The sequence below is a fragment of the Actinomadura macra NBRC 14102 genome (genome assembly GCF_001552215.1).
GTDB classification, from domain to species: domain Bacteria; phylum Actinomycetota; class Actinomycetes; order Streptosporangiales; family Streptosporangiaceae; genus Spirillospora; species Spirillospora macra.
This window is the reverse complement of the sequence record NZ_BCQT01000035.1, coordinates 1-43,955: the sequence shown is the minus strand read 5'-3', so window position 1 is coordinate 43,955 and position 43,955 is coordinate 1. Positions and strand designations below refer to the sequence as shown.

The window sequence follows — 43,955 nt, the reverse complement described above, 5'->3', positions numbered from 1 at the left end:
GCCCGCCCATCCAGATCATTGAGCAACCGGCTCACAGTCGACTCACTGAGCTCAAACCCCAAACCCCGCAGATGCCGAGCCGCAGCCCGCGCCCCCACCGGACCCTCCTGCACGCTCATGAACGCCAAAAGCGCAGACTCCATCCCCGACGCATGCCGCACCCTTACCTCCCCATCACCAGGACCGTTGCCGGAACCGTAAGTGCAGTGTCCTGGTATGTCAATAGTGACGAACGTTATGGGTATGTGACAGTTTTTGATCATAAATGACGGACATGGGAGAATCGGATATTAGGTCACAAACCGACCCTCCACTGGGTCGTCCGGACGCTACGCGCCACGACCTTGGAGGCTGGAGTGCCCGGTGTCGGGGGCGGCCGCCGACAAGGCGTACGGGATGAACTACGAGTTCTGGCGCTTGCCGAGCTGTCACCCCAACAGAGATCTGCCCGTCTCCTGGCACCCTTGACCAGCACGATCAGCCGCCCCGTCTCCCGGCCACGCCCCCGACCCTCGACTGGGTCTTCGTGAGCCCGGCGCTCAGGTTCGGCGCACGTACGCCCGGCGAGCGCCTCGGCCGTTACCGGCTCGGCGACGACGTCGCGGTTCAGCCGCAGGACGGCGGCGCGATCTCCGCCGCGGACTACGCTCTCGGGTTCGTCGACCTGATCGAGAAGGGCGACCACCACAGGACGCAGGTCAACCTCGGCCAGTAGTCGGCCACTAGGGCGCTTGGCCCACGCTCTCCCCCGCGCAGGTGGTAGGTGGTGTGCCTGCCTCGCCGTACCGGCAAACCAGCTCCAACACCTCGATATCGGCAGGTTAGCGGTGTTGTCACTCCAGAACTCCGAGGTGTCCAGCAGCGCGATCAGGGCCCCGGTGGTGGGCCGATTCGGCGCGCTGGAGCGGTTGCCCGACCGCGGCGTCAACTTCGACACCAATTGACGTCATAGTGGCGCTTGACGTGACGTCACAATGACGTCATAGTTGCAGCCATGGACCTGATGCCGTACGTCGAGAACCTCCGTCGCGAACTCGCCGTCGCCGCGGAGGCGGGCGGCCCGGAAGCCCGCGCACTGGCCGAGCGCCTCACCGGCGCCCTCGAATCGGCCGCGCGGCTCACCCTGCTGGAGGCGCTCTCGGCCGCGGCGGACGAGATCACCAGCGATCTCGCACCGGGCTCGGTCGAGGTGCGGCTGCGCGGCGGCGACCCTGCGTTCGTGGTCACACCGCCGGAGACGGCGCCATCCGTCGGGCAGGCCGCCGGCACCGGGATGGAGACACCTCGGGCGGCCGTATCGCCGCCCGCGACCAGCTTTGCCGAGCCGCCGACCGTACCGCCGTCCTCCGATGAAGGCGGCACGGCACGGATGACCCTGCGGCTGCCCGAGCACCTCAAGCTGCGTGTTGAAGAGGCATCCGGCCGGCAGGGACTCTCGGTCAACGCCTGGCTGGTGCGCGCCATCTCCGCGGCGTTCGAGTCGGGCGAGGGGAGCCGCGCCGCCAGCCAGGCAGAGCCTGCCCCGAGCGGACGCAGCTACACCGGCTGGGTGCGCTGACACCGCCTCCTCGGCCCCATCACTCATCGCCCGGCACTGAGACCGGGATGTTCCACAGGACCCATGAGGAAGGCTCCGCCATGCCTACTTTCGAGACCCCCGAACCGATCACGGCTGACATCGAGATCTACACCGGCCAGGTCCGGATCAACGCAAGCGACCGCGCCGACACCGCGGTGGAGGTGCGCCCGAGCGATCCGTCCGCCGAGGCGAGCGTGCAGGCCGCCGAAAGGACGATCGTCGAGTTCTCTGGCGGACGGCTGCTGGTCAAGGGGCCGAGGCCGAAAGGCCTCGCCTCCCTGCTCTCCTGGCGCGGCTTCATCGACGTGATCGTCGACCTGCCGGCCGCCTCCCGCGTCGAGGCCAGGGGCGCCGCGGACTTCATCACCACCGGCTCGCTCGGCAAGACCGTCCTGCGCAGTTCGAACGGCGACATGCGCTTGGAAGAGACCGGGCCGCTGGAGGTCAAGACGGCCAACGGCAACATCTCCGTGGACCGGGTGACCGGCCCCGCCGAGGCGACCACCTCCAACGGGACGATCCGGATCGGGACCGTCGACGGCACCGGTGTGGTCAAGTCCTCCAACGGCGAGATCAGCCTCGGCGAGGCGACCGGCGACCTGCAACTGAAGACCGCCACCGGCGACGTCACCGTCGGCCGCGCGCTGGCCGGCCTCACCGCCAAGACCGCGTACGGCCGGATCCGGATCGGTGCGGTGGTGCGCGGCACCGTCCACCTGGAGAACGGCTACGGCAAGGTCGACGTCGGCATCGCCGAGGGCACGGCCGCCTGGTTGGACCTGCACTCCAAGAACGGCGTGGTGCGCAACGCCCTGACCGCCGCCGAAGGCCCCGAAACCACCGACACGGTCGTCGAGGTGCGCGCGCACACCAACTACGGCGACATCGACATTCACCGGTCCTGACCCCCGAAGGAGCCCCCTCATGAGCGACGCGATCACAGCCGAAGGACTGGTCAAGAAATACGGCGACGTGACCGCCCTGGACGAACTGAGCTTCCGCGTCCCGCAAGGGACGGTGCTCGCCCTCCTCGGCCCGAACGGCGCAGGTAAGACCACGACGGTACGGGTCCTGACCACTTTGCTGCGACCCGACGGCGGCCGCGCCACCGTCGCCGGATACGACGTCGTCAGCGACGCCCGGCGGCTGCGCGCGCACATCGGGCTGTCCGGCCAGTACGCCGCCGTGGACGAGCACCTCACCGGCGCCGAGAACCTGGAGATGGTCGGCCGCCTCTACCACCTGGGCGCCAAGCGCAGCAGGAGTCGTGCCCGCGAGCTGCTCGAACGCTTCGACCTCGCCGACGCCGCAGACCGTCCGGTGAAGGGCTACTCCGGGGGCATGCGCCGCCGGATCGACCTGGCCGGCGCGTTGGTCGCCGACCCGCCGGTGCTGTTCCTGGACGAGCCGACCACCGGTCTGGACCCCCGCGCCCGCGCAGCGCTGTGGGACACCCTCTCCGAACTCGTCGCGGCGGGGAGCACACTGCTTCTGACCACGCAGTACATGGAGGAGGCCGACCACCTCGCCAACCAGATCATGGTGGTCGACCACGGTCGCGCCATCGCCCGTGGCACCGCCGACGAGCTCAAGGACCAGGTCGGCGGCAACCGCATCGAGCTGACCGTGACCGACGCCACCGAGTTGGAGACCGCGCGCCAGTCGCTCGCCTGGGTCGCGGTCGGCGCCATGCGGACCGCGCCGGAGTCGCTCCAGATCACCGTCCCGGTCACCGATGGTCCGGAGGCGCTCCGCGAGGTCCTCGGCCGGCTGGCCGAGGCGGGGGTCCGGGTGCGGGACGCCGGGCTGCGGCGCCCCACCCTGGACGACGTCTACCTCACCTTGACCGGGCACCAGGCGTCCGGCACCGACGAGCGGGCCCGGGAGGCCACCCGATGAACGCCATCACCATGCCCATCGCCGACGGCTGGACCATCGCCAGACGTAACACCCTGAAGATCAGGCGGTCACCGGACCTGCTCGGCTCCGCGATCATGTTCCCCGTCGTGTTCGTGCTGATGTTCGCCTACGTCTTCGGCAGCGTCATCAACGTCCCGGGGATGTCGTACAAGGAGTTCCTGCTCCCCGGCGTCTTCGTCCAAGCCGTGATCATGGGTGCACAGATCACCGGCTACACCCTGACGCTGGATCTGCAGAAGGGAATCTTCGACCGGTTCCGTTCGCTCCCCATGGCCCCGTCCGGGGTGCTGATTGGCCAGACGGTCAGCGACCTGCTGATGAATTTCGCCAGCCTGGTCGTCATGGCGGTGATGGGACTGATCGTCGGATGGCGGGTACACACCTCGCCCTACGAGGCCGTCCTCGGGTTCGGGCTACTGCTGCTGTTCGCCTACGCGTTCTCCTGGTTCACCGCGACCGTCGCGCTGGCCCTGCGCACCCCGGAAAGCTTCAACAACATCGCCACGATGGTCTCCTTCCCGCTGATGTTCATCTCCAACGCCTTCCTCGACGCCTCCAAACTGCCGACGCCACTCCGCGTCGTCGCCGATTGGAACCCTGTCTCCACCTTCACCCAAGCCGCACGCGAACTCTTCGGCAATACCAGCACCGCGATGAAGACCTCGGACGCTTGGCCCATCCAGCACGCCATCCCGGCATCACTGCTCTGGATCACCGCCATCCTGATCGTGTTCATCCCGCTGGCGACCCGTCTCTACAAGAAGGCGGTCAGCACCTGACCGTTGCCGCACCCCAAGGCGCCCCACCCCGCCAACCCGCGCGGAAGGGGCGCCTTCGCCATGTCGAAACTGTGAGCCCAGCCATCCTGTCCGGTGGAGGCGGAAGCGAGGGGATGCCTGTCTTCTGGTTGTATCGCGGGCGTATCGAAAAACGCAGACGCCACCGCAACGGTCCTCCGTCTTGGGTGGAGGCATGGACCGCAGCGGTCCGTGCCGAGGGCATGGTGCCGCGGCTTCGGAAGGTGATCACGCAAAGGAGCGTGTCGTGTCACGTAGGAGCGTTCGTCCGCCCCTGAAGAGGGCCGGTGTGGCCGCCGGTGTCGTCATGGTGATGATGGCCCATGCCGGGCCTGTCACCGCGGCGCCGGCGCGGGTCGGGAACGTGCAGAAGGCGATGGAGGAGCTGGCCAAGGCTCCCGGGGTCGTGGGGGTCGTCGGCGGGGGCTTCGTTGACGGGAAACCCATCGGGCTGGGCAGCGGGGGCTCCCGGTTGCTCGGCGGCAAGGGCGGGAGAATACCCGCGGGCTCTCGCTTCCGGATCGGCTCGCAGACCAAGCAGATGGTGGCCACCGTCGTGCTGCAACTGGTCGAGGAGGGCAGGTTGGGCGTGGATGACAAGCTCGGCGACCTGCTGCCGGAGGTGGTGAGGAAGGATCTGGTGGAGCGCGCCGACGAGATCACAGTACGGCAGATGCTCCGGCATACCTCCGGCATTCCCGACTGGTACGCCACCAAGCCGAACCCGGACGGAAGCGAGGGAGAAGACCCCTCATTCGACGTGTTCGACTTCACGACCAATTATCGGCCGCTCGATCTGGTGAAGTGGAGCCGCGACCGGCCCCGGACCGGTGAACCGGGCGAGAAGTGGTTCTACTCCAACACCAACTACACCCTCCTCGGCGTGATCATTGAGAGGTTGACCGGCCACGACCTGGCCGCCGAGCTGCACGGGCGCCTGTTCGGACCGCTCAAGATGACCAAGACCTACCTTCCCGGCAAGCCGCCGGAGGGCATCAAGGGTCCGCACGGCCACGGTTACTACCCCGACGCCAACGGCAGGCTGCGCGACGCGGACCGGTTCAACGCCAGCATCGCCGGGGCAGCCGGAGGGGTGGTCTCCACCGCGCACGATGTCAGCGCCTTCCAACGGGCGTTCACCCAGGGCAAGCTGCTGCCGCCGGAACTTCAGCGAGTCCTGACCGACCGGCTGCCCATTGACTCGAACGCCCGAGCCAAGGGCCGCGGCGGTTGCGGTGACGATTTCTACATCACTGGCGGGACCGCTCCCGGCTTTCTCACCATGACCTTCTATTCGGAAGACGGCCGCCGCCAGCTCGCGGTGTCGGCCACCTTGAGCGTCAAGGACCTCAGCGGACCGGGCCAAGCGATGGGCAAGGTCGTCGAGAGCGTCTTCTGCCCATCCTCGTGAGCGGTGGCTCCGGGCCCTCCACCCGCGTCAGAGGCTGAGGGCGAGGGGTCCGGATCCGGGAATGCCACCCGCCGACTGCCTGGCGCGAGAACACGCGGACGGCGCCGGACACCTTTACTCCGCCGTGAGAAGGCTCTGCTTCCGCCGGGCCAGAAACGCAGCAGTGGCATAGGAGCCCGGTCCATGCCTATTGCGGTGGCCTCATCTACGGGCATGAGGGAAGCGAACCCGCTGACTCGGCTGCGGGCTGGGCCACCGCAATAGGCTGCGTGATACTCGGTGTGGCGGTCACCGCGACGATATTCATCGCCCTGATCGCCTTTTGAGTTGGCCATCACGCCCGATGTGAACGCCGGCGCCACGCTAGGCGATGAGGTCGCGGACGAAGGGCCATCGTGCTGGGCCGCCGGCCAAGTGTTTCCTCGCGGAGAATCCCGGAGCACTGTGTCCACTCGGAAGTCCGTCACCGGGCCCAGGAGAATTCTCCCGCGGGGCGCCGCAACCAGGCCCTGGTGTCCTAGCTCAGACACCAGCCGCAAAGTAGGCCGCGGGTAGCTGGACGAGCCCCGTTTCCCTGTCCTGGGCCTCCTCGTTGGTCTGATCGAGTGATCGAGTGATCGAGGCCAAGGGGGCGGGCGTATGGCAGGAGTGGTCGTCAAAGGAGCTGCTGGCGAACTGGACGCTGGTAGGCGGCAACTGGGACCTGGTGGCGAACAAGAGCGGAGCGACGCGGCTCGGCTCGGTCTGGCGCTGAAGTTCTTCGAGCTGGAGGGCCGGTTTCCCGATGTGCTGGAAGAGGTACCGCCGGCCGCGGTGGAGTATGTCGCCGAGCTCGTGAAGGTCCCGGCGACCGACTTCGCGAAGTACACGCTGGTCGGCCGGACTGCCGAGCACCACCGCAAGCAGATCCGCGAGGCCCTGGGGTTCCGGCCGTCGACGGTCGCGGACGAGAAGGCACTGGCCGAGTGGTTGGCCGCGGAGGTCTGTCCGGTCGAGCTGGTGGAGGACCGGCAGCGCGAGGCACTGCTGGTGGAGTGCCGGGCCCGGGAGATCGAGCCGCCGGGCCGGACCCGAGTCGAGAAGGTCCTCGTCGCGGCCCGGGGCACGTGGGAGAAGACGTTCTTTGCCCGCACCATCGGACGCCTGGGTGAGGCGGGCACGGCCCGGCTGCTGTCCCTGGTGGCCGAGGACAATGAGATGAGCACCGCCCTGCTGGCCACCCTGAAGCGCGGACCCGGGTGCAGTGGGCCTGGACTCCCTGCTGACGGAGATCGCCAAGCTCAATGACGTGCGCAAGCTGGGGTTGCCCGATGGGCTGTTCGCGGACTGCGCGGAGAAGCTGGTGGCTGCCTGGCGAGCGCGGGCGATCAAGATGTACCCCTCGGACTTCCGCGACACGGCGGAGGACGTACGGATCACCCTGCTCGCGGCGCCGTGCTCCTCACGTCAGGCGGAGATCACCGACGCCCTGGTGGACTTGCTGGTCGCCTTGGTCCACAAGATCAACTCCCGTGCCGAGCGGCGGGTGGAGAAGCAGCCCACCGCCGAGCTGAAGAAGGTCCGCGGCAAGGAAGGCATCCTCTCCAAGCTGGCGACGCCGCCGTCGACAAGCCCGACGAGCGCGCCGGGTCGTTCAGGACCTGCGGCCGTGGAAGGTGCGGCGCAGGTCGCTCACCCAAGCGTCGGGGTTCTCCCAGGGGATGAAGTGGCCGCCGTGGTCGTGAGCATTGACGTTGACGTGGTTGCACCAATCGGCTTGCGGGCTGGACTTGAACGCGCGGACGCGCTCGTCGGCGGTGTGGATGCCGGGCGGGTTCTCGTAGGTGACGAAGGTGAGGCCGACCGGAGCCTGTACGACCGGGGTGCGGTCGTGGGCGGGGGTCCAGGGGTAGCGGTTGGCGTTGGCGTAGTAGCGAATCGACGTGGCGATGGAGTTGTTCGCCCAGTAGATCGTGGCGTGGGTCAGCATGTCGTCCTTGGTGAAGACGGACTCGAGGTCGCCGCCGTTGTCGCTCCAGGCGTTCCAGCGCTCCAGCAGCCAGGCGAGTAGCCCGGCGGGTGAGTCGCTGAGCCCGTGGGCCAGGGTGGCGCCGTCGAGCATGTGCACGGCGAGGTGGGACGCCGAGCGGCGGTCCCGCTCGATGATGCGGGCGCGGACCTCGGCGGGCTGGTCGTCGGTGAGGGGCCGGCCCTGGGCGAGGTCCCAGGCGCGGGGGCCGGTGAAGAAGTTGAGCGGCAGCCCGGAGGCGATGTGGATGCCATACAGCTCGTCGGCGTACTTGTGGCCGAGCTGGCTGGAGACGAGCCCGCCGATGTCGCAGCCCCCGGCGGCGTACTTCTCGTATCCCAGGGTCTCGGTCATCAGGGTGTGCCAGAGGTCGGCGATCTTCCAGAAGTTGACGTCGGGAAAGCCGGTGAGCGGTCCGGGGAAACCGAAGCCGGGCAGGGACGGCACGATGACGTCGAACGCGTCGGCGGGGTCGCCGCCGAACGCGGCCGGGTCAGCGAGCGGGTCGATCACCTTCGACCAGTGCCAGAACGTCCACGGCCAGCCGTGGGTGAGGATCAACGGGATCGGGCGAGGGCCGCGGCCGGGCTTGCGCATGAAGTGCACCGGGACACCGGCGACGCCCACCTGGTAGTGCTCGTAGGCGTTGATGGCGGCCTCGGCCTTGCGCCAGTCGTAGCCGTCCTGCCAGTAGGCGACCAGCTCACGGAGATAGCTGTCCGGGACGCCATAGAACCAGTCCCCATTCCCCTCATCCAGCGGCGGACGGGTCAGCGTGAGACGGGCACGCAGGTCATCGAGGACCTCGTCGGACACGTGGATCGGAGTGGGCTCCAGGGGAAAGTCCTGCAGGGTGGTCATGGCGTGGTTCCTTACTGGGTGGAGGAAGCGGTGCCGTCGGCCCGTTGGGCGGTTGGGCGGCGAGCCGGGCCATTTCAAGGAGCGCGGGCAGCGACGAAGCGAGTGCCTGCTGGTGATGCGGGTCGAGCTGGCCGGTCAGGGTGGCCAGGCGATCGATGCGTTCCTTTCGCCGCGACTCGACCACCTTGGCACCGGCGGGTGTGAGCTGCACCAGCACCGCCCGGCCGTCCGAGGGATCCGGGGACCGCACAGCCAGGCCGTCCCGCTCCAGCCGGGTGACGAGCTGCGTCATCGCCGGTTGTGTGACCCGCTCGCTCGCCGTCAACTCAGACAGCCGCATCGGCCCGCTGCCCGCCAGAGTGTGCAGGACACCCAGGGTGGTAAAGCTCATCTGCTCCACCGACGCCAGGCGAATGAACACCGCCGTGAACTGCTCCAAGGCGAGGTCCAGCGCTTTAGCCTCCAGGCCAGCAGGCGACTCGATCAAGGACATACCTCAATTCTATCAAAAACTTATATAAACTTCCTATCTATTAATGCCCCAGGGCCTGGAATGCTGACGTAAGGCTGATCGTGATCGCGCCATGCCGCGCACGACAGGGGCCCCGGAGCACCGTGGGAGCGAAGGGGGTCTCAAGGTTCGGAGCGGAGCTCCGGCGCGAACACTCGACGGCTTGCGACCGCTCGTGAAACAGGCGATCACTCGGCGGTCCACCTGCGGCGATCGTGTTTCATGAGTTGTTGCAAACGGCTGGACGTCTGAAACGCCCTCATGAAACAGTCCGGGGCTGTGCGACGACTTCAAGCGTGTGGAATCGCACGACTGCCCGATGTCCGCCTGCGCCGCCCCCGCGGGCTCCCCGTGCCGGACCGGCAAGGGCAAGGTGGCCATCCAGCACCACACCGCCCGCTTCCGCCTGGTACCCCAACTCGCCAAGACCCTGAGCGTGCCGACCCCCGCCCTACGTAAGCCGGGCTCGGCGTGAACCGAGCTGCCCTGGCCGGTGAGCGCCGGCGCCGAACCGGTCGGACACGTCCGCCTCGGCTACGCCCGCGCATCGACCGCCCGGCAGTCCCTCGACGCACAACTCGACTCCCTGACCGAGGCCGGGTGACCCGGGTCTTCTCGGAGAAGATCTCCACCCGCGCCACCAAGCGACCCGAGCCGGAGCCCGCCGTCAAGCTCGCCTCAGAGATCCGCTCCTCCGGCGTCGCCGTCACCCTCGTCGTCCACGAACACGAGCGGCTCGGCCGCGGCATCGAACTCGCCATGCTCGCCGAGGAACTGAAGACCAGCGGCGGCGCCGGGGTCACCGACGACGACATGCTGTCCATGGCCCTCCACCTACGCGACCAGGAGATGAGCCTGCGCGCATCGCCAAGCGCCTCGTCATCACCACCGGCGCGAAGAGGGGCCAGCACCCCTCGCCCGCCACCGTCATGCGGATGCTGCGAGAACACGACGAACAGGCCGCCACAGCGGCGAGCACGTGATCTTCGGCTAGTTTGCTGCTGGTGTCTGAGCTGGGACTCCAGGCCAACCACGAGGCGTCACCGGCGCGGCAGCACGGTCTTCTGGTCAACAACTGCCGCGCCGGGGCCTGCTTCAGCTGTTCGCAGGCGGCGCGGATCTGGTGCTCGACGGCACCGGTCGGTGCGCGGGAACCTGTCCCGCGCTGGTGACCGGTGCCAGCAGCGTGGCCCGAAGGTCAGCTCAGCCGACAGGTCCCAGGCGAGTTCGGGCAGATTCGGACCTCCGGACCCGTGCTCTCAGCCAGTGTGGAGAACCCGAAAGCGATCGGGTTGCGCCGGATCTCGATCAACAACGTGGATTGGCGGCCAAGCCCATTGCCAAACGCTGATGCCTGGTGTGCGGGAGAACTGAATCTGGCCCCGGGTGCCTTCGACCGCGACACGCGGCCAGGATTCGGCAATGCGTGCCCTGTCTGCGCCAGAGGAACGCAGCACCTCGGCGAGGACGGCGACGGTGTCGTAGCCCTCAAAGGCGACGAAGGAAGGCGGTTCGGCCAGCCGCTCGCAAAGAGCGGTCTCGACTCGTGCTCCAAGCGGGCTGAGGCGCTCGGGCAAATAGCGCAAGAACGGGATCGCGGTGCTGTCGTCGCCGAGCAACGTCGTCCATCCGGCGAACTCCGGTTGCCCGGCCGGAGCACCGATCATGATCTCGGCGAGGCGCTGGTCGCGGCGGACGGATCTGACGATCGGCACTGCCGGCTCAGGGTGGCCGACCAGTAGAAGGAGGGCCGTCGCGCGATTGCCGACGAGTTCGTCGCACACATCGGTGGGGGTGAGCGCATGCATATCGAGTTCGATGACGGTACCGCCGCGTGGAGCGAGGTAGTCCCGCAGTATGCGAGTACCGGATGTCCAGTAGACACTTGATTCGGCCGCCACGGCGATCCGACGGTGGCCCGCGCTGAGGAGGGAGTCAGCGTAGATCTGCCAGCCGTGGGACTGTGCCGGTGCGAGACGCGCGACCCATTCCGTTGGCTGTTCGGTGAGCGCGTCGAGAACCGCAGATGAGCAGAGGAAGGGCAGGCCGAGCGCGTCGGCCCTGCTGGCAGCGGCGCGAGCGACAACGCTGTGATACTCCCCCGCAAGGGCAGCCACGCCGAGGCCGGCCAGTTCATCCACGGCCGCCGCAGCCTTCTGCGGATCAGCTGCGGTGTCTCGGATCACCAGTTCGAGTGGTCTTCCGACGATCCCGCCGGCGCCATTGACTTCGCGAGCGGCCAATTCGAGTCCAGCGAGCAGGTGGTGACCAGCCTCGACCCAGCCGGGCCGGGACAGCGGAACGAGAACGCCGATCTGGACGGATGATCCGTTGGCCTGCTCGGCTGTGGATGGCGAGGGTGGTGCGTTCATACGCTGGCGTCTCCCGTGTGACAGGTCGGTTGCAGTTGGCTCGGACCGCGGCATGGCAAGGCCAAGCGGTAGGCGTTCATCTCATCTCGCAGGAGCGAGCACGCCTTGAATAGAGCACTTACCACCCTCAGCCAAAGCAACCGGCTACGTGGTCGCTGAGCTGCCAGGCTGTGAGGGTCCCTCATAAGTGGAACCCACGTGAGTCGCGGCCCGTAGAGATGCGCGGTTGCGATGAGGACGGTCTTCAAGAGGCGTTGGTCGGCTAGAGCGCGTTGGCTGGCGGAGACCAGCAGTCTGCCCTGGCAGCGTCCGGTGGTGGAGGGGCTGCACCGTGCCTAATCGGAGGACCGCGCGCAGACGCTGCGAAGGAGGCCGTCTAGGACGATGCCGGCCCCGCATCCTGGGTCGATTCACTACGCGTGGGCTGGGTTTGCTCAGCCCGTAGCGCGCGTTCCAGGTGGGCTGCGGCGTCGATGCGGGCGGCGTCGCGTTCGGCAACGGCAGCCTCGAGTTGGGTCTGTAGTCGGACGGTCTGGGTGAGCTGCACCTCGCGAGCGGCGTCGCGTTCTTGTTGTGCGGCGGTGAGGGCCTGCGCGGCGGCGTCACGTTCCTGAGCGAGTAGTCCTTCGGCGTCCTCGGCTCGCGTTGTGGCGGTTTGGACGGCTTGTTCGGCAGAGGCCAGCGCGGTTCTCAGCCGGGTCAGTTCGTCCTGGGCGGTGGTGAGTTCCTGACCGGTGGCGGTGAGCCGGGCGCGGGTCTCGGTAAGCCGGCCGGTCTGCTGGTCCAGTTCGGCGCGGGTGCGGTCATGAGCCTGCCGGGATTCGTCCAGGGCGTTCTGTAGTTCGGAGCGGGTCTGCTGGAGGGTCTCATCGGCGGCGCGTAGCCGGTCGTGGGCGGCGTCCAGGTGCTGTTGGGCGTGCTCAGCCGCGGCTTGAGCAGCGGTTTCGGTGGCCTGGCGGGCCTCTGCCTGGACCTGGGCGGTATCGCGAGCGGCGCGTGCTATCTCTTCGGCGGCCAAGGCGCGTTCCTCGGCCCGGTGCCGTGCGTCGGCGGCCGCGTCGGCGGCGACCTGGGCGGCGTCCTGGCCTTGTTCGGCGCGACGCCGGGCAGCGTCGGCTTGGCGGGCGTCAGCCTGTGCTTGGGCGGCCTGCTGTTCCAGGATGGTGTTGCGGTCCACCACCGTCGCGATGATCTGATCGATCCTGTCCGCGGCGGCGATCTCGCGAGCGGCGCGGTCGCGAGCGTCGGCGGCCAGCCCGGTCAGCACCGCACGCAGCGCTGCCAGAGGTTCCTTGACCGCGGCGGCGGCCGGGCTGCGGCCCGCGGCATGCGCTTCGGCCTGGCAGTCCTTGACCACCTGCCCGCCGGGGCCGTGCTCGGGCGGGCAGTACTCGGGACGCCGGCCGCGGGCCTTGGGCGGCCGGGGCAGGGGGGTGTCGCAGTGCTTGCACCGGCCCCACGGTGCCGCCGGGTCGGCACCCCGCGGTGGTCTCCGGCCTCCACTCAGTTCTTCACTCGGGTCCCCAGGAGTCTCAGACGCCCAGGCTCCGGCCGGTGCGGCGGCTGAGCCGTTGGTCAACGCAGCCGACGACTTCCCCAAGGACGGCGTGGCCTCCGTGGACCACTGCCCCTCGTCAACTCCGCGCCGGTCATCGTGATCAACCATGTCGAGAGCATGGCAGCTTTTCTTGTCACAGACAATCGAAACTCGCTGCGATATTTTCTGATCAGAAAAAGTTAGCAGCGCATAATCTCAGTTATGCGGTAGGGTGTCGCTCGTGATCAACTTCTCTGGCGGAGCTCCAGCTCGGCTCAGCGAGCCTGATGCCGACTCACTGGACTCGGTGCGGGCGGACGGAAGCTCCTCGCTCAGGTCCATCGAGACGAGAGATGCGCAGCGACGCCCTGCGCCGACGCCGACTACGCGGACCCGGGTATCCGGCGCAGTCGCCGACGCGGATTGGGGCGCTTCGGCGGCCGCCCGCTTGTTGGACCGTCCCCGCGTTGTCGCCCTGCGGTCTGGACGCCGCGGTCGACAGCGGCCGGAATCGGCTCGCTCAGTGGACGGTTCAAAGGCGTGACCACCGACGACAGCAGCGGACCATCGACCGAGGACCCGGACCACGTGCTGCAGGGCAGCATCCTGCGTCCTCGCCCTGGGAACAGCACCAGAATCAGCCCGGTTGCCGGAGCTACTCCCCCGCCGGGGCCGCCTCGTCCGAGTGGCTTGCCGGTAGAAGGCGCTCGACCAGCGGGGCCGTTGGCCCGTCCGGCCACGCCGCTGGCCGCCGACGCGTTGGCGAAACTGGACGCCGACCTCGGCCAGGTGCAGGTCGCGCGGTTCGGCGGGCGAAGGATCTACCGCCGCCGGATCGAGCTGCTGGCCGAGGCATGTACCCCGCAGACCTTCGCTCTGGTCCTGGACTGGCTGAGCAGCACCCGCCGCAGCTCGGTGGCCACCAAACGCAACTATGCCGACGACCTGCGCCGAATCTGGGCCCCGCTAGCCCGCGAACTGGGCCACGAGGCATTCTCCGTGGGTTGCCTGACCCGCGAGCACGTGAGGATGTGGCGGCTGCGCCAGGAACGCGCGGGTCTCGCCAAGCGCAGTATCGGCCGCTACGTGGCCTGCCTGTCGTCCCTGCATAACTACGCCGCCGGACATCTGGACCCTCCACCACGCAATCCGGTCACCGAAGACGACCGTCCGCGGATCGACTCCGGCAACAGCGCCACGTCCACCCCCGTGCTGGAGGCAGAGGAGGTCCGCATGGTGGCTGCCTGCGCGACCGACGGGCTGGACCTACTGGTGGTGATGCTGCTGTACAGCCTGGCCGGCCGCGTCACCGAACTGTCCGCCGCCGACGTGTCCGACCTGGTCGACGACGGTGGCCGCTACTGGCTCACCGTGACCCGCAAGGGAGACAAACAGCGTGCGCTGCCGCTCCCGGAGCCCTGTGCGCGGCTGCTGCGCCGGCACATCGGTGCCCGCACCGGCGGACCGCTGCTGCTGGACGACAAGGGCGACCGGCTCGACCGCCACGACATCGACCGGATCAGCACCCGGCTGGGCCGTGCCGCGGGCGTCCTTCCCGGCCGCGACCTGACCCCGCATGTCTGGCGTGCCTCGCGCATCACCCACATGCTCGACCGAGGAATCCCTCTCGCCGATGTCCAAGAGTTCGCTGACCACGCCAATCCCGCCACCACCGTCGGCTACTGGTCCCGCCGCAACCAAAGCAAGATCGCGGCCGGTCACGTCGACCAGGCGATGGGCATCTTCGACGGCCTCGCCTTCCCGGCTGCCCCGGGTTGATCGGAGTGTCCGGCTCTGGCGCCGAACCGGTGGTCAGTATCCGGCTTGCCGCTGACCGTCTCTTCGAAGGCCCTCCGGCGATTACGTCGAGTGGGTGAAGCCGCGCGGCCGTCCGTCCGAACGAGTCCTCGTCAGCGCGCGAGGCTAGCGTGGTGAGATGCCACAGCTTGCCGTCAAGCAAGAACCCATCATCGTGGTGGACATCGCCAACCATGATTGAGTTGATCGTAAATCATTGCTTTTGGTGACGAGCTGCTTGGCCTAGCGTGACTTTCATGATCGATGACCTCTCCACGGTGAAGCCCTCGTCGAGACCTTTGTGGGAAGCGTTCGTTTCGGTTCCGGTCCAGCACACCGGAGGCGGCCGACCATGACCCGGTTGCGTTCGGCGCTCTGGCTGCCGATCTTTGACGAACTCGCCGAGCCTGCGGTGGTCGCACGCCTGGCCGCCGAGGCGGAGGAGGCCGGCTGGCACGGCATGTTCGTATGGGACCACCTGCGCTGGCGGAAGCCCGTCCGGCAGGCGGCCGACCCGTGGATCACGCTGGCCGCGATCGCCACCGTCACCGAGAACCTTCGGCTCGGTCCCATGGTCACACCCCTTGCCCGTCGCAGGCCGGCCAAGGTCGCCAAGGAGACCGCGACGCTGGACCGGCTCAGCGGTGGCCGACTCACCCTCGGCGTCGGTCTCGGCAGCGACCGTTTCGCCGGCGAGCTTCGCGCGACCGGAGAGGAACTCGATGACCGGGAGCGGGGGCAGATGCTCGACGAGTCACTGGAGATCCTCACCGCTGCGTGGTCCGGCGGCCCGGTGCACCACCACAGCCCGCACTACTTTGTCGACGGCGTCTCCTTCCTTCCCCGACCGGTTCAGCGGCCCGGCGTGCCGGTGTGGGCGGCGGGATTTCCCGGCAACCTCAAGCCGTTGCGCCGGGCCGCCCGGCATGACGGCTTCTTTCCGGTCAATCTCGAACACCCGGACGAGCTCGCCGCCGTGGTCGCCGCCATCAATGATCTCCGCCAAGAGAAGACGGCCCCGTACGACATCGCCGTCGCCCTTCCGTCCAGCGCCGATCTGACGCTCTACGCCAAGGCGGGCGCCACCTGGTGGCTAGCGGAGTTCCCGCCGGAAACGGTGTCGCTGGATCAGGTGCGAGGCGTGCTCCGCGACGGCCCGATGGAGCCTGCAGAATAGGCCGGGTTCTGAGCCGGATCGGGTGGCCGGCCCGCTCCTGCCTCGGCCTTGTCGGCGGATCCGCTGGCGAGCGGCGACGCGGGCGACTCGTCATCTGCTCGGATGAGTTGCCACCCGGTGCTTTCGCCCGGCGTGGCGGCACCGGGTGGTCAGGACGGAGCGTCAGGTGGCGAGGGTGGCCACCGGTTCCAGGTCGTAGGTGCGGGCGTAGCCGTTCTCGGTGCCCACGAGCAGGTCCACAACGGTGAAGTAGCGGTCCCAGAAGGGAGTTTCGCGCAGCGCGTCGATCAGCTGCCGGTAGACGTCATGGTCGTCGGCCTCCCATACCCAGATGTCGGTGACCCGCGCATTGCCACAATGGGAACTTCAGCATCCAATCATCACCTGAAACAGAATTATGCTGGTGAACAGCCCAGACCCGGGCCTCGACGCCCCCTTCACCACTCAGCGACACGGCGCACGAACTGGGACTACGCCTGCTGGACGTCCCGCTTCTGCTACCACCGCTGACGATCGGCATGGCCTGGCACCCTCGCCACACCGCCGACGGGGCCCATCACTGGCTGCGCGGCGCCGTACGCCAGGTACTCCGTCCGGCCCGGGAGCAATAGCCCACAGCGCGAGGGCCGCGCATAGCCGGGTACCACAGTGGTCAGGCCAGTGCGTGACCACGTTGCCCCGGTTGACCTTGATGCGGGTCAGCGGCTCCAGCGACCCAGCCGCCATGCCCGACGACCATAGGAGTCGGAGCGCGGCCGCCGCGACACTGTCGTGTTGTCGGATCGATTGACGACCGGCGTCCCTGGAAAATCCTTCAAAGAAGTCCGGGAGAAGGTGTCGGATCGGGGTGGTGGCGTTCGTGGCAGGGGTGAGGTCGTCCACAGGAGGCGGCGCCAAGGCGAAGGAATCACGATCATGAAACTGACGACCGTGACTCAGGTCACCATCGATGGAGTGATGCAGGGAAACGGCGGTGCGTCGGACGAGGACCGCAGGAACGGATTCGAGCGCGGCGGATGGGCCCCGGGGGCGGGTGACGACGAGACCAGGACGTTCATCACGCAGACCTACCAGCGCGCCGAGGCGTTCCTGTTCGGCCGGCGCACCTACGAGTTGTTCGCCGGCTCCTGGGGATCGATCGACCAGATGCGCGCGCATCCCATCGGCGTGGCCTTGAACGACGCCCCCAAGTACGTTGCCTCGACCACGCTCACCGCGCCGCGCTGGGAGGACACGACCGTTCTGCGTGGTGACCTCGCGACGGCCATCAGCGAGTTGAAGGCCGAGCCCGGGGGTGAACTGCAGGTACACGGCAGTGGCGTCCTGACCCGATGGCTGCTGGAGAACGATCTCGTCGACGAGATGATTCTGATCGTGGTCCCGGTGATCCTCGGCCAGGGAGCGAGACTGTTCCCGGCGACCGGTCCGGATCTCGCACTGGACCTGGTCGAGTCGCGGGTCGACTCGAAGGGCGTGACGATCCAGGCCTACCGGCCGGCCGGGCGCCCGAGGTATGCGGCGGCCTGAAGTCTCTGACCACCGAACCACGATGTCCACACCACGGGAGATGATCTTCAGATGCAGTACCTGGTCTCTGTGATCGATGACAAGAGCGATCCCGGCAGCACGGACAGGCGGCCCGCGATCAGCGCGTTCAACCAACGACTGGTCGCCGAGGGCTACTGGGTCTTCGCCGGCGGTCTCGCGGACACCGACGCGGCCACGGTCATCGACAACCGTGGCGAGCAGGCGGTGTTCAGCGACGGGCCCTTCGTGGAGTCGAAGGAGTACCTCGCCGGCATCTGGGTGTGGGAGGCCCCCGATCTGGACGTGGTGCTCAAGCTCGCCGCCGAGGCGTCGAAGGTCTGCGATCGGAAGATCGAGGTGCGGCCATTCCAGTGAGCGACGCCGAGGAGGCGATCACCCGGGCCCACCACGACGAGTGGGCGCGGGTGGTAGCGGCCCTGACCAGGCGCTTCGGTGACCTCGACATCGCCGAGGAAGCGGCCGCCGAGGCGTTCGCGACCGCCGTGCGGCGGTGGCCGGCCGACGGCGTGCCGCCCAACCCCGGCGCCTGGCTGACCACCACAGCCAACCGCAAGGCCATCGACCGGATCCGCCGTGAGAACAAGCGCGAGGACAAGCACAGGGAGGCTCAGATGGTGTACGACGACGCCCCGCCCGAGCCGTCCGGCGCCATCGACGACGACCGGCTCCGGCTGATCTTCACCTGCTGTCACCCGGCGCTGGCGATGCAGAGCCGTGTGGCGCTGACGCTGCGCATGGTCGGCGGTCTGACCGTGCCCGAGATCGCCCGCGCCTTCCTGGTGGCCGAGAGTGCCATGGGGCAGCGGATCACCCGTGCGAAGGCCAAGATCAAGGCGGCACGCATCCCCTACCGGATGCCGTCCGCCGAAGATCTCCCGGCACGCGTCACCGGCGTCCTGGCCGTCCTGTTCCTGGTGTTCAACGAGGGCTATCTTGCCAGCGGCCCCGATACCGATCCGGTACGGCATGACCTGACCACCGAGGCGATCCGGCTCACCCGCCTGATCCGCGCGCTCCTGCCGGCCGACGGTGAGGTGGCCGGGCTGCTGGCGCTGATGCTGCTCAGCGAGGCCCGCCGCACCGCCCGGGTCTCGGCCGGCGGCGAACTGGTCGCCCTCGACGAGCAGGACCGTGGGGCCTGGGACGAGGAACTGATCGCCGAAGGCCACCGGCTGGTGCGCGAGCGCCTCGCCGCTGCCGCCGCCGGGGTGGCTCCGGGCCGCTACCAGATCCTCGCCGCGATCAACGCGGTGCACACCTCCGCCCGCGACATCCGCGACACCGACTGGTCGCAAGTCGTCGCCCTCTACGACCAGCTCGTTCGCCTCGATCCCTCGCCGATCATCGTCCTCAACCGGGCCGTCGCGGTCGCCGAGCTCGACGGGCCGGAGGTGGCACTGCCCATCGTCGACCGCCTCGCCGAGGCGTTGGCCGGCTATCACGCCTACCACGCCACCCGCGCCGACCTGCTGCGCCGGTTGGGCCGGAGTCAGCAGTCACGCGCGGCCTACGACCGGGCCATCGAGCTGGCCGGCAACACCGCCGAGACCGCCTACCTGGCCCGTCGCCGCGACCAATTGCAGTAACGTCCGCGCGTCATACGGGAGGCACCGTGCCGGCCGGCCCTTTCCGGTTCGGCGTCGAAGCGTGCATGGGCGCCTTCGCATCACTGCGGCCGGCTTGCCAACGACACACGCGGCAGAAGATCTCAACGAAATTGTGCGGCGGTGTCGGATCGCGCCAGGGGCGTTCGTAGTGGAGGTGAGAGGCCGCCCAGAAGGGGCGCCACGGGGTAAGGGAAGGACGTTCCTCATGACTGCCTTGACGGAGCCAAGCACAGTCGTTACACACCGCTCCAGTCGCCGGATGTGGGCAATCCTGGGGTTGGTTTTGCTTGCCGACGCCCTCGACGTCATCGACGCGACCATCACGAACATCGCCGCCCCCACCATCGCCCGCGATCTCCACGGCGGTGAGGGTCTGATCAAGTGGTTGGGAACGGCGTACATGCTCGCCATGGGCGTCCTGCTCGTGGTCGGCGGACGGCTGGGCGACAAGTTCGGCCAACGCAGGCTCTTCCTGATCGGCATCGGCGGATTCACCCTGGCCTCGGCGGTCGCCGGGCTCTCACCCGACCCGACCCTGCTCATCGCCGCCCGGGTTGCTCAGGGAGCGTTCGGGGCCCTGCTCATACCGCAGGGGATGGCGATCATGATGAAGGCGTTCGACCGCGACATGCTCGCCAAGGCGTTCGGGCTGTTCGGCCCGGTTCTCGGAGTCTCCAGCGTCGGCGGCCCGGTCCTGGCCGGATTCATCATCAGCGCCGACCTGTTCGGTCTGTCCTGGCGCCCGATCTTCCTCGCGAACCTCGTCCTTGGCGGCATCGGGCTGGTCATGGCCGCCAAGCTCCTGCCGCGTGACGACGACGGCGACCGGTCCACCGACGTCGACGGGTGGGGCTCGGCCTGCTGGCCGTGACCATGATCGGGCTGCTGTACGGCCTGATCGAGGGCTCGACCAACGGCTGGAGCGCCGTCCCCGCCGCCTCGATCCTCGCCGGCCTGCTGTTCTTCGCTGCCTTCGCCTACCGTCAGCGCACCGCAACCCACCCGCTCATCACGCCCACGCTGTTGCAGAACCGGGGTTTCACCTCCGGAATGCTCGTGGGCCTGTCCGTCTTCGCCGCCGGCACCGGCCTGATCTTCGTGCTGTCGCTGTTCCTGCAGGAGGGGCTGCACGCCAGCCCGCGGGACACCTCGCTCGGCCTGGTACCGCTCACCCTGGGACTCATCGCCGCGGGGTTCGCCGCCATGGGTGGACTGGTCGCCAAGCTCGGCCGCACCCTTGTCTTCCTCGGCCTCGCCGTCATGCTCGCCGGTTGCGGTTGGGTCCTGGCCCTCGTCGATCACTCCGGGACGAACCTCGGTCTCTGGGCGCTGGCCCCGGCGTTGTTCGTCACCGGCATCGGCGTCGGCCTGTGCTTCGCCACGATCCCTACCGTCGCTCTCGGTGACGCGAGCCCTGAGGAGGCCGGAAGTGCCAGCGGCTCGCTCAGCTCGATCCAGCAACTCGCTTCAGCGATCGGCTCGGCCGCGGTTGCCTCGATCTTCTTCCAGGCCGCAAACTCCGGATTGGACCAGGCGATGAAAGTCAGCCTCATCGTCGTTCTGGCCGTCACCGCCCTCAGCCTTCCGATCGTCGCTCTGATGCCCCGCAAGGCACCGGAAGAACCCGGCCACTGAGCAACCGGCCCGACGTTGCGAGGATGGAGGCCCGACGGTGGGCCGTCCAACCCCAGCGCCTGGATGACCCACCGCCAACCGCCATGCGATCGACCGGTGTGTGCCAGGGAATGACTCATTCCCTGGCACACACCAACACCTTCAGGAGGCTCGATAGCAAGCGACGAGCCCGACGACCTTGTCTCTGCCCAGCGAATACTTGGCTAGCTATGGTCCGCTGTGCGCGGCCGGGGCCGCTCGGTCAGGTCAGCCGAAACCTCCGCTGCGATCTCGGTCGCGATCTTGATCGCCTGTAGGGCCAACGGGGACTGGGAAGAGGTGGCCGGCCAGTGGAGGTAGATCCCGCGCGTCGGTGTCGGCCGCAATTCGTGGACGCTGAGCCGGTCGTCGGACCGGGCGTCGGATCCGTGGAGGGCGAGCCGCGGCAACACCGCCCATCCCAGCCCGGCTCGCACCATCGACAAGATCGTCTCGTTACCTGGGGAGCGGAAGACGATCCGCGGTCGAGCACCGGCATCGATGAGCGCCCGCTCCATCCACGCCTGGTCGCATGTTGGGTGGCAGCCCACCATCGGTCTGTCATCGAGCCGCTTCAGAGGTACCGGGCCGTCGGGAAAGTCGCCCGGCCGGGTCACCAGCAGGTAGGGATCGTCGAGCAGCCTGACGTGCTCGACGTCGCCGTCGACCTGCCGGTCGTAGAACAGCAGGTCCAGGTCGCCCATCTGTGGATCCTCGGGTACCTCGGAGAGCCTGATCTCGCAACCGGGGTGCTCGTCACGCAGTCGACGCACGACTGACGGCAGGATCACGTTGGACACGCTCTGGAACGTGCCTATGTCGATCCGACCGTCGCCGGCCTTGAACCGCTCGACGGCATCGGCCAGCGCCTCGGCCTTGGCCAGCAGGTCACGTCCATGTTCGAGGACCACGGCGCCGAGCGGCGTGATCCGTACCGGCCTCGGACCGCCCGGCCGCTCGAACACCGGGCCGCCGACGGACTTCTCCAGCGCGGCGATCTGCTGACTGATCGTCGATTGTGTGTACCCGAGCCGCGCGCCCGCCCGCCCGAACGTGCCCTCTTCGACGATGGCCGCCATCGTCGCCAGGTGCCGCAGTTCCACATCGACCACGAGTGAAGTATAGCTGATAGCGATCGCCTTGATCGAAAACAATCGCTTTTCTCGATGTGAACGCGGATCTAACGTCGTGGACATGACGACCCACGGCACGCAGGCACCCATCACGCTGGCGATCGAGCCCCGACGGCCTCAGGTGAGGCTGAGACGATCGAGCCTGGTGTGGGCGCTCACGGCGACTCACTTCGTGAGTCGGGCCGGAGGGGTGGCGCGGTCGTTCCTGGTGCTCTATCTGACCCAGGAGCGGGGACTCGCGCCGACAACGGCCGGGGCGGTGGTCGCGGCGGTCGGCGTCGGAGACATCGGATCGCAGCTGTTGGGCGGCTGGCTGGGCGACCGCATCGGTCGCCGCCACACCATGCTGCTCGGATTCCTGGGCACGGCCGTCGCGCTGGTCGCGCTCGGCTCGGCGGAAACGTTGCCGGCGATCTGTGCGGCGGCCCTCGGGGTCGGGCTGATGGCGGAGCTCTTCCGCCCGGTGGGATCGGCTGCCGTGGCGGACCTGCCTGCGCAGGAGCGGGTCCGTGCCTTTGGTCTGCTCTTCTGGGCGGCCAATCTCGGCTTCACGGTCTCGACAGTGGCCGCTGGGGCCCTGGCCCAGCAGGGGTACGGCATCCTGTTCTGGATCAATGCAGGGGCCTCGGTTCTGGCGGCGCTGATCGTGTGGCGGCACGTCCCCGAGACTCGTCCGTCGATACCGAAAGCGACCCGGCAGGCACTGCTACCAGCCCTCCTGCGCGATCCGCTGATGCTCGCCATGGTGGCGATCCACGTCGTCTACTTCACCACGTTCCTACAGTCGTTCTCGACTCTCCCGCTCATCATGGCCGGCGACGGTTACGGCCCGGGGATGTACGCTGCGGTGCTCGCCCTGAACGGGATCGTGATCGTCGTCGTCCAACCGATTGCGGTACGGCTGCTCGACGGTCGCGACACGGCCTCGGTTCTGGCGGTTTCGATGCTGCTGGTCGGCGTCGGCGGCGGACTCGGCGCTGTCGTGCACAACGGAGCCGGCCATGCCGGGGCGATATCGGTATGGACACTGGGCCAGATCGGCGTCTCCGTCATGTTCGGCGCCACCTTTGCCAACCTCGCGCCGGCCGACCTACGCGGCCGATACATGGGTGTCGCCTCAGCCACGTGGAGCCTAGGCGCCGTGCTGGGACCACTCCTTGGTACCGCGCTGCTCGACCACGCTGGACGAACCGCGTTGTGGGCGGCATGCTCGGCGACCGGGCTCGCGCTGTTCACCGCGCAGCGGGCAGTCGCCCCGGCACTGCGTCGCCGTACCTCCGCTCCGGCATACGACGTCCTTCCCACCGATGCGGCAAGGCTCACCCGGGCCAAGACAGCCGAATAACAGGTCATAACCATTCCTCTCCCGCAGGAATGGCGCGTTCGAGTCACGCACAGAAGCGCACGAAATCCCTTTCATGTATCTATCTGGAGGTAAGCGATGTCGACCAGTGAGCGGATTGTCAAGGCCAACGGCGTGGATCTGTGCGTGGAGTCGTTCGGCGACCCGGCCGATCCGGCCGTCCTGCTGATCCATGGAGCGGGCCACTCCTTGCTGGCGTGGGATGAGGCGTTCGTCGGCCGGCTGGTGGCCGGCGGTCGGCAGGTGATCCGGTATGACAGCAGGGACGCGGGCCGCTCGACCGGCTACCCGGCAGGGTCACCCGCGTACGGGCTCGGCGACCTGGTCTCCGACGCCGCCGCGCTGCTCGACGCGCTCGGGATCCCCGCCGCACACCTCGTCGGCATGTCGCAGGGTGCCGCGGTCGCCCAACTCATGGCCCTCGACCACGCCGGCCGGGTGGCCTCACTGACGCTCGCCTCCTCCACGCCTGGCGGTCCCGGTCACCACCACCCCGATCTGCCGGAGATGTCGCAGGAGATCCGGGACCTCTTCGCCAACGAGCCCGCCGAGCCCGACTGGTCCGACCGGGCCGCGGTCATCGACTATCTGGTCGAAGCCGAACGCCCCTTCGCCGCGCACTCCCGCCCGTTCGACACCGACGGCATGCGCGCGGCGGCCGAGCGCGTCGTCGACCGCTCCGCCGACATCGCCGCGCAGCTCACGAACCCGTACGTGATCGACGCGGGCGAGCCCTGGCGCGAGCGGCTCGGCCTCCTCAGCGCTCCCACGCTGGTGCTGCACGGCACCGAAGACCCGCTCTTCCCGATCGGCCACGGTCGCGCGCTCGCGGCGGAGATCCCCGGCGCCCGTTTCATCGCCCTGGACCAGACCGGCCACGAGGTCTTTCCCCGGCACCAATGGGACACGGTTGTCCCGGCGATCCTCGACCACACCGCAGGAAGCTGACATGATCGCCATCGCTCTCGCGTCGCCGCGCTCGCGCTGGTGCGAGCGGCGGCGCGGGTGCGATGTGACTCTCTGAGCGTCATCATCGCGCAGCTCGTCAGCCGGACCACTACGCCGGATCGCCCTGCAACCCCCAGGCCCGTTGGGTCCAAAAGCCGTGATCACGCGGCTGGGAAAGTATTGGACGGGGCGATACTCGAGCTTGTAGCTTGCAGGTGACCGTGACACCGCCCGAGGAGGTGAGCCCCATGAACGCTGTATCGATGTGGGTGCTCCTCCTTCCCGTCACGGCTGGGCGATTGACGTAGGTGTCGCCGGGAGCGCCTCGCCAACAAGGCACTCCCGAAAGGCAACACCTATGCACTCCCAGTTCACCGCTGAGCCGTCGTCGAACGATACGGTCGACCGCGACCCCACCGTGGGCGACGTCCCCGAACCCTGGTCACCGGCCTCCGGCGCGAATCGCGCGCCCCTCATGTTCGACGTGATCATCGCCGGGTGCGGGCCGACCGGTGCGATGCTGGCCGCCGAACTGCGGCTGCACGATGTGCGGGTACTCGTTCTGGAGAAGGAGACAGAGCCGGCGTCGTTCGTCCGCATAGTCGCCCTGCATATTCGCAGTCTCGAGCTGATGGCGATGCGCGGACTGCTGGACCGTATCCTCCAACACGGAAGACAGCGTCCGGCCGGCGGCTTCTTCGCCGCCATCACCAAGCCCGCACCCAAGGACCTGGATTCCGCACACGCCTATCTGCTGGGCATCCCGCAGCCGGTCATCAATCATCTGCTCGAAGAACACGCGACCGACCTGGGCGCGCAGATCCGGCATGGTTGCGCGGTCGCCGGTTTCGAGCAGGACGACGAGGGGGTGACCGTCGAGCTGGCCAACGGTGAACAGGTGCGTTCGCGCTATCTCATCGGCTGTGACGGCGGGCGCAGTACGGTACGGAAACTGCTCGGCGTCGGCTTCCTCGGCGAGCCCTCGCGGACCGAGACGCTGATGGGCGAGATGGAAGTGGGTGTGCCGCGGGATGAGATCGCCGCCAGGATGGCCGAGAACCACGAGACCCACAAGCGATTCTGGCTTCGCCCCTTCGGTGAAGGTGTCTACAGCGTCGTTGTCCCCGCCGCCGGAGTCGGTGACCGTGCGGAGCCGCCCAACCTCGAAGACTTCAAGCAGCAGTTGCGCGCCATCGCCGGAACCGATTTCGGGGTGCACTCCCCGCGCTGGCTGTCCCGCTTCGGGGATGCCACCCTGCTGGCCGAACGTTATCGAGTGGGGCGGGTGCTGCTGGCCGGCGATGCGGCGCACATCCACCCGCCCACCGGCGGTCAGGGCCTCAACCTGGGCGTTCAGGACGCATTCAACCTCGGCTGGAAACTGGCCGCACAGATCCGTGGCTGGGCGCCGGAAACACTGCTGGACACCTACCATGCCGAACGTCATCCGGTCGCCGAGAACGTGCTGGACAACACCCGCGCCCAGATGGAGCTGCTGTCCACCGAACCGGGCCCCCAGGCCGTGCGCAGGCTGCTCACCGAACTGATGGACTTCGACGAGGTGAACCGCCGTCTGATCGAGAAGATCACCGCGATCGACATCCGCTACGACTTCGGAGAAGGCCCCGACCTGCTCGGCCGCCGCCTGCGCGACATCGACGTGCAACAGGGCCACCTCTACGGTCTGCTGCATCGCGGCCGCGGCCTCCTGTTGGACCGCACCGAACGCCTGACCGCCGGCGACTGGTCAGATCGGGTCGATTGTCTCGCCGATCCGAATGCGCTACTGGATCTTCCGAGCGTCCTGCTACGCCCCGACGGCCACGTCGCCTGGATCGGCGACGATCAGCATGACCTGGACGACCACCTTTCCCGCTGGTTCGGCAAGGCTGTCAGCTGATTTCGCCCGAGCAGTTGAAAGGGACCTGAGGATGATCGGAAGGGCCAGTAGCGACTGACCATCGGAAGGCTGGAGACAGCATCAGCCGCGGTGCTCTGACGCCGGGGTCGGCCTGCGAGGAGGGTTTGGCCTCCGAGTAACGACCGGAAGAGGGCGGAAGAGCACCGCGGGGTGGAACGACGCAGGCTGAGAGCTGCTGGCTGAACGTCTCTGGAGGCGCCGGCGCAGCGGGGGGCAACGCCGGACGACCGACAGCGGCCGGGTGAGGCTGACTGTAGAAGCTCGTCAGGTTGCCGCCAAGGCTTCGGTGGGTGCCAGGCGGGCCGCGCGGACCGCACCGGGCCGATCCGTTCGATCATCGCGACCGACTCGTCGGGCAGCGTGGCCCGCTTGCCGAACGCCGTGTTGCCGGGTGACACGGTCAGCTGCCCGTCGCGCATCGGCACCTGCCGCGGCAGGTCGTCGGCGATCTCGCGGTCGTGCGTGATGACCAGGATCGTCGTACCCGCCTCGTTCAGCTCGCGCAGCAGCTCCATCACGCCGGCACCGGAGACCGAGTCGAGGTTTCCGGTCGGCTCGTCGGCGAGCAGCAGCGCCGGATCGCCCGCGACCGCACGGGCGATGGCCACCCGCTGGCGCTCGCCGCCGGAGAGCTGGTAGGCCGGTAGGCCGGTGCGTGAGCCGGCCGCCCAGGCCGACCCGCACCAGCGCTCGGAAGCGTGACGCGTGCCGTGGCGCTAGGGACGGAGACCTGCTGAGCGTGGACGACTCGACGTTCGTCCTCCTGTGTGAGACCAGAAGATAGGTGATGGTCAACAGAACGGCGCCGGAGAGCAGGAAGAGCGGTCCGTACAGAAGGGTGAGCCGCAGCCGGACCCGCATGCCGGAGATGTGGGACGTCAGGCCCACGAGACTTCCTCTTTTCAGCTCAGATCCGGTAGCCGGCCCGGGCCACGGTCTCGATGACGGGCGGCTCACCGAGCTTCGACCGCAGCCGGTTCATGGTGGCCCTGACCGTTGTCGTGAACGGATCCGTTGCCCGGTCCCATACCCGTTCCAGAAGTTCCTCGGCGGAGACCACCCGGCCCTGCGCGGCGAGCAGATGTTCCAGGACGGCCAGTTCCTTGGGGTTGAGAGTCAGTCGCGTCCCGGCCCGGGTGGCGACCCGCCTTACCGGATCCAGGGCCAGGTCACCGTGCACCAGGACGGGCGGCACGGCAGGCTGGGAACGCCTGCCGAGCGCCCGAATGCGCGCCACGAGCTCGGGATAGGCGAACGGCTTCGGCAGGTAGTCGTCCGCTCCGAGGGTGAGGCCCTGAACCTCACGCCGCAGAACCCGCGCCACCGAATCGGCGAGCCGCACCTGATCCTCGACCACCAGGACCCTCATCCGTCCCTCCCGACCGCCTGTGTCCGCCACCGATCCGGAACGCCAGCGTACGGGCGAGACGGTCACATGGCCGTCACAGCGATCCCGACGAACGCGCACAGGTGTGATGCGATCCCGCGCGATCAGAACACCATCGTGAGCAGGTCGGCGAACAGCTCGTGTTCGTCGATCTCAAGCCCGCGGCTCGTGAACCACGTGGCCATGTTGTGGCAGTCGCGCATCAGGAAGTCCATGCCCTTCGGGTTGCCGATGATGTCGACGACCTGGGGCAGGTCGATCATCACGATCCGCTCGGCCTGCGCGAGGACGTTGTACGGCGAGAGGTCGCCGTGCGCGAGCCCTGCGCGGGCCAGCTCACGCATGCCGTTGCGGAGTTGCTCGAAGTACACGCCGAGCGACTCCCTCGACGGCCGGACCTGGGCGAGCCGGGGCGCGGCACCCCCCTCGCCGTCGTCGATGAACTCCATCAGCAGCTCGGTGCCGTCCACCTGCACGGGATACGGCACCGGGACGCCGGCCTTCCACAACCGGTTGAGTGCGTCCCATTCGGCGTACGCCCACTGGCCGGCCGCGACATTACGGCCGTGCGCGGTCTTCTTCGCCATTGCCCGGCTGTCGCGGCTGTTGCGGGTACGGCGGCCTTCGACGTACGACGCACTGCGGTGGAAGGACCGGTGTTCCTCGGTGCGATACCGTTTCGCAGCCAGCAGCGAGGACTTCGCCGGATTGTCGCCGATGGCTTCTACGGCCCGTTCGAGCAGGAAGACGTCTGCTTCCTTGCCGGTTTTGAGAACGCCGAGCTCAGTATCGATCGCAGCCTGTTCCGTCACGACCCACGAAGGGCGTGGTTCCGGGCCGCGGGAGCCGCGCTCGACGTCCAGCCAGGTGGACCACCGCTGATCCGGGCCCAGCTTCTCGTCGACCGTATGGAACTCGAAGTCGAAGGCATCGGCCGGAGTTTGTCGAGGCTCGTCACCAGTGGAGTTGGACCGGCGGGAGTCGAGGTCAGAGTGAGGAACAGAGAGTTCGTACTCGGAAGACAACGGGTGTGCTCCTGAACAAAGGGGTGGGACTGATGCGGACATGCCGCAGCGCAGTGATGGCCATCCGTCAGCCCTCCTTAGTCCAGGCAGCGTTCGCCGCCACTCGATCGCCCCAGCATGCCTACCTGTTCCGGACCCCGCAACGCATTTAACAGTGCTGCGATCGTTCGGTCCGGCCCAGCTCCTGCATCGGCTTCGCCTCGGCGGATCAGCTCCGGCATGCCTGACCGCCGGCTCCGCGACGCGGAGAGTCTCCGGCGGGGCTTCGTCGTACGCCGGCGCGCCGGGGAACCACGCGAACCAGGTGTGCACCACCTCGTCCGCAACGGCAACTGCGGAGAGTTGTTCTGCAACCAAGCTCTTTCAAACACCCTGACTGGCTCGGGCAGACCGGACCGGATCATGGAGGTTCCGGAACTGACCGGCGATGTGCATCCCGGTCTGCTCCTGCTGCCCAGCGCGAGCAGTGCTTCGCCGGCGGCACCGCATGAATCGTTGGATTTTGATAGTTGTGTCACAACAATTGTTGTATACCAATGGTCGTGAGTCTTGCTGTCGAGTCGCCGCGCGCGCTGTCGTCAAGGGAGCGGACCGTCGTGCTGCTGACCTGCTGCCTGAGCGTGGTCGTGGCGGGGCTGGACACGACGATCGCCAATGTGGCGCTGCCCTCGATCCAGAAGGCACTGCACGCGCCGGTCAGTGGCCTGCAGTGGGTGGTCGACGCCTACACGCTGGTCATCGCGTGCCTGGTGATGTTCTCGGGTTCGGTGGCCGACCGGTTCGGTCGGCGCCGGGTGTTCCAGGTCGGGTTGGGGCTCTTCTCACTCGGTTCCCTGCTGTGCAGCCTTGCGCCCTCCCTGGGGGCCCTAATCGTCTTCCGCGCGCTGCAGGCGGTGGGCGGCTCGATGCTGAACCCGGTCGCGATGTCGATCATCGCGACGACCTTCACCGACCCCAAGGAACGCGCTCGCGCGGTGGGGGCGTGGGGAGCGGTGGCGGGTCTCGGCGGGGCGAGCGGTCCCGTCCTCGGCGGCCTGCTGGTCAGCGGCCTGGGGTGGCGCTCCATCTTCTGGGTCAACGTGCCGGTCGGCGCCCTGGCCATCTACCTGACCCGAAGATTCGTCCCCGAGTCCAGAGCAGCGCGCGGCAAGCGGTTCGACCCCCTCGGCCAACTGCTCGTCGTCACCGCCCTCGGCCCCGTCACCGCCGCCGTCATCGAGGGACCCCGGTACGGCTGGAGCTCGCCGTTGATCAGCGCGCTATTCGTCCTGGGCGCCGTCTCGGTGCTCGGATTGGTCGTGCACGAGTCCCGGCGTGCCGGGCCACTGGTGGACGTTCGGTTCTTCCGCAGCCCGGCGTTCTCGGGGGCGGCGGTCATCGCGTTGGTCGCCTTCATGGCCTTGGGCGGGTTCTTGTTCCTCAACACCCTCTACCTGCAGGACGTCCGCGGCTACAGCGCGCTGGGCGCGGGCCTGCTCACCATCCCGATGGCAGCCGCACTGGCGGCGTGCGCCATGGTCTCGGGGCGCATCGTGGCCGCCCGGGGCCCTAGGCTGGCGCTCGTGCTGGCCGGACTGCTGCTGGCTGCGGGAAGCGGCCTGCTCGTCCTCATCGGGCGCGACACCGGGGCCTGGTACCTCGTGCTCGCCTATCTGCTGTTCGGTGCCGGCTTCGGCCTGGTCGGCACCCCGATCACCAACACCGCCCTGTCAGGGATGCCACGCGACCAGGCCGGGGTCGCCGGAGCGATCGCCTCGACGTGCCGCCAGACCGGTGCCGTGATCGGCGTGGCGGTGTGCGGTTCGATCGTCGCGGGAGGGTCGGCCGGGTTCGTCGCATCGAGTCACACCGCCATGGCCGTGCTGGCCGGCAGCGGCATCGTGACCGTTCTGCTTGGCCTGATCTCGACCGGGCGGTGGGCCCGCGCCCAGGCCGGACGAAGCGGCCGGCAACTGAGTACACACACGGTGGAGGAGCCCCGTTGAACTCCGAGCTCACGAATTCCGAGCCGACGTACCCTGACCCGGTGGAGCCCGGCAGGACCAGCGCCGGCGGCGTTTCGGAGGCACCGTCCCTGGCGGCACAGGCCTGGGCGGAAATGCAGGCCTTCGTCACCGCCGAGGGCCGCCATCGGGCTCTGCGGGCCGAGATGGACCTCGGTCCGAAAAGGGCAGGGGTACTGATCAGACTCGCCCAGGGCCCGATGACACTGCGCGAGATCGCGGAAACCGCCGACGTCGACCCCTCTGCCGCCACCATCGCCGTGAACCAGCTCGAACGACGCGGACTCGTCCGGAGGGGTCCGCATCCCGACGATAACCGCCGCAAGCTCGTCCACCTCACCGACGCCGGACTGAAGGCGGCCGAGACGGCCCGAAGGTTCCTCACCGACCCGCCCTCGGCGCTTACCGCACTCGACGCGGACGACCTAGCCGGCCTTACCCGCATCCTCTCCACGTTGAACTCCTCCACATCCCGCTAAACAGCCGCCAATTCGGTCACCACGACCGCCGCGGGCGACTTCTCGCGCGGCGCCACCCGTCCGATCTCGTTCCACGCGTCCGAGACGAGGTGGTCTCCGGTCGCCTGCCTGCGGCGCGCCGATCAGGTTCTCCATCGCCGAGGCGACGTGCCGCGCCGTTGTCCGTGGCTTGGCCAGCAGGTGCGAGGCGATCAGGAAGTCCAGGACGTCCCGGGTGTCGTCGATCAAGCCGGCCTCGACCAGCGATCGGGCGAACCGTGCCCCGCCGCGGGCGAGCAGGTATCCGTCGGAGCACTCCTGCTTGAGCCGCGTGATGGCTTCGGCCAGGTTCCCGGCGGCGATCGTCGTCTCGCCCCAGCCGGCGGACGTGAGCGAGTTCGAGAACACGACTTCAGTACGAGTGAGGCCATGTGCTGTCTCCTTCCCGGAGGGTGAGACGAGCTGCTCGATCAGCTCGTCCTCGGAGGTGATCACTCACTCAGAGCGCCGGTTCCACCAAGGCTCATCGTTGCCCGGGTCGTCCAACGAACTTGCTGATCAGCCGTAGGGAGGTCACTGAGGGATGTCAGGCGAGCGGATGCCGGCATGGCTAGGACCTGTGCGACGGTCTTCTGGCGCGCGGGGAAACCGATCGATCAGCGATGAGGCGCGATGAGGCGTCGCAGTGCGGCGTGGGCTGGTGGGCCCCATGTGGGCTTGCCGCCGGGCCGACCGTGGACACCGGCATCTCCGATGAGGATGCCGGTGAGGGCACGGCCCACTGCCCAGCCGCGGGCGCGGCGCAGGGTCGCGGCGTCCGGAGCCGGGTGGTAGGCGGCATGGAAATGGTCGACGGTGTCGTCCGGCAACAGAGTCCAAGCGGCAGCGAGGTCACAGGCCGAATCGCCGGCGCAGAGGTCACCGAAATCGATCACGCCGCAGATGGTGCCGTCCGCGATGAGGACGTTGGCCGGATGCAGGTCGCCGTGGAGCCAGAGTGCTGGGCCGGCCCAGTCGGGCGCGGCGGCGGCGTCTTCCCAGACCGCGCGGACGGCGTCGGGGTCGGGGATGAGCCCCAGCTCGGTGGCCGATGCGAGCTGTTTGGCGAAACCCTCGGAATGGTCGGCCAGCCGCCCTCCGCGGCCCCGACCGGCGGGCGCCTGCTCGGGGGCAGGTTGGTGAAGTGCCGCCAGGAAGGCAGCCAGGGCGGTGGCCGCCTCCGCACCGCGTGTGATCGGGGCGCGGTCAGCAGGCGTCCCCGGCACCCACGTGGTGACGATCCAAGGTCGCGGAAACCGTGCCGAGGGCTCGCCGAGGCGTTGCGGAACGGGAACCGGCAACGGAAGGCGCGGGGCAAGTGCGGGCAGCCAGGTGTGCTCCTTGCGCAGCAGCGCGTCCGCGGACTGCGTCGCCCAGGGCAGTCGGACGGCGAGGTCGTCACCGAGCCGCCACAGCTGGTTGTCCCAGCCACGCGCGCCGAGCCTCACAGGGTGATCGGCCAGGTCGGGGTGCTGGTCGCGCAGCAGATCCCGCACCAAGTCCGCAGTGATCTCGATCTCGGCATGCGTCATGCGGAGCAACAGTAGTCCGATGGCAGCTGACCCCCGTGCCAGCTGCTGGAAGGGAGCGCCTCGTGAAAGGCGGAGCCGATCCAACTGCCACGAAACTCGGTCCGATCCACCTCGCCGACCGGTCGCCTGTAGCGCGATGTCGCCGAGGGATAGCCGCTTGCCGAGGCCGTGCGTGTCGGCCTCAGCGAAGGCCATCGCCAATGCGGCCAGGGACGCCGGGGAACCGTCCATGCCGACGACGACGGTTCGTGGCCCCTCCCCCGGTTACCGGGCATCGAGAAGTCCCACGTGTGGAGGACGGTCAGCGGCGAGTCTCGGGCTCTCACTCGGTGACACATCGGCGGGCTCGCAGCGTCGTGCTCCCCAGATGAGGAGGTACAAGAGGCATCAAATCCAGGACTTTGGTCCCTGACGTACCTGAGCGAGATCACCTGATTCTGGAGGCATGCAGCTCGACCGGAGCGGCCTGGAAATCCTGGACAAGGACGACTGCCGCCACCCTCTACGCGCCGTGATGCGGCGAATCGCCTTCACCCATCGGGCGCTGCCCCCCGTCCACCCAGATCTGACTTCAGCCGAGGCGACATCGTGACCATTGTGCCGTGGAGATCGAAGTTCACCACGTCCACTGCCGACTCGGTCGTCATGCCCTGAGCTCGAAGGTGCTCCCCTGCTCGCCGGTCCAGGCGAGCCCGTGCGAACCGGTCTGTTCCCCTCGCGCGCCGACGTCCGTTGGCGCGCTCGAAAGAAGGCAACTGATGCTCTCGTCCGACCATGCCGAGATCGTGCGGGCCACATTGCCCGCCGTCGCCGCCCACGGCACGCGCATCACCGGCGAGTTCTACGCCGCCATGTTCGCGGCGCACCCCGAATTGCGGAATCTGTTCAACCAGGGCAACCAGGCCAACGGCGAGCAGCGCCGGGCTCTTGCGGGCTCGGTGGTGGCATTCGCCGAGCACCTGGTGACGGCCGATTCCACCGTGCCGTTCCAGCAGATGCTCTCGCGTATCGCCCACAAACATGCCTCGCTCGGTGTCCGCCCCGAGCAGTACACGATCGTGGGCCGGTACCTGCTGGACGCGGTCGCCAAGGTTCTCGGCGACGCGGTGACGCCGGAGGTGCACGCGGCCTGGTCCGAGGTGTACTGGCTGTTCGCGACCCTGCTGGTCGCTGAGGAGGCCCGGCTCTACCAGGACGCCATGTGCGACCCCACCGCACCGTACCGGCCGTGGCGAGTCGTGGAGCGGCGAGATGAGGCGCAGGACACGATCTCGCTCGTGCTCGCACCGGCCGACGGCGGTGAGGTCCCCTCGCACCGCCCTGGCCAGTATGTCTCTGTCGCGGTGACGCTACCGGACGGTCTGCGCCAGTCACGCCAGTACACGTTGTCGCGGACCACGGATGACACGGTGCAGATCACGGTACGGCGGGTGCGTGGCGACGGCCGGACCCCCGACGGCGCCGTCTCGACATTCCTTGTCGCCCACGTCTCCACCGGAGACGGGCTGGAGCTCTCCGCGCCGTTCGGTGATGTGGTGATGGACGACGAGGAGTCCCCGCTCGTCCTCGTCAGTGCTGGTATCGGCATCACCCCCGCAGCCGCGATGATCGACCATCTGGCCGCCGTACGGCCGGGCCGCACCGTCCTCGCCGTCCACGCCGACCGGAGTCCCCGCACCCATGCGCTGCGGGATCAAGTCGCCGCCGCAGGGAGCAACATGGCCGACTTCCGACAGATGACCTGGTATGAGGAGCTGGACGGGGCCGCTCTGGAGGGCGACGCCGCGATGGTCCGTTCAGGGCGGATCGAGGTTGCCGCGCTACCGCTGCCGCCCAAGTCCCGCGTGTTCATGTGCGGACCGATCCCCTTCATGCGCGAGATCCGCCGCGGCCTGATCCGCGCCGGAGTCACGGACGAGCGCATCCATTACGAGGTCTTCGGCCCGGACCTGTGGAACGGGGGCGGCTGACTCACGCGGACCGCATGATCGCGCGTTCACCGTCCGGCGTCCCGGCACCGGTTCCAGTCCGCCGCGACCCTAGCCGGCAAAGGCTTCCAACACGGACCGGCCGTGATCACTCCTCGGACCGCGGCGGGACGGGACCGGCGAGGTCCGCCGTTCTCAATCACTAGGGCCTTCGGGCGGGTTCGGGTGCCGTGTATTGGGTCGGGGTGCACCGGCAACAGCGCGTTCGAAGGCTGTGACCGCCGTCGGGAGGGTGGGGAAGAGACGGTCGTTTCCGATCTTGTCGGCGAGGCCGTAGGTGCGGAGATCGTGGAGAAGGTCCTGTTTCACCCGGGCAAGGGCGAAGACGATGCCGCGGCTGGACAGTTCGGCACGAACCTCGTCCAGTGCCGCCAGGCCGGTGGAGTCCACTTCGATGATGGCCTCCACGTTGAGAACGAACCACACCGCGGGCCCGTGGTGGTCGACGGCGGCGAGGGCGCGGCGCTTGAAATCGTGGGCGTTGGCGAAGAACAGCGGCGAGTCGTAGCGGTAGATCACCAGGCCGTCGATGACCTCGGCGTCCGGGTAGTCGTCCACGTCGTGCATGCCCGCGACGCCCGGGACACGGCCGAGGACCGCGTCATGCGGCCGGGCCACGCGGGCGAGAAGGTCCAGGACCGAGAGGCCGACCGCGACGAGGATCCCGTACAGGATGTCGAACGCCAGTACGCCCGCGAGCGCCGCGACGGCCAGCGCCAGTTCGCTCTGGCGGAACGCGGCGAGCTTGCTGAATCCCGCGACGTCGACCAGCCGGACCGCCGCGTAGATAACGATCGCGCCGAGTGTCGGCATCGGGAATCGCGCCAGCAGCGGATGCAGGAACAGCAGGACGCACCCGAGGGTGGCCAAGGCGGCGAGTGAGTATGCCTGGGTGCGGGCACCGGATGCCACGGCGATCGCGGTCCGGCTGCCGCTGCTGCTCACCGGGAACCCGTGGAACAACCCGGCGCCGAGGTTCGCCGTCCCGAGCGCGAGGAGTTCCCGGTTCCCGTCGATCTCCTCCTTGCGTACCTCGCCGCGCTCGGCGAACGCCCGCGCGGTCAGGACGTTGTCGGTGTAGCCGACCAGAAGAACGCCCAAGGCGGGGAGCACCAGATCGCCCAGCTCGTACTGGGACGGCAACGCGAACCCGGGCAGGCCCGCGGGCACATCACCCACCACCTCGATGCCGGCGCTCTCCAATCCGAACAGCACGACGGCGGCGGTGCCGAGCAGCACCGCTAGCAACGGTCCCGGCCCGCGCGGAAACCGCCACTGCATCGCGAACAGGAACACCAGACTGACCGCGGCGAGCACCACGGTGCCGGCATGCACGTGGTCGAGAGAACGCAGGAACGAGACGATCTCACGCAGGGTGCCGTCTCCCTCCACGGGAACTCCCGTGGTCCTTTCGAGCTGGCCGACGATCATCACCACGGCGACGCCCGCCAGGTAGCCGACCAGGATCGGCTGCGACAGCAGGTCGGCCACGAACCCGAGCCGCAGGCACCAGGCTCCGATCGCCAGGACGCCGACGACCACGGCCAGCGCGGCGGCCAGTGTCGCGTACCGGCCCGGGTCTCCCCCTGCCAGCGGGGCGACCACCGTCGCCGTCATCAGCGCCGTCGTCGACTCGGGCCCCACCGACAGGCGCTGCGAGGAGCCCAAGAAGGCGTAGAGCACGATCGCGGGGAGCATCGCCCACAGTCCGGCGACCGGAGCAAGACCGGCCAGCCCCGCGTAGGCCATCACCTGCGGCACCAGATACGCCGCCACCGTGATCCCGGCCAGCACATCCCGGCGCCACCACGAGCGCTGATAGCCCCGCAGCCTGTCCAAGCCCGGGAACGCCCGACCGAGCACCTCCAGCGCCGCCGATACACGCCTCATCGCACCATCGCCCGCCTACCGACTCTTTCTTCCCGCCCCTGACGGCATCTGCGTCGCTGGACCGCATCGTCCCACCTGGACGATCGCACACGGACCGAAGCCAAGGGCGCTCACCGCGGTGAGCGCCCTTGACCTGGTGTGCTGGTTCACTTGAGGACGGGAACACGCTTCACCAGGCGGGTGTTCGCCCACCAGCGACCGAGTCCCAGGGTGTCGCCGGCGCTGACCAGCGCCAATCCGATGGCCAGGATCGCGTAGATGAGGTGGTCGTCCATGAACGGGTTGTTCTCGGGAGGAAGCACGGCCGACCACATCATGACCAGCAGCAGCGCACCGGCGGCTGCGGCGATCCGCATGCCGATGCCCAGCATCAGCGCCGCACCGATGCCCGCCAGGCCGAGCATGAACAACCAGTCGGCCCACACAGCCCCGGCCAGATCGTTGTAGAAATCGGCGAACACTCCCTTGGGTGCGTGCGCCAGGAAACCTTCGGTGGGGCTGCCGCCCTCGATCCATGCCTTCGCCGACGGGGTCTCGTGTCCCAGTCCGAACGTCTTGTCGAGGAACGCCCACACGAACACCCAGCCGAGCGCCAACCGGGCGACGGCCCAGACGTAGCGGGCGGCGGGCGACTCGGTCAGCGGTTTGGGCGTCACGATCTGCACCAGGGTTCGATGTCCGTGGCCGGTGTGCGTCTTGTGCTCAGAGACTGCCATCGCCGTCTCACCTTCCGTCGTATCGCCGGTGTTCTCACCCTTGAATCAACCGTGGGCAGTTCCCTGGCCGTAGATCCGTTCGGTGCACGAAAAGCGGGACGTAGGTCCCCACTCTCCGTGCCGTATGGGCTCTGACGAACCGTTCCGCCGACACGCTTTGACACTGCCGGCCTTCGACGCCGCACAGCCGGCCCGTCGGCGGATCGAGTTGCTGGAGAGGCGAGGCTGGAGCGGCTGGCCCAGGCTTGAGCGCGTGGGCCAGCCCCGCGTGCGGCCTGGGTAACGCAGAAAGACGCTCGATGCGGCGTTCCCGGTGAGGCGAGGTCAAGCCGAGACGATCAACGCGTTTCTCCTGTGGGAGCCGCCCTGACCTTTGCCGCACACCATCAGGGCATCAGCGTCGCAGCGTGGTCAGGTACATAGGACTGCATTTCTCGCGGCAATCGCTCATAGCCCTTCGACGGCGGACGGGGCGGGAAGTTGAGTGGCGGCCGCTGCACCTCGTAGTACGGGATGATCGACAGTAGGTGGGCGATCATATTGATCCGGGCCCGCCGCTTGTCGTCGCTCTCGATGACATGCCACGGCGCCTCGGGAATGTCGGTGTGGACGAGCATCTCGTCCTTGGCGCGGGAGTAGTCCTCCCAGCGGGCGATCGACTCCATGTCTATCGGCGACAGTTTCCAGCGCCGCATCGGATCGTCCGACCGGGATCGAAATCTGCGTTCCTGCTCGGCGTCGCTGACCGAGAACCAGTACTTCGCCAGCACGATTCCGTCCTCGACCAGCAGCCGTTCAAAGATCGGGCATTGGTGCAGAAAGCGCATGTACTCCTGCTTGGTGCAGTAGCCCATGACACGCTCGACACCGGCCCGGTTGTACCAACTCCGGTCGAACAGCACGATCTCCCCCGCCGCCGGCAGGTGCTGGACGTACCGTTGGAAGTACCATTCCGTGCGCTGCCGCTCGGTCGGTACGGGCAACGCGACAATGCGCGCCACGCGGGGGTTGAGGTACTCGGTGACCCTCTTGATAGTGCTCCCCTTGCCGGCGGCGTCCCGGCCTTCGAAGATCACAACGACCCGTGTGCCCTCCGTACGTACCCACTCTTGCAATTTCACCAACTCGGCCTGCAGCCTGAAGAGCTCTTTCTCGTAGACCTTTCGCGGCAACCGGTCCGCCTCGCCCCTAGCGCCCATCCCGGGCCTCCTCTACTGGGTGTGCACACCGCACTGCCCACATTACGGCGCACCTGTGCGGGAGGCGGTCACCGGACGCAGCAACACCACGTCGGGGGCGCGATCCGCGAGTTCGCCAAACCGCGGGGGACCACAAGGACGGGCCTGCCATGGCCGCACGTAGGCGGCTCTACCGGACGCGTGCCTGGCTCTGCTTCAGGACGTCCCCTTCGGCCGGATCGCCTGGGCGAAGGACGACGGCACCGTCGGAGTGCTTCCGATCAACGCCCGCCACCGCCGGGACCTCCGCTCCGACTTTCCCTGGTTTGGGACGTTCGTCCGTCTCGGTGGGGACCATCGACCGCCTGCCCGAGATCAGCCGCGGTGGTTTCCTCAAGGGAGATTGACGCGTCCCACAGGAGGTGCCGATGAGCACGCGACCCGCCCAGGGCCCTGCCGTGCCGGACGACCGGGCTCGATGGTTCGCCGAGCCGGCACCACGCCCAGCGGGTCCGGTGCGCCGCGACTGGGCGGACCTGGCCCTACCGACCGCGGCGCCGCGTCCGTTCGAGCCGGCCATGACCGGTGCTCTGCCCGCGCCCATCCGCCGCTGGCTGTGCCACGCCATCAGGCCCGGCAGCCCGCTGTACGGGGCCGCCCGGCTGCGCATGCACGGACGGATCCGGCTCGGCTCGTGGTGGCCGTTCAAGGCGACGCAGGTACTACGGCTGCCGGTCGGCTTCATCTGGGCGGCGAACGCACGCGTCGCCTGCCTGCCGGTGGGAGGCTTCGACCGCTACAGCGGCGGCGACGGGGAGATGCGCTGGAGGCTGCTGGGCGCGGTCCCCGTCCTGTCGGCCAGGGGGCCGGACATCACGCGTAGTGCCGCCGGACGGCTGGCGAGCGAATTCGTTCTCGTCCCGGCGGCGGCGCTGTCGGAGTCCGTGCGATGGGAGCCGGTGGACGACGAGCGTGCCATTGCCCACGTGACCATCGCCGGGCAGATCCATTCGGTCACACTCACGATTTCCGAGACCGGCGCTCTAAGCACGGTCACGCTTCCTCGCTGGGGCGACCCGAGTAAAGAGGGGTTCGGTGAATACCCCTTCGGTGTCGAGGTGCACCGGGAAGCGACATTCGGCGGTTACACCATTCCCTCCTTGGTCACCGCGGGGTGGTGGTACGGCACTGATCGGTTCTCTGAGGGCGAGTTCATCAGGTTCGTCGTAGACCGCTGCGAGCATTTCTGAGCCCCGCAGCGTCAGACCGAAGGCCGTCCCGTCTTGGACGCTGGGCGCCGCCGCATCAGCGGATGTCCTCATCGGCTCCGATGATTCGGTGACCGACACCGATCACGAGGCACGCCCACCTTCCAGCCCGAGGAACCTAGGACACCGAAACAGGGGCTTAAGCAGGGACCTTGGTCCCTAACGGCCACACCCCTTTCGGGGGAACCCTGAGGGTATGCATGTTGACCAGAGCGGCCTGGAGATCCTGGATTCCCGCCAATGCCAGGCCCTGCTCTCTCGGGCGACCATTGGTCGCATCGTCTTCACGGACCGCGCGTTGCCCGCGGTGCAGCCCGTCAATTACGTGCTGAACGACGGAGACGTGGTGATCCGTACCGCGCGCTGGTCCAGGCTGGCCCGTGCCGCCGCGAACACCGTCGTCGCCTTCGAGATCGATGACTTCGATGCCACCACCCGCACGGGCTGGTCGGTGGTCGTCGTCGGTCATGCCCGGCTCGTGACCGCCGACGACCACCGCGCCACCCTCCAGGATCTGCCGCTGCAGAGCTGGGCCCCCGGCGAACGCGATCACTTCATCACCATCAGCCCCGAACTGGTGTCCGGCCGCCGGATTCCTTAGGCAGACGCGCCATCGGGGGCGGCGGCCGGTTGACAGCACGCCCCGGCCCAGACCTGATCGCCAAAGCCGGCAGACGCACCGGGTCGGCGAACAGTACTGGGCGTGCCGCGCCTCCCTCAGGCTTCTTCGACCAGGACGTCTTGTAGCGGACGGCGGACGCTGGTCAACTCCTGGCTGTCGGGTACCCCGAGCCGAAGCAGGAGTTGCGGATGAGCGTCGCCGCAGAAGTGGGTCCGGATGAAGGCCCGCAGCTCGGGCACCTGAAGCGCCTGGGTGTGATAAGCCACGGAGAAGCCCTGCTCAGCAGCTCGCAGTAGGACTGCCTGGAGCGCCTGGCCCGCCCGCAGCCAGTCAGCGGGAGCGTCGCCGGTGGTCACCAGCAAGACCACGACACCGGTCAGCGACACTTCATCGCCGCCCGACCCGTCCGTGTCCTGCGGTGGCTTGACGCCCCATCCCTGGCCCCGAGCGAAGTCTCGCGGGGGGAAGTGCGGCTGGGTGCACGAAGCATGCTGAGGGTAGGAGCCGTGCTGGACACCGTCCCTGCGGCGCGTGCCGGGGGAAGGCGCCCATCGCGCGATCTCGGTCGCGTAGGCAGGGGTACGGCGCTGGATGTGCTCGGCGGCGCCCGTCAGCGCGGCCAGCGCCCCCTTCACATGCGCGTCGACCGCTTGGATCAGCCGGCCGCCCTCTCGCTCCGCCTCGTGCCGGATCGCCGTCAGCACCGAGGCCGGGACGGGGTCGGGCCGAAAGCCGCCACGGTGGCTGCGGCGCCGCCGCACCTGCGCGTGCAGCCGTCGGGCGTGCTCGTCCGCGGGCTCGCCGGCGCCGATCTCGACCTCGGCCAGTAGGTGCGGCCGATCAGGATCGGGAAGCAGGGTGACCTCCGGTTCGTGGCCCAGCGCCCTCAGCCCGAGCCGCAGGTTGTACAGTGCGGCGCCGCAGCTGAGGAGCATCTCCCGTCCGTCGGGGTCGGCGACATCCAGGCGTCGGTCGGCGTCGGCGCGCAGGCTGATGCGCGTACCCCGCACACCGAAGCGCCAAGGCTGGGTGTTGTGCACCGACGGCGCCCAGACCGCGTCTTCCACGGCGCGGCGCGCATCGTCCGCCACCTGCTCGGGTGAGCTGGTCCTGTGTGGTGTTCGCATGGTCTGTCCTCCCGGCTCCTCGCTTCCAGCGAACCGCCCCACCCTGCGCGCACGACAGGGCCGAAGGTCCGTTCCTCCCGGGACGTGCGGGAATCGGGTGACGGCCTAGGACTCCCCGTGCGGAACGCCCTGCTGGCATGGCCGGCGCTCAAGGGCGATGCCCCCGGTGCCTGACTCCCCCGCGAAGCGCGACCTTCCGGCGCTGAAGGACAGAACCGCCTGGACGACGCAGATCCCCACAAGAAGCGACACCGGTGTGGACCAGGATCCGGTGGCGTCTCGGAGCACCCCGACGGTGAACGGGCCGAGTGCGGCGAGGAGGTAGCCGATGCTCTGCGCCATCGCCGACAGAGCGGCCGTGTCCGTCGCGGTGCGGGTGCGCATGCTGAACAGCGCCAGGGTCAGTGGGAACACTCCGCCGCCGATGCCGATCAGCACCGCCCAGAGCCACGGGAGCGACGCCGGGTGGAACAGCAGACCGAGCAGGCCCACGATCTGGATGGCGGTCATCCCCGCACCGAGGCCCCCCTGCCGTCGTAGGCGTGCCGCCAGGATCGGGACGACGAAGTACACCGGCACGCCGACCAGGAGCGCGACGGCCAGGAGCGTGCCGGCCTCGTCCGGTGTGAAGCCGGCGTCGATATAGATGGTCGGCAGCCAGGCCATCACGACGAAGGCGAGCACCGACTGCGTCGCGAAGAGCAAGGTGACCGCCCAGGCGACCGGACTGCGCATCATGGACGTCTTCAGCGCGCGGGGTTCGGCCGGGGGTGTGCCCCGGCGTACCTGCGGCAGCCAGACCACGAGGGTGGCTGCCGCGAGAACGGACCAGGCGGCAAGGCCACCCCGCCAGCCGCCGAGGACCCTGCCGACCGGCACGGTCGCGGCGGCGCCGATCGCGGCTCCGGCGGACATGGCGGCGCTGTAGGCCCCGGTCACCTCGCCGATGCGCCCCGGAAACTCGATCTTGACGATCACCGGGATCAGCACGTTCCCCGCCGCGATACCGGCGCAGGCGACGAAGGTGCCGGCGAGCAGAGTGATCTCACCGCCGCCGACACGGATCAGCAGGCCGATCAGAAGCAGCCCGAGAGCGAGGGCGAGCCCGACCATCGCGCCCACGCGGCGGATGAGCCAGGGCATCCCCAGCGCGACGCCGCCGAAGCACACCACCGGCAGGGTCGCCGCGGTGGCAGCGGCGAAAGTGGACATCGCGAGATCGGCACGGGCCTGGTCGAGTACGGCGCCGAGGCTGGTCACCGCGACGCGGAGGTTCGCGGCGACCAGGACGACGGCGACCAGGACCGCCAGCGGTCGTCGCAACGCGCCGTGCGCGTGTGACGCCCTGGCGGCCTGGTCGTCCGTGTCGGACGACCCCCCGTCCTCCTCCAGGTGAGAGCGATTCATGGTCACGTCGCGTCCCGCTCGCCGAGGTCGTTCGGCGCCCCGCGGAACGCGGCGTGCACCCGCGCGCCCTGGTGACCCCCGACGGATCGGTCGTCCGAGTCCATCACGCCCCGAGGGCCGGGGGCGTGATCGCGACGGGGCTCGCGTCCGTGGCGATGATCGTGCGCACCGCGTCGACGGCGGTGGTGAAGAGCGGCTCGGCGGAGGGGGCGTCGCCGGTGTCGATGGCGTCCTGGCTCCACATCATCACGACGCTGCCGGTCCGTACGTTGAGCACGGTGCCGACGATGAACACTGCGGCGGTTTCCATCTCTGAGCAGATGGCGCCGCCGCGGCGCCAGGTCTCGAACCGCTGGTTCAGCGTGGCAGCCATCGGCATCCGGTCGGGTTCTGTCTCGCCGTAGTAGGAGTCCTTGGTGTGCGCGGGCCCGCATCTGTACGTCGCGCCCGCGCGCTCGGCGGCCTGCCGCAGCGCGAGAACCAGGTCGATGGTCGCGGTCGCCGGGAACTCGATCGGCAGGTACTGCTTGGTGGTCCCCTCGTCGCGGATCGCGGCGGTGAGGATGGCCAGTTCACCGTTGGCGGTGTCGGGCTGCATCGAGCCCGACACACCGACCCGGATCATCGTGTCGACCCCGAGCGCGGCCAGTTCCTCCACGGCCAGGGCGGTGGACGGTGCGCCCACGCCGGTGGAGGTCACGACGACCGTCTCGCCGCCTACCTTGCCGCGCCAGGTCTCGAACTCGCGGTTTCGGGTGACGAACTCCGGTTCGTCCAGGAGCGCGGCGAGCGAGGCCACCTGCTCAGGGGTGTTGGGCAGCAGGGCGTACCGACCCACATCCCTGGCGCTGATGTGGAGATGGTGGGCCAGTTTGTCGCTGTTCATCCTCTTCCTTCCATCCGTCAGATGCGACCATACAGTGTCATAACCATCCCACGTTCGTCACTATTGACATACGCGGACAAGACGCCTACGGTTCCGGCAACGGTCCTGGTGATGGGGAGGTAAGGGTGCGGCATGCGTCGGGGATGGAGTCTGCGCTTTTGGCGTTCATGAGTGTGCAGGAGGGTCCGGTGGGGGCGCGGGCTGCGGCTCGGCATCTGCGGGGTTTGGGGTTTGAGCTCAGTGAGTCGACTGTGAGCCGGTTGCTTAATGATCTGGATGGGCGGGC

At 68.4% G+C, this 43,955-nt stretch carries 42 protein-coding genes and 1 pseudogene; 24 read left to right on the top strand and 19 right to left on the bottom strand.

Annotated features, from left to right (window positions below; translation table 11 throughout):
• Positions 1-526: 526 nt before the first annotated feature.
• The 7 genes from AMA02S_RS39010 (at position 527) to AMA02S_RS42615 (ending at position 6,994) form a co-directional block, all read left to right on the top strand.
• Positions 527-715 carry an NAD(P)-dependent oxidoreductase gene (locus AMA02S_RS39010; RefSeq protein ID WP_067469940.1) on the top strand — a complete coding sequence of 63 codons (189 nt, stop codon included), beginning with the start codon at positions 527-529 and terminating at the stop codon, positions 713-715.
• A 279-nt stretch (positions 716-994) separates the two neighbouring features.
• The gene (locus AMA02S_RS39005; protein ID WP_067469937.1) at positions 995-1,558 is read left to right on the top strand and encodes a histidine kinase; all 564 of its coding nucleotides are present in this window, start codon (positions 995-997) and stop codon (positions 1,556-1,558) included.
• An 80-nt stretch (positions 1,559-1,638) separates the two neighbouring features.
• A complete protein-coding gene (locus AMA02S_RS39000; RefSeq protein WP_067469952.1) occupies positions 1,639-2,484 on the top strand; it encodes a DUF4097 family beta strand repeat-containing protein in 846 nt (281 codons plus the stop codon).
• 19 nt (positions 2,485-2,503) lie between these two features.
• Complete coding sequence (locus tag AMA02S_RS38995) at positions 2,504-3,478, top strand: ATP-binding cassette domain-containing protein (RefSeq protein WP_067469934.1); 975 nt, start codon at positions 2,504-2,506, stop codon at positions 3,476-3,478.
• Positions 3,475-4,278: an ABC transporter permease gene (locus AMA02S_RS38990; protein ID WP_067469931.1), complete on the top strand. Its 804-nt coding sequence runs from the start codon at positions 3,475-3,477 to the stop codon at positions 4,276-4,278. Before AMA02S_RS38995 ends, AMA02S_RS38990 begins: the two co-directional genes overlap by 4 nt.
• 394 nt (positions 4,279-4,672) lie before the next feature.
• Entirely contained in the window at positions 4,673-5,707 is a 1,035-nt protein-coding gene (locus AMA02S_RS38985; RefSeq protein WP_169806972.1) for a serine hydrolase domain-containing protein, read from the top strand.
• Between the two features lie 639 nt (positions 5,708-6,346).
• Complete coding sequence (locus AMA02S_RS42615; protein WP_157431140.1) at positions 6,347-6,994, top strand: DUF4158 domain-containing protein; 648 nt, start codon at positions 6,347-6,349, stop codon at positions 6,992-6,994.
• A gap of 159 nt (positions 6,995-7,153) precedes the next feature.
• On the opposite strand, the gene AMA02S_RS44820 is transcribed toward AMA02S_RS42615, so the two are convergent.
• From AMA02S_RS44820 to AMA02S_RS41075, 3 genes are read right to left on the bottom strand one after another with little or no spacing between them, the layout of a single operon-like run.
• The gene (locus AMA02S_RS44820; protein WP_281181961.1) at positions 7,154-7,285 is read right to left on the bottom strand and encodes a hypothetical protein; all 132 of its coding nucleotides are present in this window, start codon (positions 7,283-7,285) and stop codon (positions 7,154-7,156) included.
• A 55-nt stretch (positions 7,286-7,340) separates the two neighbouring features.
• On the bottom strand, positions 7,341-8,576 hold the full coding sequence (locus tag AMA02S_RS38975) for an epoxide hydrolase family protein (protein ID WP_067469923.1): 1,236 nt from the start codon (positions 8,574-8,576) through the stop codon (positions 7,341-7,343).
• A complete protein-coding gene (locus AMA02S_RS41075; RefSeq protein ID WP_084266056.1) occupies positions 8,509-9,069 on the bottom strand; it encodes a MarR family winged helix-turn-helix transcriptional regulator in 561 nt (186 codons plus the stop codon). The genes AMA02S_RS38975 and AMA02S_RS41075 overlap by 68 nt, the downstream gene beginning before the upstream one ends.
• Before the next feature lie 316 nt (positions 9,070-9,385).
• On the opposite strand from AMA02S_RS41075, the gene AMA02S_RS43740 reads away from it, so the two are divergent.
• Positions 9,386-9,562: a zinc finger domain-containing protein gene (locus AMA02S_RS43740; protein WP_439951629.1), complete on the top strand. Its 177-nt coding sequence runs from the start codon at positions 9,386-9,388 to the stop codon at positions 9,560-9,562.
• A 203-nt stretch (positions 9,563-9,765) separates the two neighbouring features.
• Here the strand turns inward: AMA02S_RS43740 and AMA02S_RS43735 are convergent, their stop codons facing one another.
• Complete coding sequence (locus AMA02S_RS43735; RefSeq protein ID WP_218005279.1) at positions 9,766-9,921, bottom strand: hypothetical protein; 156 nt, start codon at positions 9,919-9,921, stop codon at positions 9,766-9,768.
• Between the two features lie 170 nt (positions 9,922-10,091).
• On the opposite strand from AMA02S_RS43735, the gene AMA02S_RS42610 reads away from it, so the two are divergent.
• Complete coding sequence (locus AMA02S_RS42610) at positions 10,092-10,259, top strand: hypothetical protein (protein ID WP_157431139.1); 168 nt, start codon at positions 10,092-10,094, stop codon at positions 10,257-10,259.
• A gap of 87 nt (positions 10,260-10,346) precedes the next feature.
• On the opposite strand, the gene AMA02S_RS38965 is transcribed toward AMA02S_RS42610, so the two are convergent.
• Positions 10,347-11,459, bottom strand: coding sequence for an ABC transporter substrate-binding protein (locus tag AMA02S_RS38965; RefSeq protein WP_067469920.1), 1,113 nt, complete (start codon positions 11,457-11,459; stop codon positions 10,347-10,349).
• 376 nt (positions 11,460-11,835) lie between these two features.
• Positions 11,836-13,125, bottom strand: a complete 1,290-nt coding sequence (locus AMA02S_RS38960) for a hypothetical protein (RefSeq protein ID WP_157431138.1) — start codon at positions 13,123-13,125, stop codon at positions 11,836-11,838.
• A 594-nt stretch (positions 13,126-13,719) separates the two neighbouring features.
• On the opposite strand from AMA02S_RS38960, the gene AMA02S_RS38955 reads away from it, so the two are divergent.
• Positions 13,720-14,775 carry a tyrosine-type recombinase/integrase gene (locus tag AMA02S_RS38955; RefSeq protein ID WP_067469914.1) on the top strand — a complete coding sequence of 352 codons (1,056 nt, stop codon included), beginning with the start codon at positions 13,720-13,722 and terminating at the stop codon, positions 14,773-14,775.
• 370 nt (positions 14,776-15,145) lie between these two features.
• A complete protein-coding gene (locus tag AMA02S_RS38950; protein ID WP_067469911.1) occupies positions 15,146-15,970 on the top strand; it encodes an LLM class flavin-dependent oxidoreductase in 825 nt (274 codons plus the stop codon).
• A gap of 162 nt (positions 15,971-16,132) precedes the next feature.
• Here the strand turns inward: AMA02S_RS38950 and AMA02S_RS45230 are convergent.
• A pseudogene (locus tag AMA02S_RS45230) lies at positions 16,133-16,309 on the bottom strand (darcynin family protein); the annotation flags it as partial.
• Positions 16,310-16,885: 576 nt separating this feature from the next.
• Here AMA02S_RS45230 and AMA02S_RS38945 point away from each other — a divergent pair.
• The 5 genes from AMA02S_RS38945 (at position 16,886) to AMA02S_RS43725 (ending at position 20,760) form a co-directional block, all read left to right on the top strand.
• Positions 16,886-17,497 carry a dihydrofolate reductase family protein gene (locus AMA02S_RS38945; RefSeq protein WP_067469908.1) on the top strand — a complete coding sequence of 204 codons (612 nt, stop codon included), beginning with the start codon at positions 16,886-16,888 and terminating at the stop codon, positions 17,495-17,497.
• A 51-nt stretch (positions 17,498-17,548) separates the two neighbouring features.
• Positions 17,549-17,872 carry a YciI family protein gene (locus AMA02S_RS38940; RefSeq protein WP_067469905.1) on the top strand — a complete coding sequence of 108 codons (324 nt, stop codon included), beginning with the start codon at positions 17,549-17,551 and terminating at the stop codon, positions 17,870-17,872.
• Entirely contained in the window at positions 17,869-19,104 is a 1,236-nt protein-coding gene (locus AMA02S_RS38935; protein ID WP_067469902.1) for an RNA polymerase sigma factor, read from the top strand. The genes AMA02S_RS38940 and AMA02S_RS38935 overlap by 4 nt, the downstream gene beginning before the upstream one ends.
• A 280-nt stretch (positions 19,105-19,384) precedes the next feature.
• Positions 19,385-19,996, top strand: a complete 612-nt coding sequence (locus tag AMA02S_RS43730) for an MFS transporter (RefSeq protein WP_218005278.1) — start codon at positions 19,385-19,387, stop codon at positions 19,994-19,996.
• Entirely contained in the window at positions 19,972-20,760 is a 789-nt protein-coding gene (locus tag AMA02S_RS43725; RefSeq protein ID WP_218005277.1) for an MFS transporter, read from the top strand. Before AMA02S_RS43730 ends, AMA02S_RS43725 begins: the two co-directional genes overlap by 25 nt.
• A gap of 203 nt (positions 20,761-20,963) precedes the next feature.
• Here the strand turns inward: AMA02S_RS43725 and AMA02S_RS38925 are convergent, their stop codons facing one another.
• Positions 20,964-21,989 carry a LysR family transcriptional regulator gene (locus AMA02S_RS38925; RefSeq protein WP_218005276.1) on the bottom strand — a complete coding sequence of 342 codons (1,026 nt, stop codon included), beginning with the start codon at positions 21,987-21,989 and terminating at the stop codon, positions 20,964-20,966.
• On the opposite strand from AMA02S_RS38925, the gene AMA02S_RS38920 reads away from it, so the two are divergent.
• From AMA02S_RS38920 to rox, 3 genes are all read left to right on the top strand, one after another.
• Positions 21,973-23,256, top strand: a complete 1,284-nt coding sequence (locus AMA02S_RS38920; RefSeq protein ID WP_067469949.1) for an MFS transporter — start codon at positions 21,973-21,975, stop codon at positions 23,254-23,256. The two genes, AMA02S_RS38925 and AMA02S_RS38920, sit on opposite strands and share 17 nt — an antisense overlap.
• 96 nt (positions 23,257-23,352) lie before the next feature.
• Positions 23,353-24,222, top strand: coding sequence for an alpha/beta fold hydrolase (locus AMA02S_RS38915; RefSeq protein ID WP_067469894.1), 870 nt, complete (start codon positions 23,353-23,355; stop codon positions 24,220-24,222).
• 475 nt (positions 24,223-24,697) lie between these two features.
• Positions 24,698-26,122 (top strand): rifampin monooxygenase, encoded by a 1,425-nt coding sequence (rox, locus tag AMA02S_RS38910; protein ID WP_218005281.1) that lies wholly within the window; start codon positions 24,698-24,700, stop codon positions 26,120-26,122.
• Here rox and AMA02S_RS45330 read toward each other — a convergent pair.
• The 3 genes from AMA02S_RS45330 to AMA02S_RS38895 form a co-directional block, all read right to left on the bottom strand.
• A complete protein-coding gene (locus AMA02S_RS45330) occupies positions 26,068-26,751 on the bottom strand; it encodes a hypothetical protein (RefSeq protein WP_218005275.1) in 684 nt (227 codons plus the stop codon). The genes rox and AMA02S_RS45330 overlap by 55 nt on opposite strands.
• A gap of 299 nt (positions 26,752-27,050) precedes the next feature.
• The gene (locus AMA02S_RS38900) at positions 27,051-27,512 is read right to left on the bottom strand and encodes a response regulator transcription factor (protein ID WP_067469885.1); all 462 of its coding nucleotides are present in this window, start codon (positions 27,510-27,512) and stop codon (positions 27,051-27,053) included.
• Between the two features lie 122 nt (positions 27,513-27,634).
• Positions 27,635-28,555: a serine protein kinase RIO gene (locus AMA02S_RS38895; RefSeq protein ID WP_067469882.1), complete on the bottom strand. Its 921-nt coding sequence runs from the start codon at positions 28,553-28,555 to the stop codon at positions 27,635-27,637.
• 542 nt (positions 28,556-29,097) lie between these two features.
• Between AMA02S_RS38895 and AMA02S_RS38890 the strand changes: the two genes are divergently transcribed.
• Together AMA02S_RS38890 and AMA02S_RS38885 are read left to right on the top strand one after the other, a co-directional pair.
• Positions 29,098-30,540: an MFS transporter gene (locus AMA02S_RS38890; RefSeq protein WP_245668032.1), complete on the top strand. Its 1,443-nt coding sequence runs from the start codon at positions 29,098-29,100 to the stop codon at positions 30,538-30,540.
• The gene (locus tag AMA02S_RS38885; protein WP_084266052.1) at positions 30,537-31,037 is read left to right on the top strand and encodes a MarR family winged helix-turn-helix transcriptional regulator; all 501 of its coding nucleotides are present in this window, start codon (positions 30,537-30,539) and stop codon (positions 31,035-31,037) included. Before AMA02S_RS38890 ends, AMA02S_RS38885 begins: the two co-directional genes overlap by 4 nt.
• Here AMA02S_RS38885 and AMA02S_RS38880 read toward each other — a convergent pair.
• Positions 30,984-31,511 carry a dihydrofolate reductase family protein gene (locus AMA02S_RS38880; protein ID WP_067469876.1) on the bottom strand — a complete coding sequence of 176 codons (528 nt, stop codon included), beginning with the start codon at positions 31,509-31,511 and terminating at the stop codon, positions 30,984-30,986. The two genes, AMA02S_RS38885 and AMA02S_RS38880, sit on opposite strands and share 54 nt — an antisense overlap.
• A gap of 161 nt (positions 31,512-31,672) precedes the next feature.
• Positions 31,673-32,587 (bottom strand): aminoglycoside phosphotransferase family protein, encoded by a 915-nt coding sequence (locus tag AMA02S_RS38875; RefSeq protein ID WP_067469873.1) that lies wholly within the window; start codon positions 32,585-32,587, stop codon positions 31,673-31,675.
• A 758-nt stretch (positions 32,588-33,345) separates the two neighbouring features.
• On the opposite strand from AMA02S_RS38875, the gene AMA02S_RS38870 reads away from it, so the two are divergent.
• Positions 33,346-34,557, top strand: a complete 1,212-nt coding sequence (locus tag AMA02S_RS38870; protein ID WP_067469870.1) for a globin domain-containing protein — start codon at positions 33,346-33,348, stop codon at positions 34,555-34,557.
• Between the two features lie 153 nt (positions 34,558-34,710).
• Here AMA02S_RS38870 and AMA02S_RS38865 read toward each other — a convergent pair whose 3' ends face one another.
• The 3 genes from AMA02S_RS38865 to ppk2 all read right to left on the bottom strand — a co-directional run bounded on the left by AMA02S_RS38865 (position 34,711) and on the right by ppk2 (position 38,380).
• Positions 34,711-36,465 (bottom strand): SulP family inorganic anion transporter, encoded by a 1,755-nt coding sequence (locus AMA02S_RS38865; RefSeq protein ID WP_067469867.1) that lies wholly within the window; start codon positions 36,463-36,465, stop codon positions 34,711-34,713.
• A gap of 146 nt (positions 36,466-36,611) precedes the next feature.
• A complete protein-coding gene (locus AMA02S_RS38860) occupies positions 36,612-37,181 on the bottom strand; it encodes a DoxX family membrane protein (protein ID WP_084266051.1) in 570 nt (189 codons plus the stop codon).
• Positions 37,182-37,567: 386 nt separating this feature from the next.
• Positions 37,568-38,380: a polyphosphate kinase 2 gene (gene ppk2 / locus AMA02S_RS38855; protein WP_067469864.1), complete on the bottom strand. Its 813-nt coding sequence runs from the start codon at positions 38,378-38,380 to the stop codon at positions 37,568-37,570.
• 407 nt (positions 38,381-38,787) lie between these two features.
• Between ppk2 and AMA02S_RS38850 the strand changes: the two genes are divergently transcribed.
• Complete coding sequence (locus tag AMA02S_RS38850; protein ID WP_157431136.1) at positions 38,788-39,609, top strand: DUF6544 family protein; 822 nt, start codon at positions 38,788-38,790, stop codon at positions 39,607-39,609.
• A 214-nt stretch (positions 39,610-39,823) separates the two neighbouring features.
• The gene (locus tag AMA02S_RS38845; RefSeq protein WP_067469858.1) at positions 39,824-40,228 is read left to right on the top strand and encodes a pyridoxamine 5'-phosphate oxidase family protein; all 405 of its coding nucleotides are present in this window, start codon (positions 39,824-39,826) and stop codon (positions 40,226-40,228) included.
• Between the two features lie 116 nt (positions 40,229-40,344).
• Here AMA02S_RS38845 and AMA02S_RS38840 read toward each other — a convergent pair whose 3' ends face one another.
• From AMA02S_RS38840 to AMA02S_RS38830, 3 genes are all read right to left on the bottom strand, one after another.
• Positions 40,345-41,376, bottom strand: coding sequence for an Acg family FMN-binding oxidoreductase (locus tag AMA02S_RS38840; protein WP_067469855.1), 1,032 nt, complete (start codon positions 41,374-41,376; stop codon positions 40,345-40,347).
• A gap of 105 nt (positions 41,377-41,481) precedes the next feature.
• A complete protein-coding gene (locus AMA02S_RS38835; RefSeq protein ID WP_067469853.1) occupies positions 41,482-42,783 on the bottom strand; it encodes an MFS transporter in 1,302 nt (433 codons plus the stop codon).
• Between the two features lie 103 nt (positions 42,784-42,886).
• Positions 42,887-43,669 carry a nucleoside phosphorylase gene (locus AMA02S_RS38830; RefSeq protein ID WP_067469850.1) on the bottom strand — a complete coding sequence of 261 codons (783 nt, stop codon included), beginning with the start codon at positions 43,667-43,669 and terminating at the stop codon, positions 42,887-42,889.
• Between the last annotated feature and the right edge of the window lie 286 nt (positions 43,670-43,955).

Bases quoted from the DNA above. Each gene is read 5' to 3' on its own strand.
- AMA02S_RS39005 (WP_067469937.1), top strand. From the start codon at position 995: ATGGACCTGATGCCGTACGTCGAGAACCTCCGTCGCGAACTCGCCGTC.
- AMA02S_RS39000 (WP_067469952.1), top strand. From the start codon at position 1,639: ATGCCTACTTTCGAGACCCCCGAACCGATCACGGCTGACATCGAGATC.
- AMA02S_RS38995 (WP_067469934.1), top strand. From the start codon at position 2,504: ATGAGCGACGCGATCACAGCCGAAGGACTGGTCAAGAAATACGGCGAC.
- AMA02S_RS38990 (WP_067469931.1), top strand. From the start codon at position 3,475: ATGAACGCCATCACCATGCCCATCGCCGACGGCTGGACCATCGCCAGA.
- AMA02S_RS38985 (WP_169806972.1), top strand. From the start codon at position 4,673: ATGGAGGAGCTGGCCAAGGCTCCCGGGGTCGTGGGGGTCGTCGGCGGG.
- AMA02S_RS42615 (WP_157431140.1), top strand. From the start codon at position 6,347: ATGGCAGGAGTGGTCGTCAAAGGAGCTGCTGGCGAACTGGACGCTGGT.
- AMA02S_RS44820 (WP_281181961.1), bottom strand. From the start codon at position 7,285: ATGCCTTCCTTGCCGCGGACCTTCTTCAGCTCGGCGGTGGGCTGCTTC.
- AMA02S_RS38975 (WP_067469923.1), bottom strand. From the start codon at position 8,576: ATGACCACCCTGCAGGACTTTCCCCTGGAGCCCACTCCGATCCACGTG.
- AMA02S_RS41075 (WP_084266056.1), bottom strand. From the start codon at position 9,069: ATGTCCTTGATCGAGTCGCCTGCTGGCCTGGAGGCTAAAGCGCTGGAC.
- AMA02S_RS38965 (WP_067469920.1), bottom strand. From the start codon at position 11,459: ATGAACGCACCACCCTCGCCATCCACAGCCGAGCAGGCCAACGGATCA.
- AMA02S_RS38960 (WP_157431138.1), bottom strand. From the start codon at position 13,125: ATGGTTGATCACGATGACCGGCGCGGAGTTGACGAGGGGCAGTGGTCC.
- AMA02S_RS38950 (WP_067469911.1), top strand. From the start codon at position 15,146: ATGACCCGGTTGCGTTCGGCGCTCTGGCTGCCGATCTTTGACGAACTC.
- AMA02S_RS38945 (WP_067469908.1), top strand. From the start codon at position 16,886: ATGAAACTGACGACCGTGACTCAGGTCACCATCGATGGAGTGATGCAG.
- AMA02S_RS38940 (WP_067469905.1), top strand. From the start codon at position 17,549: ATGCAGTACCTGGTCTCTGTGATCGATGACAAGAGCGATCCCGGCAGC.
- AMA02S_RS43730 (WP_218005278.1), top strand. From the start codon at position 19,385: ATGTGGGCAATCCTGGGGTTGGTTTTGCTTGCCGACGCCCTCGACGTC.
- AMA02S_RS38920 (WP_067469949.1), top strand. From the start codon at position 21,973: ATGACGACCCACGGCACGCAGGCACCCATCACGCTGGCGATCGAGCCC.
- AMA02S_RS38915 (WP_067469894.1), top strand. From the start codon at position 23,353: ATGTCGACCAGTGAGCGGATTGTCAAGGCCAACGGCGTGGATCTGTGC.
- rox (WP_218005281.1), top strand. From the start codon at position 24,698: ATGTTCGACGTGATCATCGCCGGGTGCGGGCCGACCGGTGCGATGCTG.
- AMA02S_RS38900 (WP_067469885.1), bottom strand. From the start codon at position 27,512: ATGAGGGTCCTGGTGGTCGAGGATCAGGTGCGGCTCGCCGATTCGGTG.
- AMA02S_RS38875 (WP_067469873.1), bottom strand. From the start codon at position 32,587: ATGACGCATGCCGAGATCGAGATCACTGCGGACTTGGTGCGGGATCTG.
- AMA02S_RS38870 (WP_067469870.1), top strand. From the start codon at position 33,346: ATGCTCTCGTCCGACCATGCCGAGATCGTGCGGGCCACATTGCCCGCC.
- AMA02S_RS38865 (WP_067469867.1), bottom strand. From the start codon at position 36,465: ATGAGGCGTGTATCGGCGGCGCTGGAGGTGCTCGGTCGGGCGTTCCCG.
- AMA02S_RS38860 (WP_084266051.1), bottom strand. From the start codon at position 37,181: ATGGCAGTCTCTGAGCACAAGACGCACACCGGCCACGGACATCGAACC.
- ppk2 (WP_067469864.1), bottom strand. From the start codon at position 38,380: ATGGGCGCTAGGGGCGAGGCGGACCGGTTGCCGCGAAAGGTCTACGAG.
- AMA02S_RS38850 (WP_157431136.1), top strand. From the start codon at position 38,788: ATGAGCACGCGACCCGCCCAGGGCCCTGCCGTGCCGGACGACCGGGCT.
- AMA02S_RS38845 (WP_067469858.1), top strand. From the start codon at position 39,824: ATGCATGTTGACCAGAGCGGCCTGGAGATCCTGGATTCCCGCCAATGC.
- AMA02S_RS38840 (WP_067469855.1), bottom strand. From the start codon at position 41,376: ATGCGAACACCACACAGGACCAGCTCACCCGAGCAGGTGGCGGACGAT.
- AMA02S_RS38835 (WP_067469853.1), bottom strand. From the start codon at position 42,783: ATGAATCGCTCTCACCTGGAGGAGGACGGGGGGTCGTCCGACACGGAC.
- AMA02S_RS38830 (WP_067469850.1), bottom strand. From the start codon at position 43,669: ATGAACAGCGACAAACTGGCCCACCATCTCCACATCAGCGCCAGGGAT.